The organism is Nocardia sp. NPDC049737, from assembly GCF_040674755.1.
In the GTDB taxonomy this organism is placed as follows: domain Bacteria; phylum Actinomycetota; class Actinomycetes; order Mycobacteriales; family Mycobacteriaceae; genus Nocardia.
Genome location: NZ_JBFANH010000036.1, coordinates 26,227 through 80,026 on the forward strand (window position 1 = coordinate 26,227; position 53,800 = coordinate 80,026).

At 63.9% G+C, this 53,800-nt stretch carries 1 protein-coding gene; it reads right to left on the reverse strand.

All coding sequences use genetic code 11. The features are described from left to right. The coding region (locus AB0J47_RS35770) for a LuxR C-terminal-related transcriptional regulator (protein WP_364356737.1) at positions 1-53,785 on the reverse strand (53,785 nt) is incomplete at its 3' end. Positions 53,786-53,800 lie beyond the last annotated feature (15 nt).

Below are 53,800 nucleotides of genomic sequence, written 5' to 3' on the forward strand. Positions count from 1 at the left end.
GTTGGGTGTGGTGTGTGGTGGTGCCGTCGTTTGTGGGGAGTGGGCCGGGGTGTGTGTGCGTGTGTTTGTTCGGGCGGGGCAGGTGGGCCAGCCTCGGGTCGGACGGCTCCACGGGAGTCGCTCGCGGCCATCCGAAGTCTGCCTCTGCCGCAGCGGACGGCTCGCGGTCGGCGTTGTCCCTGTTCGGCTGCTCGCCATCTGCTGCGGGGGAGTGTTCGGCTTGTGCTTCGGCCGACCATCGCAGTTGTCGCAGTAATTCCAACGTTTCCGCGACGGCTTCGGAGGCTTCCGCCCGGTACACGAGCCGGTCGGCGGTCGCCTGGCTAATCGCTTGCCCACGGCGATCGACCGGCACGTTGATCAGGAGGCGGTGGAGTTCTTTCGCCAATTCGGCGATTTCGCGCGCTGCACGTTTCGGTGCGTAGCGCGTGGGCAAGAGAGTATTCAATGCGTGCAGGAGGGCAGCGGCCTTACTGAAGTAATCGATCCCAATGTTGTACTGACTGGTCTGCTTTGTGTAGTAGCTGCCAACCGTCACGAGGCTCCACAAGTCTCGCCCGGCCTTCGTCGCGGAGCTCGGCTTGTCGGAACGGCTCCTTATGCGCAAGCGATTCTCGCGCTTCCGTTGGCGCAGGTTCTGGAAAGCGAGGATTAGTTCCGGCGAGAACTTTCCGTCGGAACGCAACCGCAACGTGGTGTCAGCCGATTCGGTTCTCGATTGAACCACTTGACTCTGTGTCGCGTCCTCGATGTGGCCCATGGCCTGCCTGAGGGTGGCCACCAATCGTGCGCGACGTGGGTCGTCCGGCGAGGCGTTTCGGGTACCGATCGCCGGTGCGGCCTCTAGTGCCGCCGCCGCCACATCTTCCAGACTGCGGTGAATTTCCCAATACGGTACCGGCAGTTCGTGCAGCCGGTGCGGGGCGCCATGCGGATCGGTGATCGCACCGATGGTGTCCACCACCAGGTTCGCGCATTCCCACATCTCGCGGGCGACCAGGCGCCACGCCCTGAGCGCGAATACCATCTCCGACAGTGTTTGGTTATTGAGCAGTCCCAGATGGCCGCGCAGCTCGCCGAGGTAAGAGAATTGCGCGGTGATCTGCCTGCCCAAGCCGGCTATCACCGCGTTGAGCGTGCGGGCCGTTTCGGCCAGCTGCTTGGTGGACGTCTGCTCGTCGTAGTCGCCGCTGTGGAACGCCGTCAGCTCATCGGTCACCCGCTGTCGCAATTCGCTCATGAGCGTCCTGGCTTCATGGAAGCCCAGCTGTGATGTCCATGTCTCGAGGGCTCGATATTCCGCAGTGTCGAGGTCGGGTCGGACGACCGCGGCGGGTGTCGAGGTGGCGCCGACAGTTGTCGTGGCCGAAGAACCCGAGGCCACATCCGGGCTCGGTGCCGCTCGACCGCCGACGCCGTTCCACTGGCTGGGCGCAGGATCCGAAACGCCGAGGGCTGCGAAGACCTGTTTGTCGGACAGACTCGTACTGTCATTCCACGCTGGCCGGGCGGTTGTGAAGGCGCCCCGCAGTTCCTTGCCGACAAATCGGATCTGTTCCGGAGTGAGTCGCCCGAACTTGGCCGCATTCCACAAGCGGATGATGTCGTGGACGATTCGCTGTATTTCCAGAAAGAGGAAATAGAGGTCCCAGATATTCGGTGGCGCAGACATTTTCCGCCGCAGCTGTTCAGTGGCGGGGCCGGATCCGGTCAGGTGGTACATGCGGACGAAGTCGAGAATCGGATCGCCGGGCCTGGCCAGCTCCCAGTCCACGACGGCGATTCGGGTGCGGAGCAAGTTGTACACGCGCATCAAGTTATTGAAATGAGCGTCGAAATGGATAATGGCGAAAGGTGCCTCGACCTGCGACTCCATGAGGGCAGAATTGACCCACTGGATAACTGGTTCGAAGGGCTCCGCGGGTATGTTGAGCTGGGTCAGGCAGTCGCGGATCTCGGGTAGCGCAGCTGCGAGATTCTCCATTTCCTCGGCAACGAGTTCGGCTACGAATGCACGGCGATCACCGATTCCGATATAGGTCTGTTCGTGCAGCTCGTGGAAAACGTCCACAACCTCGTCCAGCAATGTCACCATCTCATCGGTGCCGAGGAGATCGGCGAGCTCGCGTCCTTCGAAGTACTCCATGAGCAGCACCTCGTCGAGGACGCTGCCATCGGGCATCTCGACGTGATAGAACACGTGGTGTATCCACGGCACGACTGGTTGCCCGAGATCGGCGAGATGCCGGTACATCCGCCACTCGACGATTTTCCTGCGGTCCAGATCGTCCGGCATGGAACCTGCAAACCGAAGCATGAATTGCGGCTTTCCGTTCAGGTAGCCGACGGGAACATTCGGGTTCTTGCTTCCGGTGACCGCCCGCGACAGGCCCTGCTTGCCCTCCGCCAACAGTGCTTCGGCGATCTCGGCTGGCAGCTCCCGGCCGGTCGTTCCACCGTATGTCTCGGCTCGATCGAGTCCGGGTATGGGGTCCGGTAGTTGCTGCTCACGAGCCGTCACGGTCTCCGGCTCGGACTGCTGTGCGGCTGGTGCGGTAGCTACTGCCGATGCGAGCCGGTGCAGTGCGCGCCGCTCCGCTGTCCGCGGCGGTTCGTCCAGCCCCAGTGTGTCCGCGGCCTCCGGGCGGGTGCGGCCCTCCCAGAACCTTGCCATCAGGTAGTCCCGCTCGGCGGCGGTCAGGGTGGCGATGCCGTATTCCACCTCCTGTCTGGTCCGTCCTGGCGCGAGTGCGTGCGCCAGCGGGTCGGCGGCTTCGACATTCGTCAGTTCCATCAGGGCAACGAGCATCCCCTGCCTGAATCGTTCGAACTTGATGTGTTCGACCGCACGATTTCGGGCTTCGGCGATCAGTGCTTCCTCGGCTCGGTCGTCACCGTCTTCGAGCACGGCAGCGGTGATGCGCTCGGCCACCGGCAGATCGCCGCCGAGCTCGTCCCGCACAATCGGGAAAATCGTCTGCCACAAGGATTCCTGGGATGGTGGGGGCGGAGTGGCCTCGGGCGTGGCGTGCCGTCGAGCGAGAATTCTTGCCAGATCATTGGGAATGAACCCGCGCGGATCCGACCCGTCGGGTGCGGGTCTGGTCGGCTGTGCGGGCCTGGGCGCGGGTGTGGTGACCAGCTGATCGGGGAGCGGGAAGTAGATCGGCGGGGCCACCGGTTCGAAGAACCATTTCGGCTCATAGGGGGGTGAACTCGGCGAATCCCACGATGGTCGGTCGGAATCATTCAGGCCGTCGGCGATGGGTCCGGGGGCAGTGCGCAACTGCGTCAGGGCGGCGACCACTAGGCGCAAATTCTCCGCGAGCGATGGACTCTGTGCGGCGGCGGCCAGTTCCTCCATGCGTGCGATGCCAAGGTACGCCGCGGTGAGCTTGCGAACGGTTTCCGGCGCCGCGCCGAGGGGTGATCCATAGCGTCGGTACAGGTAGTACTCGCGGGAGTTCATCTGGAATATCTCGGGATATCCAGCTGCGTTGGTCACCAGCATTTCCTCCGCGGATACGAGCGGCTCACCGTACGGCAGGAGGGCGCGCAGGATGCGCAATAGTGGTGCGACCGCCGGATCGGCGGATATCTCGGCAGGCAGGTCGTAGACCCAGTCGAGACTATTTTTCACCCGGCCGTCCGAATTTTCGGTCCAAGCGAATTCATGGCGCTGGAATTTTTCGAACAACTGATAGTGGACCAGCCATTTTATCGCAGCCGTCGCATATCTTCGCTCGGTGACGAATTGTCTACGACTGATTTCGTCCGCAGTTTCGTCGACCGCTGTCTGACTTTCCTGTCGAGCGGTGTCGTCGACGGGAGGTCCGACGAGAGAGTTCTCGCGTACCGGCGGGGGTACCGCAATGAATTTCGGGCGGAGGTACCTGACGATACCGACCTGGCCTGCGCGTGGATCGCGAATCTCGATTATTTTGTTCGGGAATCTAGAATGCAGGGCGGCATCTATCGACGCGCGCAGTTTCCTGATTTGGGGATTATCTTCATCCGGATTCTCCAGTAACACAAACGCGTAGGCGCGCCCGTATGAGTCGAGGCCGTATTGGATCCGGCATGCGACCTCAGTGGCACCGGGTTCGACAGTGATCGTCACCGTTGGCAAGAGCGGGAGTAGCGAGGGCTTACCCGTGCGCGAAGCTTCGTCGGCATGCAGTATCAGCCCATCGGATCGGAATTCCGCCCTGGTGACATATCCCCGTACCGCGGTCGGGCTGTCCTTCGGCCCGGCGTCGACAATGATCACATCCCGTGCACCATCGCTCGGGGAGTGCGCTGCGAACGGTTCCGGTTCCGCTTCGATCGGATGATGCAGTTCGAACCAGACCGATTGCCGTGCGCCGTCCTCCAGGACCGTCGTACCGAATTCGTCCGACAAGGCACGCATCGCCACGGTCGGTGCCTGCGCCTCGGTATCGCCGTCTATGGCGCTGATCACCTCGAACCGGATCTTGTGGTTGTCCGAGGTATCGGTCGCGGTGATCACCGCTTCGATCGGGCCGGTGGGCTGTCCCCATGGCTTGGCGACCAACTGTGTGAAAAGCACGTTCGCCTTGGCAACCTGTTCGTCGGTCAGCCAAGGGAATTCGGGCAGCAGGCCGAGCATCTGGTCGCGTGCGGGGTGAGCGGCAGTCACTTGCTGGGCCTGATTCAGCGTTGTTCCATCGGCCTCGCGGATCACGAATTGCTTGCGGGCGAGTGTGGTTGGGGCGGCGGCTTCTTCGACCGCAGTTTCGTCGGTAGCCGCGCCGGGCGGTGGGCTGTGGGCGGAGGGGCCCTGGCCTGGGTGGTTGTGGTTTTCGGGGTGGGTGTCTTTGCCGAAGCGGAGTTGGTCTGGTGGTGGTGTGGGGGTGGTGTGGGGGAGGTGGAGGAGTTGGCCTGTTGCCGTGTTGGGTGTTCGGCGGTAGGTGAGTGCCCAGACGGTGGTGGTTTCGGTGTGGGTGGTGTTGACGAGTTGGGGGAGGGTGGTTTGTTCGCCGGTGTGGGTGCGGAATTGTGGTTGGCCGTTGTGGGTGCCGTGGTAGGTGAGTTTTTGGCCGTTGAGGTCGAATTGGTGTTGGTCGTGGTTGTTTCGGCCGTGGTAGGTGAGGGTGTAGGTGTGTCCGCCGACGCCGTGTTGGTCGGTGGTGGCGCGTTGTTCGAGGATGAGTGCGGTGATTGTGGTGTTTTCGGGTTGGTCCTCGGCGTGGTTGATCATGGCGTCGATGAGGTGGGTGTGGGGGTTGTGGGTGGGGAGTTGTTCGGGTTCGGCGTTGTGGAGGTGGGGTTTCATTTCGGCCCAGGAGAGGCCGTTGAGTCGGTTGGGGTTGGTGGGGATGGGGTCGGCGACGTGGCCTTGGTGGGTGCGTAGGTGGTCGATTGCGGTGGTGGTGCAGTGGTTGATGGGTTGGGTGTGGTGTGTGGTGGTGCCGTCGTTTGTGGGGAGTGGGCCGGGGTGTGTGTGCGTGTGTTTGTTCGGGCGGGGCAGGTGGGCCAGCCTCGGATCGGACGGGGGCGCTGGAGTTGCCCGCAGTCGCTCGCCGACCATAGGAACCTGTTCCTGCGGTGACAGCGCCCGCGTCGGGTCCGCGGCTGCTCGTGCTCTTGCGCCGGCGGCTCGGTGCAACTGGTCGCGGTTTTCTGATGCGCGGGCGGCGTATTCAGCGAGGTTGTGTGCGGCCGGAAGGCCCAACGTCTCGGTCAGGTTGCGATACGCCGCGAGTATCTCCAGCGGAATCTCTTGTTCGACAATGTGACCCCTGCTGGGGGATTCCAGCAAACCCTTTATTTCGGCCAGGATCTCCGTGACGACTTCGTGTGGCATCGGGTCCGCATCGATATCGGATCGCAGCCCGTAGCGGATGTAGTTTTCCACCGAAACCGCCGCCGCCCCGACGATCGCGATGTGCTGGACCTTTGGGCTCTGCTTTTTGATCGTCGCCCACACTCGCCGTGCGTGGTGTGGCGTGCTGATGACGATGATGGATTCGACGTCATGACCGAGTTCCTCGAGCAGAGTTACGGAATACGCCGCATTAGCCCTGGTGTTCTCAGCCTTTGGTTCCTCGATGATGTGATCGGAGACCAGGCCCAGTTTCTCTGCTGCCAACCTGAACCGGGCAGCCTCCGTTGCCCAGGGCCGTTGCGCCTGGCCCGACTTGGCAGCCACCTTGTCATAACCAGAGAACACCACCGGGATTCCGCTGAGCCGCTGATCATGAACAAAGTTCGTGGCAAGGGCCGATCCACCATCGTCCGGGCTGCCGAATACGACAACGGCACCGTAGGTGTGTCCGGCATCGAAGGCCCACTTGGGATCATTTCGGAGGAACTCCCAAATCGTCCTCAGATCCGACATCGTCTGTTCGGTATCCACTCCCCGATCGCCCAGATTTCGCAACCAGTCGGCATACGGATCATCGGTCTGCGTCGCGGAATCGGATCCGGCCGACCGCTGTCGTTGTTGTTCGAGACCGACGGGTTCCACCGAGGAGGGATCGCCCGATTCGACGAGCACCGCGGCGATGCGCGCCTGCAGTAGGGTTCGCGCCTGCTCAACAGCTGCGTCTTCGGGGGGGTGGACGGGCTGGTTCGCTGGTGCGGGGACGACGCCACTGCGCACGGCCCACGCGACCATCGCGTCGGTGTCCTTGATACCGAGCTTGGTTCGGAGACGAGATCGCAAGACCTGCACTGCGCGCTCTCTCAGGCCGAGCTCCGCGGCAATGGCCGTGTTCGAAAGGTCTTGGGACAGTAGGTGAAGGACCTGCCTCTCTCGGCGCGCCAGCTTGACGTCGGCGGGTGGCTCGGGCACCGGTTCGGCGGATGGGCGGTCGGCGACCCGAACCCGTCGCGCGATGTCCAGCAGTGTCGCTCGGTCAGGTGCGCCGAGTTTGACCGTAAGCATGGCGAGGTCGTTGCGTACGGTGTTGTCCGTTACCCCGACAATCCGCCCAATCGCCTTGAAGGACAACTCTTCGGCGGCAAGCCGGAGTACCTGTCGCTCGCGGTCGGTCGGTTCGTTCTGAGTTGTATTTGCGGTATCGGTGCCGCGTTCGGCGTTCATCCGATTTCGGAAGGCGTGCACGACTGCTGGGGAGACGGTCGCCGGATCGTCGTCGGTCGCGCGGGTCCCGGCCGCGACGCGAAGGATCTCCACCTGGACCGGTGAGAGTTCGAGGACATTCGTCGGCGCTGCGGTCGATGTCGGCGCGTCGTCGTGCGGTAGCACCCGACCCGCGTCGCTGGTCCCGACCTTGTCCCTGAGCTGTGCCAGGCACAGGTCGAGCTGCCTGGGCGGCATACGAAGCACCGCCCCGATCGTCTCGCGTGGCATCTCCTCGGCGCCCTGCGCGACCACGCGGAGGAGGAGGGCCTCGGCTTCGGTCAGTGTGACCGTGCGCGCGTCGTTGGTTTCCGATGTCGTCGAGTCACTTTCGTTGCTCCCAGTTGGGGGTGGACTATCGGTTTCGCCGACCACGTAGAGCGGTTCGTCGAGCTCGTCGTCGGGTTCCCGCACGCGCGCAGCAAAGGCGATATCGAGTACCCGAGCATGCGTCGGCAGTACCGGGGGGTTGGGCCACGACTGGGCTGCGACGGCAAATGCTCGGGTTACGTTCCAGGCGAGCCTGAAGGTCTTGCCGCGGTCGGGGTCGGGTGCGGCCGCTTCGTCCGTAAGGCGGATCGTGTCGTGCAGAACGCGCACTCGGTCCAAAAGGTGGAAATAGGGGACCAGATGAGATGGGATGTCGTCGAATCCGTGCACGGTGCCGGGACTGCGATGCCGCATGATCGCCGCTTCGAAATCCGGTGGGCCGTACATGGCCAAGCCGAAGTCCACCAGCATGACGCCGAGCGGCGTCTGCAACACATTTGCCTGTGTGATATCCCCGTGCAGGATGCGGAATGGCTGGGAACGAATGTTGGGCAGGTGCGACTCCAACCCCGCGGTCAGCGACTCCGGAAGGTCGAGCTCGTCGAACACGGCCCTGTACCCCGGCATCGCTCGGTACCGTTGATACAGCTGCTCGAAGTGGTCCACCAGCATCCGGAAGAACCCCACCGAGTCGCCGGATTCGGGATAACCGTCAGGGAGTGGAAGTAAATCCTGTGGCACCGGCACCTGCGCCAGCCCCCCGGCTATCGAGTAGATCGTATTCCTGACCTCTTCTGCGCGAAGGTCAGGAACCGGTGTGCCGAAGATTCGCCGTTGAATCTCGAAGATGAGACTGTCCCGGTCATCGACTTCCGCGTGCAGTACCTGCGGTATCCGCCGCCGGAGGCGCGGCGCGTGCTGCGCGATCGCCTGCAACGTCCGGTACTCCTTCGGCCAGAGCACGAAGTCGAGTTGGGCCGCGCCCGCCTGCGGAATGCGGATAGCGAATTCACCCAGCAGGTAGATGTCGTTGGAGTGACCAGTGGACACCTTACGGCCGAATCGCACCGCGGCGTCGCGCAGCGCCAAGGCCACATCTCTCGGCATCACCTCGCCTTCATCGCTACCGAGCGACCGGTAATCCTCGGCCGAAAGCAACAGGTCCCGCAAGATCGGATACTCGGCAAAGACCGGCTCGAGAGTAACGACAAGGCTTGCCGAATCCGGGTCGTCGCCGACGCCGTCTTCGGAGTCCGACGGATGTCGGTTTTCAACGACCTGCTCATCACTGATTTTCGAGTGCGCTGTTTTCTCGGTATCCGCGATATATAGCGGACCGTCGAGATCGACTGGTGGCGCTGCAATATAGAGCGGTCCATCGAGATCGAGTTCCGGTGCGGGTTGGTTGTCGTCGATCGTCCGGTCGGTGACCGGTGTCGGTTCAGTGACATCGATGGACGAGTCCGCGGAATTGTCTATTGGCAAGGGCGGCGGGGCCGCGTCGCCGTGCACGGTATTAGGGATCCAGTCGCCCGCCTGGTGGGCGGGAGTGGCGAATCCATATGGGAGGGTGAGCGGTACCTCCGGGCCGAAGTGGTAGTAGCCGAGTATCCGTGATCCGGTGATTCCGCCGATGAGTTGAACGGATCGGTCGGGGTCGGCGCGCAGGAATCCGGCCTCGGGCCGCGCGACGTAGACGCGTCCGGTTGCCGACCAGCGGCGGGCCTGGTCGATGTCGCGGTATGCGCTGAGGGGGCCTTCGCCTCTCGACGTGATGCCGGTCGTGAGTACATCGGTCGGCGGGTGGCCATGGTCGGGTATGTATACGAGTCCGGGGTCGGTGGTGTATTTGACTGGGAAATGGTCGTGGTGGCGGGCGAGAAATGCGAGATTCTGCTCGACGTCGACGTTCCGGTCGGCCGCTGACGGCATCGGATCCGCGCCGGCGGGCAACCCGATCCGTTCCCGCGCGGTTTCGGTGCGTGCTGATTCAGAGTCATCGGGCTCGGGCTGCTGGTTTGCGGCTTTGTCGATGTCCGGTTGCGCCGCGGAATTGGATCCGGTCGACTGCTGCGTGGCGGTCTCGACCGCCACCGCATCGGATTCTTCCGAGTCCTGGTGCGGCACAGCGACTCCGGTGAGGATGATGCCGCCTTCGACCACAAATCGGCCGTGGAATTCGGTCAGCGGTGGGCCGTCCAGGGTGGAGCGATCCGCAATCAGCAGTTGCGCGGTGAATTCACCTCGTTCGATATCGAAGGTGATCAGAATTTCGTGGAGACGGAGTTTGCGATGGGTCAGCGGGTACCACGCCTTGATGACAGCTTCCTTGGCGGAGTGCAAGACTCGGTCCCAGTGCACGCCGCCGTCGGTACCGATCTGGTCGAGCCACTCGCGTTCGGCGCGCAGCGCCAAGCCATCTTGCCGACCACCAGGGATTGCCTCGTTGTATTCGGCGTCGATTCCTATCGACCGATGGTGCCGAGACACCGCGGCGACGAAGTAGCCGGTTCTGTCGGCAAGGGTGAGACCCTGTTTGTGGCTGATGCTTCCGACGACGCCGGCCTGCCATAGCGGCATCGGCTGCCCACCCTCACGGAGCACCGGCGCGACCGGCACACCAAGGCGTGCCTGCGCACGGTGCGCGACCGTGCGTCCGTACACGATTTCGCGTCCGCGCATCCCGTCCGGACCCGTCTTGAGCGCATCCAGCAGTACCTGCTCCTCCGGTAGCAGCGCCGCCGTCGGATCCTTGCCGATGATCTCGGCCGTGGCTACTCCGGCGGGCAGACCGAGACCTTCGATGATCGTCCGTCCAGCCGGCGCTCGCACTTGGCCCGGCTCGACGGTGTTCGATTGGTCGTTGCCGGCGGTCGGCTCGAGTTCGGTTGTACCGCCCCGCGCCGGATCGGCTTCAGATGCCGATTCGGCGCGGATGTCCGCAGGCTCGCCGTGGCGGGTCGGCTGCTCCCCGTCTACCTCGCTCGATTCGTGCGGCGAAGTGATGAGCTCGGCCTCGAACGTGATGATGCCGTTCTCCTCGGCGGGCTCGGAGAGCGGGACCAGTGTCGAACTCCGCGGGATCAAGATCTCTCGTTCCGCTTCTTGGTCTATCCTTGCCAACCCCTCGTCGATGATCGATATCGACTCGACATCGATAAGCTGGGCGCCGGTGTCCACGTAGATGATGATTTGGACGGGCAAGTCGACGTGGCGACCCGGCAGTACGGAAGCAGACATCAATCCGGTGTCCGTCAAGCCGAAGTTGACGAGCCCGTGGCGTCGGCCGAACACTCGCTCGAGGCTGTCCAGTCTCCGGTACAGCTTGACCGGCCCCACTGAGGCTGCCGCATGCCGGAACGCCCAATCCATGCAGTTGATTTGGGCCGCAAGGGTTTCCGCCAGAGTTCGGAATTGGGGTGTGTCCGGCCAGCCGATGCCGCGCCCAGCGGCGAACACCTCCTCGGCGGTGACCTCGCGCTGTGAAAGCTCGATCCGCTGCTGCGGTGTAAGCCCTCGGCCCATCGCGCGTAGCACTGGGTTGACCGAGGCGGACGCGGTGAACGCCCGGAGGGCACCGACGATCTCGTCCGCGTGGCCATCCGCCGGATCGTGCCACATATGTATCCAGCCGACACCGTTGCGGATTCGAGCCACCGCCTCGTCACCGTCGACCGCCATACGGCGGAACCATTCGAGTCGCGCCGCCGCGTCGGCGGGATCGGGATTCTGCACGGTCCGCGATACGGATTGCGTGACAGGTTTTTCGCGTGACCCTGGCCGGTTGGTCGCTGATCCGGCAACAGAGGGTCCGGGGGCCGACAAGGTGGTGGACCGCTCGTGGCCGACGATCTCGGCCGAGCTCACATCGGCGGGCAGTACCTGCCCGATCGCTTCGCCCGCTTCGGCGGTCGGAGTGGGATCCGAGTCGGCGGAATCGGATTCGGGCTGCGCGGACGAATCCGGCGATTCCAGCCCGGCGGCGGAGCCGATCCGGCCGCGGACTCTGCGGCCCTCCCGCCACGTTCGAAGCCGGGCTGCCACGCTTTTGCCCAGGTGCTGATCCGGCTCGCCGTCGACGAATGCCATACCTGCGAACGGACCGAGGCTATCCAGATCCAGGCCGTATTCGTCACCGAGGCGCCGCAGGCAATCCGCTGAAGGCTCCCATTCCCGAAGCCGTGCCGAGTCGTCGGTGTGGAAGGACACCCACACAGCGGGCTCGCCCACCCGCTCGCTTCGGTTGTGCAGCACAATCAGGTGATTCGCCACCTCATTGCGCCCGACCGGACCCGGACGTTGCAAGACCAGCGCAACCGTTGACCCCGGACGTTGGGCCATCCACCCCTCGACGGTCCGCTCCTGCTCAGTCTTCGGTATGCCGTTCCGACTCACCGAGTCCCAGCCGCCTCGGTGCAACGCGGCGCCGAAGATTCGCTGCATCGTCCGAACCCGTGAGGCTCCCTTGCCGATCCGCTTGGCCGCACGCTCCCGGATGCTCTCGTCGCCGATGAGGTCCGCGACCAGCTCCGCCGCACCGACCACACAGTGCTCGGAATCGTTTGTGAACTGCGTCCATACTTCCGTATCGCCCGAGACGGCGGCCGCAACGGAATCGCTATGAACCGGTGCGGGTTCCGGATCCTCGGCGTTCGGTGTCGCGGGTGCCAGGAGCTCGCCCGGCCGTGCTTTCTGGAGCTCGCCATCCGCCAGGACCACCTGGCCGCCGACGATGACCGCGCTGACCCCCGCAGCGGGTTGCCGCGGATCGGTAAGGGTGGCGACCTCGGCCTGGAACGCCTCGGGATCGAAGAGGACGAGGTCCGCGATTTTCCCGTGCTGAATGACACCGCGATCTCCGAGCCCGAATCGCTGTGTGGGCAGCGAGGTGATCTTGCGGACAGCTTCCTCGAATGGAATTCCCAGCCGCGCCGCCTCCTCGAAGTACTTCGGAAAGGTCCCGTACAGCCGGGGATGCGGTTTCTCCGCATCGGTCGGCAGGCCGTCCGATCCGATCATGCTGTAGGGCTTGCGCAGTACCCGTGCCATATCCTCCGGGCTCAGGCAAAGTGAGACGAAAGTCAGGTCGCCCCTGGTCTTTTCGAGCATATGGCAGACCACTTCGGTGACCTCCATGCCGAGGGCCTCCGCCGCCTGCTCCAGATTGAGACCCTCCAGCCGCTTGAGCTCGTCCAGCGCCCTGAGTTCTTCGGCGTGCCTGAGATTTTCCAGGCGCTCGAGTTCTTCCTGATTCGCGGCTCCCCGCAGTCGCTCGAGTTCCTCGGCATGTCTGCGGACTTCCGTGCGCTTCAATTCCTCGTCCGGAACGAATGTCAGGACAAGCGCCGCAGGGGTGTCTCCTTGAAGGATATTCTCCCAATCCAGGTAGTCGGGGTCCCCATCGACGAGTTTGTCGCGGATCCGCGCGCGCCGCTCGGGATCGCGCAACCTGGCCATCGTCTCGTCCATGCCGCCCTGCAGGGCTGAGGGCGGCAGCAGGTAGATCGGGATGAGACCGGTACTCGGGTAGGGGTAGACATCGACGGTTACGTCCAAGCCGTCGGCGACGGCTTCGTCGATCATGCGCAGCGCCTCGGTCATCGTTCCCCAGTTCGCGGGGCCGGTGGCCTTGAGATGGCTGAGGTGGACTGCGACTCCGGTGTCACGGGCTATCCGCAACATCTCGGCGACGGAATTGAGCAGGCCGTCGCCTTCGTTTCGCATGTGCGCCACGAGAAGACCGTCATGGCGTTGGACGACAGCCCCGAGACGGGTCAGTTCCTGCGGGGTCGCCGTGGCTCCGCCGTAGATCAGTCCCAGTGAAAGGCCGACCGCACCGGCCCGCATCGCCTCCTCGACATGCTCTTCCATCGTGCGGATTTCGTCTTCGGTGGCTTCGCGCGCGTCGTGTCCCATCGCGGCAACCCGCACCGCGTTGTGTCCCAACAGCGGACGGACGTTCTGCCCCAATGCCTTTCGGCCGAGCATGTTCAGCCAGAACCGCATTGTGGGCCAGTCCCATGGCTGGTCGATCACGCCGAGCACCGCGGCGGCTTGTTCGGCGAATTGTGCCGCATCTTGCGGATCCACGGTCGGGAACATGCTGAAACCGCAGTTGCCGGTGACCACGGTCGTGACGCCTTGGCTGACCTTGAAGTCCAGCGTGCCCCACTTCGTTACGGCTACATCGTCGTGGGTGTGGGTGTCGACGAAGCCGGGCACGAGGACGAGCCCTTTCGCATCGATGACGGGTGCGCCGGCCCGTCTGGGCAGGGCGGGGCCGGTGGCCACAATGCGTCCGCCCCGCACCACCACATCGCCGACGAACGATGCGGCACCGGTTCCGTCGACGATTGTTGCCTCGGCGACGACGACATTCTGCGTCAGTACCTCGGTCAGTCGCTCTTGCAGCTGCTGGGTGTCCGCGGAGTCGAGGTGGCGCAGCGTAGCGGCGGACTGCTCGAGCTCTGTGACCCAGGCGCGGACAGTTTCGTACCATGCCCGCCGGTTCGGCTCGTCGCGCCGACGGTAGGCGTCCGCGTACCACCGCTCCAGTTCGAGGAGGTCGTTGCGCAGCCGGACTGCGGAGTTGAACTCGTCGACGTAGGCGCGCAGCGCGTTCAGCCTTGACAACCGTCGGCCCGACCGCAGCAACACGCTGCGGCCATATCGCCCGAGCACCGTGCGCACTCGGCCGCTCACCGCGATCGCGTCGACGACGGCCCGCACCCGTTCAGCGGGCGCGTCCGGCGGCAACAGTCCGATTTCCGCTCGCAGTTCGTCCGGCAGTGCTCGAATCTGCGCGGCAAACAGCTGGGCCAAGGCGTGGCGGCTCTGTTCGAGCCGCATCCCCGCCGGACGGTCGCCGGCGAGCTCCCGCAACCGCGCCATGTCCAGCTGACCGTTGCCGATCATGCGCGCGATCAACTGCCGACGCCATCCACGCCGCATCGGATTGCGGTCGCGCATACGCCACACGTCCGATGCGCCCGCCTCGTCGCCAATCATGCGGAAGTCCGCAGTCACCCGCTCTCGAAGCTCGGTCAGGGCGGGACCGAGTCGAAGTTGCGAGGAGGAATCACCCGGGAGAGTAACCGCTGGTCCGTTCGGGCTTTCCGGGTTGCCGGGGCGGCCTTTGATCGGGTGCCCCCGTTGCTCTCGGGTGGGGCCGTCGGTATCGGGGCGGGCGGCGAGTTGGAGACGACCCCGGCTGTCCTTGGTGAATTCAAGGAGGAAGGCGTCTTTGATTTCGGGGAAGGTTTCGGGGAAGGTTTGTTCCCATTGGTCGCGGTCGCGGACACGGGGCATGCGTCGGGGCTGTTGTTCGTCGGGTGCGGTTTTGCCTGGTGTGGGGATGTTGGTGTCGAAGACGAGGGTTTTGCCCTTGCCGAAGGAGGTGATGAGGAAGCTGTGGGCGGTGTGGCCGTCGTCGATGACGAAGGCGAGGGCCTCGGTGTCGTTGTCGGGGTTTTCGAGGGTGTCGATGGCGCGGCTGATGGCGCGGATGATGGCTGTTGTGGTGCCGGTGGGGGTTGTGCTGTCGGTTGTGGGGATTCGGGTGTATTTGCTGTGGAGGCTGTCGGTGAGTTCTTTCCAGGTTTCGGCCTCATCATCGGGGATGGTTGCTTCGTCGTAGCCGATGGCCCAGGCGGCGCGCACGGTTTGGACGAGGCATTTGCGGACGTGCTCGGGTACCGCGGTGGCTTCGTGAGAGTTGTTGGCGATGGGGCCGGTGCGCCCCGAGGCCGCTGCTGACGTCGACCGGTCCGCGTGTGTGTGCTGCCCGGCATTCCGCGCGGGTGGCATGTCGTTGTTGTCCGCACGCTGCGCGCCGCCGCCGCGGGTCTTTTGCCGGGGCGTCGGCGTGGGAGGCTGGGCTTGATCGCTCGGGCTACCGGAACTCTGAGTCGAGTCGGCGGTGGCTGGCTGGTCGCCAGGAGCGGGGATCGGTCCGTCCGTAGGTGATGGTGGGTTCGGTCGCGACGTGGTGCCACCCTGGGTGGGGGCCGACCGTTCGAAGCCGTACACCCGCGGTCGGCCGTCGCTATCGAGGAAGGCGCGGGTCACTGTGCAAGTGCGCGAGGTTCGAATGAGGAGTTCGGGTTTACCGGTGACCGGCACCGCCTCCATCCACAGCGCCGCGGTGTCCGGGGACGCGAGCAGGAAACCGACGACGCTGTCCCCGAGTCGGCTCGAGGGAGTCGTGCCGAGTTCGGCGGGAAGGTATTCGGCCAGTGGAAGCTTCGCGCCGCGCAGGGTCTCAGGGTTTTCGGCATCGACGGAGTCGAGCTCGAGCGGGACCATGACCATCATGGGCGCGGGAAGCGGCCCGAAACCGAGCGCCCGATTGACGCGGCGAACTCGGTCATGGTCCCGTACGTCGGCCGCGACCGATGTGCGCGCGTGGGTGTTGATCGCTACGTATCCCAGAGTCGATGACGACGTGGGCTCCTTCGCCCACTGCAACGCCTCGACGGTCTGCTCGTCGAGTCCGGCGACGATCGCGTTCCAGTGGTTGCGGGCGAACTCGATCGCGGCTTGCGTGTTCTCGAAAGTCATTGCGCCGGAGGCGGACAGCAGTTCTGCTATCGCAAACCAGTGCTTTTCGTCGTCATCGGTAAGGGCGTCGAATTTATCCGACGCGACCCGTACGTAGCCGCCACGATGCTCCTGGGCACGATCGGTGACAACCTCGACGACTACCGGCGCGGCGGAGGCGATGCGGTCGGCTTCCAGATGATCATGGGCCAGTTCGTCGAGCCGCTTGGCTTGCTCGTCCAACTCCTGAAACGACTCGGCATGGGTGATCAGCAGCGTGAGCTCCAGTAACGCCCCGGCGAGGTCGGGATCTGATTGCTGGCCCTCGCCGAGGATCATTTCCTCCAGCCTGGTGGCCATGTCGTCGGGATCCAGGTCAGCCGGAAGCCCCAGTTCGTCGCGAATTTCGTCCCGCTTGCGCCTGAGCTGGTCCAGTGGGGCGTCCGCCTTCAGTCCGTCGAGGACTTCTTCCAGTTCCTCGGGCATGTGATCCCGCAATGCGCGGGTCTGTTCACGCTGCGAGTACGCGCGGACGGCATCGGTGAGGCGCTGGATATGCCCATCCCAGCGGTTCACCTGCTCGGCCTGTTCGACCACGATAGTCAACTGCGGGTACCGCTCCTCGGCGAGTCGGAGTAGCCGAGCATCGTCCGGTGACCGATCCTGCGGCGGTGTGCTGCTCGTCTCGGCGATAACCGTCTCCAGCCGCGCTTCGACTTCCGCGGGACTCGCGTCGGGCGCAATCCCCAGTTCCGCGCGGATCTCGTCGCGTTCGCGAGTCAACTGGTCGAGCTGAGCGGGGTCGACCTCACACAGCGTGGCCATGTCATCACGCAGCGCCCGCGCCTGTTCACGTCGCGCCTCGGCATCGGCCAGGTCGCGGCGCACCTCGTCCAGCCGCTCCGGTTTGTCCCAATCGTGGTTGCTGCGGGTACCCGATTCGGGAGGTGGTGCCGTGGCGGATTCAGGGTTCGGTACCGAGGCAGCGGTGTCATCGCGGTCGGAGGTCGCGCGGAGACGTTCGGCGACGGCGCGGATGGCGCGCAGCTCGCGCATTTCGAAAGCTCCCATACCGGCGCCGGTCTTTTTCGCGGCCGCGGCGCGGGTCAGGCCATGCACGAATCGCAATGTCAGGCACTGTTGGTAGTTGGCGTTGGTCACTTCCGTGATGGCGGTCGCGAGGATTTCCGGTGGGGTCAGTTGGACCAGTTCTCGATCCGCGTTCGCCTCGGGACGTGCTTGAGCGTTACCGAGCAGCAGTGCCGAAAGCCGTTGAATAGCACGTTGATAGGTGTTTCGGTGGTTCGGCCCGAGCGCCCGAGCCAGCTCGCGGTTGGACTGTTGCTGTATCAGCCGTCGCTCGATAGCGGCGCGCTGCAGATCGCTGAGTAGGCCGAGGCAGTGCACGAAGGCGTCGCGATCCTCGTCCCGCGCCTCCTGGACGACCTGCAACGGTTGGTTACCTGCCTTCTCTTCCAGCAGTTGGGCGAGACGGAGGAATGTGGCGCGCTGCGTTGTGCGTATCGCACCCGGGGTGCGGTCCAACACTTGTGCCGTCTGGTCGGTTGACAATTCGAGTCCGACGCGCAGATCGAGTACCTGCCGTTGTGTTGGTACGAGTCGTTCGATGCACTCCTGCAGTGCCTCTGTGTCGCTCTCCAACGCTTCCCGAACGATCGGTGGTAAGTGCTCGACGATCGTGCTGCGAGCCAGCGCCGCAAGCAATTCCGCGGCAGGTAGCGGGGCAGAAGGATTCACTTCAGGCACGGCCGCTTCGGCGGCCGTGCGCTGGTGTGGTTCGGCTGCCGCCTCAGCCGCGCGTCGCTGCGCAGCTGCCACGGGATCACGAGGCGCGATGATTCCCAAGCGGAGAGCAGCCATGATCGTCGCTGTTCGGCCCTCGACCCCGAGCTCGAGCGCAGCGCGACGCATACGAGCCTTGACCGCACTCTCCGACATCCCCTGCCGACGTGCGACCGCGGCGTAGGACACCCCGTCCGCAACCAGGTCGAGCACCGAGATCACATCGGGCGACAGGGTGATACCGATGCCTTGCGGGGCCGCCGATTCCAGGCCGCCGACCTCGAGAACCCCCCAGTACACGGCTGCCATCACCGTTTCGATCCGGCCACGCGTGCCGAGCTTGCCGGCGGCGTTGCTCAGGTGCATCGTTACGGTGCTATCCGATATTTTGCATTGCGCCGCGATCTGATCGATCGTCAACCCCGCCAGCACCAACTGGAGTACCTCGACCTCGCGGACCCACAGCTCGCTGCGTCCAGCGGGCGCTGTGGTCGGCTCATGCGGTGTCGGCGCTTCCGCCGCCGGAGGATGGGACGCGACCGGCTGGTCGGCGTCGCCGGCCCCGGTTTCCTCCGTGCGGTGCTGGGCCATGAGGTTTCGGGCGTTGACGGCAACCCATTGCTCGAGGGTGGCACCCTTGCGGATTTGGTCGAGGCGTTTGATCGCACCCGCACACGCCTCGTCGAAGATTTCCTTAGCGACCCGGGCATCACCCATATTCGCCTGGATCCAGACGAATACGTTCTTCTCGAATTCTCTCCGAAGCAGATCGACCGCTTGCTCTGGATGGCCTTGCGCGATATGTCCGTCGACCAGTTGCCGCAGGCGTTCGGCTGACATCGCCGGTCCAGTATCTGCGCGGGGATCACCTGGTGTGGTCGTGCTCGTGCGGGTTTCGTCACTGTCGGGTGGCGAGTCGAGTGCGTGGTATTCGACGGTCGTCTGGATCAGGTGGCCGAGTGCGGCAGCGCGCCGACGTTCGGCGCGCTGTTCGTCATTCAGCTTCGACCGTGGCATACCGGACACCGGCTCTAGCCTGGCCCGCAACTCGTCCAACTCGCTCTGCAGCTCGGCGATGCGCGCCGAACCTGGTTGCAGCTCAGCCGGATTGATCGACAGCTCCGCGGCCGCCGAGTCGCGAAGTGCGCGCGCCTGCGCAAGCTGGCTTTCCTCCGGCGGCGACACCTGAGATTGCGGGGGCGGCTCCTGCTGCCCGGTAGGTGCCGATGCGCCGGTGCCGAGCGTAGTGGGGCCGCCGGCGGGCGATCCGGTACTCGGCTGCTGCACAGCCGTGCCGTCGCTGGGATGATCGTTCGTACCGTCGGCCGCCCGCTCCGTGATTGCGGCTGCGAGATGCGCAGTTCGGTCGGTGTCACCATCTTGCGGCACTGTGGCCACGGCGAGTGCGATGCCGTCGCGTACGCGCCATTTTCCTTCGATAAGCGCCACCGGTGTACCGAAGAACGTGAGGTCAGCGACCGGTAGTTGGGCGTGGAAAGTGCCGGTCGCCAGATCGATGGTGACGTGGATATCGCGGTCGGGTATGGCTTCCGGAAGCAATGCCTCCAAGGTTTCGCTGACCGCGTCCTTGATCACCCGGAACAGTCGTTCCAAATGCACCCCGTCGCGCATGAGGGCCTGCCCACCGACGTTCTGCAGCCAATTCCATTCCTCGTCATTGAGGAAGAGGCCCGGTCGCCCACCTGCGTGTGCAGGAAACGGTTCATGCTCGCCGACGCCGATGCCGATCGCCCGAAAATCCCGAGCATGGGCGACCACCGCAGCGGCGAAGTTGGGTGGGCAGAACGGGGGGAGCATGGTGATGGCGCCCACCACCTCGTCGGGCCAGGGCATCGGAAGGGGGTACGCGGGACGGAAACTCGCACTGAAGCCGGGCGCGGCGATCGTGGAGAACCCGAGGCGGTGCAGCGCCATTCGGCCGCACTTGAAACCCGCGTCTTCGCCACCCAATCTCTCGACGCGCCGCTCGCCGAGCAGCTCATCCGCGACCACATTCGGCGGCAGCAGGGCGTGAATCATCGATTCCCGGAAGACCAGCCACGTCGACTTGTGGTCTTCGAGTTGCACGACGCCGGCATTATCCGCCTTCTGGGCGACAGTGAACTCCTGCACCGCAGGCGATCCAGAGTGGTTGTCGATCACTTCGACAATGAGTTCGCGCTCGCCGTGTCGGTGCTGGCGCCCGGAGATTCGGGCAACGACACGTACCTCGCCGGTGCTGTCGGCCCGCGCCCGTGCGGCCAATTCCGCGACGCCGGCGTGCACGATTTCGATCTGTTCGTCGCTGCGCCAGACCTTTCGACCCAACCACTCGGCCACCCCATCGGCCACGACCGCCGCCGCATGCGCGACCTCGGCTGCGGTCAGCTGCGCGCCTGGCACTCCGGGTGGGCCCACGGTCATCTCGAAGGGGAGGACTCCGATACGCCGTCCGGGGTGCACCGCCATGTCGTCCTCGCCCGGACCTGGTTCGAAAAGCTGGTCTGGCCACGACGTGTCGTCCGGACCGATCCGAATATGCCAGAATCCACCGTCCTCGGCGTCGGGCACGATCAATCTCAGCCCGACTCGACTCACCAGTGTCGTCGGGTCGAATTGCAGCAGCTGCACGGTAAACGGGACGTCCAGGTCGCGTGCTCTGGCCGCCGTCAGGTCGTCCCACAGGCGAATGGCGTAGGCCAACTGCCGAGCCTGCGCATCGTCGAGTTCCTCGGTCGGCACCGAACGCAGGTTCTGCACAAGCAGTTTCAGGGACCGCTCAGTCGCCTCATTCTGTACGTTCGTCGGAAAGTAATCCCGCGCGCTCACTTCACGCGGATATACCTTGATCAACGCCGCCCGCTCGTCATCGCTCAAACGTTCGTGCCACCAACGCTGGATTTCGAGCACCACACTGCGCTGCCTGCTGTCTTCGGGTCGACTCATCCACGCAGCCGTCGCGTCCGGGGCCGCTTTTCCCAGTGCGCGCGTTGCCAGCTCGTGGTCGGACTCGGAAGCCGGTTCGACTGCGAAGGGGTCGTTCGCCGCATCGTCTGGAGGTAGTGCGCCGACGTCGACTGGTCGCAGGGCCCGACCTCGTGTCATGTCCGGGTCGGCGTGTGGGTTGTCTTCGCCCAGTCGTTGCTGTCGTGACTCCAGCGTGCTGTCGCCTTCCCGGCGGGTCAGTTGCAGGACATGTGTGGTCTGCACCGGGAATGGTGGATTTTGCGGGTCGAGCACTGTTTTCGGCTGTGTTGCGTGCTGGTCGTGGATCCAGATCTGTTTGCCGTCGTTGTGGAGCAGGAATAGGTGTCCGATCGCGGCACCGACGGGCCGGGCGTTCACCAGCATTCCCGCACCAGCGCCCAATTCGGTCAGGAGCTGCGCTGCTTCAGCGAGGCCGCCGTCGAGCCGTTTGTGGTGTGCTCCGGCCAGCCAGGCCACTGCTGCTGGTGGTACCGGTTGGTTCACATCGACTGGTTGCTGTACGTCGAATCCGAGATTCCAGGCATCCTGGAATGCTCCTACCGCGCATATGGGATCCACAGCGCCATCCCAGGGCTGAGGGACGTCTGCGGCCGCGTCTTCCCTGCTGTCCGTCGGTTGCACTCCTGCTGCGAGTGCCGTTGTGCTCGTAGCAGTTTCGGCGATTTCCTGGCGCGTATTGCCGTCGGTGACGACGTCGTTCGGTCTGATTTGCCGGGTGTGGTGTGCAATTTCCGCTGTGTCCGCGGGCGCGCGATTCCATTTGGGCTTCAAATGCTTCATCAGCAGCGCAAAGAGTACTGCCTGCCCATCGCTCGGCTTCGGTGCCTTGCCATCGATCGGATTTCCGGAATTGAGTACGGCCGCGCCGACCGACTCTGCAAGAGCGGCTCTCTCGTCCAAGTGCAGTTGTCGATGGGGGGCCCAATGATTTTCGCGATAGCCAGCCCGGCGGCTGTAGTTGGTGAACTGCCCTCCCAGCCAATCCGGGAAATTCTTGTCATAACCATAGAGCCCATTGGCTCTCCCGTGGAGCCATTGTGTGAGCAACGCGGGAAACACATCATCCAAAACCGCGCTACCGGCCTGGGCTACCATGGCCAATGCGAAGCGGTACCCGGCCTCGTCGAACGCCTGGTGAACACCATATCTGAATCCATTGACATAATCTGTCGGGTACTCATCGCGAAGATACGCCTGGTTGATGAATATCTCATTCACGCCGTCGACGGCGTTCTCATCCGGCATGGCCTTCATCGAAATATCCATCCGTCGAGCACCCACCGCGTGGATTTCGACCTCAGGGAAAACATCCCACATGGCTTGGAGGCCCTTGAGGAAGGCTCGGAAATTGCCCGCGTCGATACCCGAGATAGAGGCCCCCATCACTGGGATGCCGTGCTCGGCCTCAAACGCCGCTGCAATATCCGGCACATTGTCATATTCGTTGCCCCACTGCATCCGTGCGTATCGGCTGGCCTCTGGGATGGCAACATCGAGGAGATCCAGCGACTCCGGGTCTAGGCGCAACTGCGCGAACAGCAGCCGATACAGCGTCCGCGCCGCGTCCGAAGCGTTGTCCCATCCGTTGACCTCCACGTCGGCTACAGCCGCACGAGCAGCCCGTCGTACATCGAAACGTTTCGACAAGCCACGGCGTGCGAGGCGCATCAGGCTTCGGGGCTTGATGACAGACTCGCCGAGTTGGTCGCGCACCCACTCCTCGAACGCGGTTTCGTCATCAACTGCCCGCTCAGGCCGAGACCTGACGTAGTGGTCGAAGAGGTACTGGAAGCCCCGCTCCCGCACGACGGCGACACCAGTGGCGTACTGGAATCCATGACGCCGCACCACGCCGACACCAGCGTCGACGAGGACGCTACCGATCGCGCCGACAACCCAGGCAAAGAGTTGTCGGCCAGCGGGCTCATCCGGTGTACCGAGCAGCCGAGGGTCGACAGTTATCGACTCCAGGAAAATCCGGCCGTGATCATCGCGATCCGCCGCGATGTCGATGCCTTTGTCGCCGGCGACTTTGCCGACCGTGATGACGGCTCCATTCCGCACGACAATCTGTCGATGCCTGGAAAGCATGTGGTTCAAGCCGCCAGCCACATTCCGGGATGCTTCAGGATTGTTGAAGCCGACGAGCTCCACCTGCCAGGTCCGCCGCGCCCATCCAGCGACCTCGACAGCCGAACCGCTGTACAACACCGCCGCGTCCAGCCAGTCACGGGAATCGTCCAGTGCGACTGCCGTGGCTTCGGCCGAAAGGTCGGATACAGGATCCGCCACGGCCTGGTTGATGTTGTATTCGAACCACACCGTCTTGCCGCGTCGATGGAGGTCGACACCCCAATTGCCGCGTCGATAGAGGTCGAAACCCCATTGATTGGCGGTGTCGTCCACCATGACGATGCCCCGGCTCGAAGTCCGCGTCGGGTCCAGCGCCGGCAGATGATGGCTATCGTCAGTGACCTCGACCCGCACGATGCCCCGATCGGACATTGTCGCGGTCACCCAGGCGTCCGAATCGGTGTGCCGGAACACGTTGTCGACCAATGCCGTGAATGCCAACTCCGGGAACAAGGTCTGGCTTCGCCCGACGCCAGTGAGCTGGGCAATGGCATGGCGGACCTCGGCGAGCAATTGCCGCTGATCTCGGCTGATCCGCACGCCGGTGGTCAGATCCAGCGGCACGTCTTCACCGGAGGCGTCGGTAGGTGGGACAGCCCACGGGGTAGACCTGGTCAGGCTATCGGTCTGCCAAAGGACGAAACTGACTTCCCTACCCGGCGGCGTCCGGCGCAACGCGAAGCTCCATGACGCGGCCGACCGGTTCAACTCCGGGACCCAGGAATCTTGCGGCCCTGGCAGATCCGGCGTCGGCAACGTACGGCCCTCGGCCGTGACGGTGCAGTGCAACGATGCGTATTTGACCCACATGGTCACTCGCGCACTACTGCTGTGACGAAACGCATCGTCCAACAAAGCGGAGATCAGCCGAACGGCCAAGGCCGTGCGGGGCGCCTTCGGCCAATGCCCTGGCAGGAGGCTCTTGATGTCCAGCTGGCCCAGCTCCCAGTCCTCCTGGGCGATAGTTATCACATTCGAGGCTTCACTGTCGCGCGGGACTGATGGCGCGGTGGGATTCTGCGTAGTTTGCGGTTCTCGTGTGTGGTCGTCTGGAGGTAGTGCGCCGGCGTCGACTGGTCGCAGGGCCCGACCTCGTGTCATGTCCGGGTCAGCGTGTGGGTTGTCTTCGCCCAGTCGTTGCTGTCGTGACTCCAGCGTGCTGTCGCCTTCCCGGCGGGTCAGTTGCAGGACATGTGTGGTCTGCGCCGGGAATGGTGGATTTTGCGGGTCGAGCACTGTTTTCGGCTGTGTTGCGTGCTGGTCGTGGATCCAGATCTGTTTGCCGTCGTTGTGGAGCAGGAATAGGTGTCCGATCGCGGCACCGACGGGCCGGGCGTTCACCAGCATTCCCGCACCGGGGCCCAATTCGGTCAGCAGTTGCGCTGCTTCAGCGAGGCCGCCGTCGAGCCGTTTGTGGTGTGCTCCGGCCAGCCAGGCCACTGCTGCTGGTGGTACCGGTTGGTTCACATCGATTGGTTGCTGTACGTCGAATCCGAGATTCCAGGCATCCTGGAATGTTCCTACCGCGCATATGGGATCCACAGCGCCATCCCAGGGCTGAGGGACGTCTGCGGCCGCGTCTTCCCTGCTGTCCGTCGGCTGTACCCCTGCTGCGAGTGTCGTTGTGCTCGTAGCACTTTCGGGACCTTGGGCGGCCTCGGGTGTGGTTGGGGCTGGATTAGGCGACGCGGCAGGGGAGCGTCGATCGGACCACGGTGTACGCGAGCGCGCCTGTGGCTCAGCTTCATCGGCGGCTTCCGTGGTCTGTTCAGTGGCTTGCCGCTTGTTCAGCCATTGGTTTGGGCTCGCTACCGCGGTACCCACTCCGTGGCTGATCATCACATAGCCTTCGGCGGCTAACTGCCGATACACCTTGCCCACCGAGGTTGCCGACGACAACCCCAGCCGTTCGGCGAGTTCTCGGGCGGCAGGCAACAACCGACCCTCAGACAACCGACCCGACTCGATCACCGTGCGCAAGGCCGAAAGCAATGTGGCTTGCCAGCCCTTGCGATCTGCCTCCGCAGCGAGTTCCGCCCGTGATGACCCCTGCACAAGTAGCGTGAGCAATTCCCGCCCAGTCAAAGTCGGCCCCGCACCGGGATTCGGCGCATCCGGCCAGCTGTCGGCGGGGGTCACCGAGGTCCCGATCCCGCGCCTGCTGACCACATATCCTTCGGCGGCCAGTTGCCGATACGCCTGCCCGACGGTGCTTTCTGTAGGCAATTCCAGGTATTCGGCGAGTTCAGCGGCCGTCGGCAGCACGCCGGCCACGGGCAGTGCACCGGAGCGAATAGTCTCGCGCAACCGCGGGACCAGTGCGTCACGCCAACCCATCCGGGCACCATCGGCCGCGAGTTCCTGTCTCGACCATCGTTGGACGAGAGTCTTCGAATCCACCGGCAAGATCTCAGCTAGCACGCGCGCGGCCCGATGATGCAATTTCTTGACGGCGTTCGGGGTGCGAGTGCCACCCATTGCGGCCGCAGTCTCGGCGTTCGTCAGCTTTTTCAGATGCCGGAGTTCCAGGCACCGCTGCGCATCGGGGTCATCGAGCTGGCGGATCGCGCGCTGCAGCTTTTTCAGCTTGTCCGTGTCACCGCCGGCAGCCGCAGCGATGGCCTCCTCGAATGCCGCAGCCACCTTGGCCAGTTCGGTGTCGAGCGAAGACGGTCCGGCCGATTCGTCGCCCGCGTCGAGCTCTTCGACTTGATCAGTGGGAACTCCGGCGACGGCATGTGCGGCGTAGTACTCGAGCGACTCGATGATGGTCGGGTCGGTGTATGGCATAGCCTTAGATGTCTGTTCGACCGATAGTCCCTCCTGGTGCCTGAGCACGAGGCATTGATACCGGGTTGGATGCGCCTTCTGGAGAGTCTCGAGACGCCGTCGCAGATCCCGCCGCGTCGCGCGAGCCAGCGCCTGTCCGTATTGACCGACGCGCACATCTTCGGGCAGCGCCGACAAAATCCCCTGCCGCAGTCGCGCGAACTCGACGTGCTCGGTGGTCACACGTCCGGCGATATTCGCCACTGCCTGCCCGACATCTTTTTGAGGCGAAGTAAATAGCGGATTCGCCGCGACGAGAGTGTCTTCGGTGATTTGTCGTGCGAGCAGTTGCCGCTCATTCGAATCGACGTCGATAATCCCGCGGCCGGTCAGCTTCCGCAGCGTTGACAACGCCCGCTGATACACCTCTTCCGCAATGAGTTCCCGCCGCCGAGCCAGTGGTGCCTCGTTCCGTACACCAGGTGCGGTGGGCGCACCAGCTACCTGCTCCGGAGAATCTTCCTCGACGGCACGGCCGAGAGCCTCGGCTGGCTTCATGGAAGAGTGACGGCTCCATGGCGTTTTCAGGTCTGGACCCTGTGCAGCCGTGCCGCCGATGCGGACGGTGCTCGGAGACTTTTCCGTGGTTCCGTGCTGCTCCGAGTCTGTTTGGCCTGCAGCGCTTATCGGTGTGCGATCCGCGGAACTAGCGATTGCCCGAGATTGCTTGCCCGTGGCTGAACTATCTGTGCCCGTGGAGTTTTCGTTGTTTATGGCAGGCGTTGGGTTGTGCTCGGTGTCGGAGGCCAGCGCTTTCTCTATGTCGGGTGACGCGCCGTTGCCCTCCGGACCCTCCAGTGGGCCAAGGACTTTGCCCTTTTTGCGCGGAGCTTCTTGGTTGGGATCATGCGGGTGGAGGTTGGTGAGGTTGTCGTCCTCGTCGGTGGTGAGGTAGGCGACGAAGGCCTCTTTGATGTCGGGGTAGGACTGTTTCCATTTGTCGACGGTACGGACGCGGGGAATGCGCTCAGGGTCGTTGGGGTCGGTATGCGGGTCGTCGGGGTTGGTGATGTTGGTGTCGAAGATGACGACGTTGCCGCCAGGTTTGTTGTCGGTATTGGTGATGGTGATGGAGTGCATGTTCTTGCCGTCGTCGAGGAGGAGGACGGCGGTGTCGGCTCCGTCTTTGAGGTTTCGGACGTCGTCGATGGTCTTGGCGACGGGGTCTTCGGCGCCTGGGATTTTGACGAGTTGGGTTGCGATGGCTCGCCGGAGGTGTTCCGGGCTCTTGTGCCGCCTCTTTGGTTTGATTCCCGTGTTGAGGCCGAGTGCCCAGGTTGCTTCGGATGTTTGGTTGATGCAGTCGAGCAGTCTGCGGGCTTTGAACAGCCGGTGGTACAGGGACCAGCCCGCGATGGTGCCGAATGTCGCGGCTATGGACATGCCGGTCGTTTGGTGACCCAACAGCGCTATAGCGCCGCCGGCGACCGCTGGGCCCATCGCGAACGTGCTTCGGGTCGTCACGGTGCCGATCGATCTCACTCGTCCGAGCACCTCGGACGGGGTCGTCTTGTTCGTATAGGTGCCGATGGGTATGCCAGCTGAACCGAGGACTGCCCATGTGCTGGCGAGTCCTGCCGACGCTATCCAGGGGTTGGTGGTGGTTGCCTGGAGTATCGCGGGCACGGCCAGGCCGGCCAATCTGGCCGTGAGCAGTGTGTCGATGCTGGTCTTCTCCAACCAGCGCTTGGGTATCAGGTTCCCGACCACGCCCCCGAGTGGGGTGATCAACATCGCTGTTCCCTGTTGCCATCCCGGAAGACCGGAGTTGGCGATCAGCGACGTGAATTGCAGTCCCTGCATTCCCAAGTAGAAATTTGTGAGGCCTAGGTTGAAGTTGTAACGTCGCTGCACCGGAAGGTTCTGGACGGCACGCCAGCCCTCGGCGATCGACTTCCGAATGCTCTCCGGTTTTTCCGTTTTCGGTGCGTTCGAGACCGTCGGCAAGGCCGCCCATGTTGCCAGATTCACAATGTTCGTACTGACATCGATGAGGGGAGCCGTCCACGCGCCGGCCTTCAGCACAATGGGCGCCAGGCCCTGTCCCAGCACACGAGTGAGATTCATTCTGAGATTGTTGAATCGGTTCAGTCCGTCTTGCGCGGCGCCGGCCATTTCGATAAGTACCTTGTCGGCGGCACTGCTGTAGAGGACGGATGCGGACGCTCCGACGAGCGTTGTTCCGATGAGGATGGGGGCGGCGTACGACGTGCCGGATGCGAGCGCGCCAGTTGCTATCAGCCCTCCTGCTGCCGACACGACTTGGGTGCCGATCACCAATTTCTTGGGTCGTGGGGTGCGGTCGGTCAGATGCCCCGCGATCAGTGCGCCGCCGATGTGCGGCAGCTGCACGGCCCATCCGATTGCGCCTGCCGGTCCTGGTCCGAGCTCTTGCACGAAGTACAGACCCGTCATCATTAGCATGAGCTCGGCGCCGGCGTCGTTGAAGAACTCGGCGCCGAGCCGTACGCCGACATAGGGGTTGTTCCGAACCACGTCCCGCAGTGAATCGCTGCCCGTGGAGTTTTCGCTGTTGGTCGCAGGCGTGGGGTTGTGCTCGGTGTCGGGTGCCGACCCTTCGTCGGGGTCTTCGGGAGTGTTGTTGCTTCGCTTGCCCAGGATCGGGTGCTGTCGTTGTTCTCGGGTGGGGCCGTGGGCGTCTGGCTGGTGGATGGGGCGGAGGCTGCCTTTGGTGGTGTCTTCGGTGTCTTCCGTTTCTTTGGTGAATTCGAGGATGAAGGCGTCGCGGATTTCCCCGAAGTCGGCACGCATGCGGGGGAGGGATCGTTCCCATTGGGTGCGGGTGCGGACTCGTGGTGTGCGTTGTTGTTGATTGGGTTCGGAGGATGGGGGGATGAGGGTGTCGAAGATGAGGGCTGTGCCGTTGACGTTGGTGACCATGTAGCCGTGGGCGCTGGTGCCGTTGTCGATGACGATGACGACGGTGTCGACGTCGCTCGGGTCTTCGACGCGGTCGATGATGTGGGCGAGTGGGTCAGGGGTGGTGGTCGATATGGGGGTTCTGGTGAGTTCGGCGTGGAGGCTGTCTTCGAGTTGCCGCCAGGTTTCGGCGTTTTCGTCGGGGATGGTTGCTTGGTCGTATCCGACGGCCCAAGTGGCACGCATGGTCTGGACGAGGCATTTGCGGACGTGTTCAGGGATTTCGGCGGTTGTGTCGGAATCGGTTGTGGTGGGCGCTGATTCGAGGTCGGTCGTGTTGATGTGGGCGGTGGCGACCGTCAGCTGGACACGGCCGGGCGCGGCCACAATTGTGCTCAGCTCCAGCTCATCTGATGAATGACCGAGTGCGATCGTGGTCAGCTTGTTCGCGCCGCGTTGCGTCGCCGAATGCAGTTCCTCGGGCAGCTCCTCCGGTATCGGTTCGGTGGACAGTCGCTCATCTTGTTCGGGTGCCTGGTCGTTGCGATCGGCAAGTGCGGTAACCATTTCGGCCGCGGCGTCGGTTCCGTCGCCGAGTACCGCCCACACGGTGTAGCCGCCCGGGACGTATTCGATTCCGTAGTGTTCGGCATAGATCTCGGCGAGGTTCAACGCTTCGGCATCCGCGCTGCCGCGAACGTGCAACTCGAGGCAGACCGCGGCACCGTCGTCCGTCGTCAGCTTGGTCAGGACCAGGGTTGCGTCGGTCTCCGCATCGTTCGGAACTGCGCCAACCAGCTCATCGGCCAAAAGCGTTGCCGTGCCGAACTGCTCGGCTGGCCAGGAGTCCTGGCCCGCCAGCAGACCTCGGACCAGGTCGGCCGCTTCGGCCCGGACCTGGTTCCGGTCCGCAGCACCGCTGCCACGCCCGATCACCAGCGACCGCAGCTCCGCAGCGGCTACTGTGCTGGGCCTCGTCTCGGCAGGTTCCTCGACCGCACCCGACCCCAGCTCCTCGCGGATCTCATCCGACAACAGCAATGTCTGGTCGTCGAGCACGCTCAACGTTACGAGTCGATCGCCCGGCTCGCCGGAAAATTCGATCTGCACCCAGCCCGTGAGGTCCGGATCGTCGGCAGGGCGGGCGTCCAGAAGCATTCGTGTGGCCATATCGACCGCCAGCACTCTTTGCTCTCGCGGCCAACCGGTCGTCAAGTGGCGCAGCACCGACCGCACTCTGGCGACATCCGCGGCCACCGTTTGCTCCGGATCGATCGCAATCGCGATACGTACCGGACCGCCGGTTGCACCGGCCACAGCACCGAGGGCCAGCGTCATCCCGGCCTCGCGTCGCTCGCCGCGCCCCTGCGTGACGGACAACGTGGCCGCACCGTCCTCGGTGTGTGCGATGTGAACGATGCACCAATCATCTTCGCCGGCAGCCAGAGTCAATGCGTCGAGTACGCCCCAGACGGTCGCTGCTTGCTGGTCGTCGTGCCAGTGCGTAAGGACGTTATCGACCGACATCGGCAGCTCACCGTCGACGCGCGCGACCTCGACGCTGCGCTCCACCCGGATATCCGCAGCCGACAACCGTTGAGCCAAGGCCACGTAACCGGCCACGCGCCGCCCTTGGTTGTCGACCATCGCGACTTCGAGCTCTTGGCCGTCCGGCCGATCGACCAGCCGCGCTGTGAGCCGGGCGCTTTCGGCCATACCGGCGTCGAAGATGGCGTTGACCATCCGACCGGCCATCCGCAGCCCCTCCGCGTGCGCCTCGGCCGGTTGACCCACCATTACCTGGTCGACCAGCTGCTCGAGCTGGTCCTGCACATCGTCGGCGTTGTCGCCCGCGCGGTATTCGATCTCTCGCGATGCGGTGGCTGCCGAGCTGGGTCCAAGGTCCGCGGCTGTATCCATTGCGATGAATTGGTCGATGACGACCTGCTCGCCTTCAGTCGGCGTCAGACCGCTGACCATGGCGGGCACCATCGCCTCCGCCTCTGCCTCAGCCGGAATGAGGGCGCCGTCTTCCTGGCGGATACCGTAGGAGCTGAATTGACGCGCCATCCACGCTCGCAGCGCGTCGACATCGGTCGAGCCGTAGGTGTCTTTGAAGTACTTTTGCACCGTGCCGTAGGTGCTCGCCTCGTTCTGGGAGGAGAGAAGCCTGCGCAGCAGGTGGGTCAGTTCGTGGATGCCGAGACTGAGGAACATGCGCTCGGGGTCGCCGCGAAGTCGTCCGGAGGCGACTTGCTGTACTGCCGCGGCGCGCATCCGCGCGGGCGCAGTGGCCCACAGCTCGTTGAAAACAATGCCCTCAACAGACTCCTGGCCGAAGGTGTCCCCGTCCAAGGGGGCAATTGAGCTCTTCGACAAGGCTGCCGCGAGCACCCGGAAGGCGCGGATCATGATAAGTACGGCCTCGACGAGTTGACCGGCGGTATCGAGGTTGATGCCGGGGTTCTCGAAACCGGGGAGGTCGATATTACGGTCGGCCTTCATGGCCGCGACCATCGCCATCTTGTCCCGCTGCTCTGCCGGAGTCACCGGATGGTATTCTGCCGCCAATTGCTGCCTGCTGTGGTACATCTCGGCCATCTGCTCGGCGGCGAGTTGCAGTTTCTGGTAAGCGTGTACCTCCCCGACCGTTGCGGTGGCAGCGTCGTGCTCCATCGCCGCGAATGCGCCGGCCAGCGCGGCGGCGGCGTCGAATTTGTCAGTCTGGTGGTCGCGTCCATAGGTCCGGAATTCACTGTCTCGCCGGGCATAACCGGCGCTCGAGGACCACGCGGTCGGCCCTTCATGGTTGTCTTCGTAGTGGTTGAGCAGGGTCGAAACAAGTCGATTCGACGCCTTCCGCATACCGGTGTTGTTCAGTGCGTGGGCAAACTCGCGCAGGACCAACCCCAGCGCTGGGTTGTCGAGCGGGCCCGGGGCACGCCCACTGTTCACCATTGCCCTCCAGTTCACGGCGAAGAACTCTGGGCTGGTAGCGAGGCTCTTGCCCACCGTGATCGACTGCGTATACGGGTAGCTCGTTTCGCTCCCCGCGACATGGTCGCTCGTGGCGAACGGTGGGATGCCCGAGACGGGGCCGATACCTACCCGATGCAGTTGGACATGCGGGTATTTCGTCAACAGCACGTGAATCGCCAGGGCGAACGCTCGTGCGAATTCCACCGACACACCGGGCAAGTCGAATCCGAACACATCGACGTGGTGTCTGCGACGCAACTCCGCGGCGATCTCGATCGCGGTGGTGCAGGATTCGAATGGGTCGCCGGAAGGGGCGATGGCGTTCTCCGTGAGGATGAAATCACGGACCGCGCGTGCGAAATGCCGATCCTGCTCGCGCTGTTCCTCGGAATAGCCCGGGTCGTTGTACGGCAGACGCTGTTCCGGAGTGGCCGCGCGCCAATGGCGTTGCAGCCGTGCATCGTGGATCCTGCTACTCGTATGTTCGAGGAAGTCGGCACTCGAGATGTCGGTCCCGGCACGCAAAGCATCGAGGACCAAGGGCGCCGCCATCTCGGCGAGGCGAAGGTATTCGGCCTGCACGTCGTGCGGAAGCTCATGGAAAGCGGTGGTGTCCAGGGGGACTCGATCGCTGCCGTGGGCGGATATCCATGCCGGATCGGTGGTTGTATCGAGGCTCGAATCGTACCCAGCGGTGTCGGTCGGCTGGTTGGTGCGCCGCGTATCGAGCAGTTGTGCGGCCAACCCGACCACCAGCGAACGTGGTGGTCGCACGGAAGCGTTCGTATCCGTCGCCGGCGTATCGACCGGAATGAGCGGCTCATGGACCTCGGAACTGCGGTCGCCTTCGGGATCATGGGTCGCGGGACGCTCTTGGTCGGATCGGGGGGCGCGTCCGGCACCCCATACCTCGTTGGGCGGTGCCATGAATGAGAGGAAGCCCTCGACCGGCGTCCCATTCTTCGTGGCGGGAATCGCTTCTGGGTGGCCACCATCATTTCGGCGCGCGCGACCTGGTTTGGAACTGAAAGGATCACCGGTACCTCGGTACTCCTTTGGTGCTGTTGACGATTGCTGTGCTGCCGACGCGGGCGTCCGGGGCGCGGATTCGTGTGCGGGAACCTTTATCAATGCAATGGTTATGTTGTCGTCGGCTCCGGCGGCCAGGGCGCGTTCTCGGAGTGCGTGCGATGCCGCGAGCAGGTTCCCGTTCGATTGGGCCAGGGCTCGTTTGACGATTTCGGTGAGTTTCTCGGGCGCTGCTTCGCCGGTGATCGCCTCCAATGCGCCGTCGGAAAACAGGCCAACAACACCGTCACCGCTCACGTCATCTGCGACCTTCGCGTGCGATTCGCCGTCCTTCGAGCCCGCACCGAGGTAACGCTGCAGACCGCTGTACATCGCCGAATTCTTGACCTGCTCTTCGGTCCAGTCGCCGAAGCGGTGCCGAATCTCTGCAATATTCGTATCGTCACTGGTCAGCCATTTGGACGGGCCGTCATCCAGGGCGAGCCACGCCGCCCGGCTGTCACCCCTCCAGTCCACAATGACCTGCCCGCCCACCACCATTGCGCAAACGATCGTGCATGCGGGCGGCTTTTCGGGACCGGCGTACTCGGGGAGATTCGCCAGATCGCGAACTGCCTTATCGGCAGCCGCCGTCGCCTTCCGCACGATCGACAACGGATTCCACGGCTGGCCAGGCCGGAGCTCGGCCAACGCTGCCATCGCGTGATCATGAAAAGCGTCGGCCGCGACCCGGGCCGCGTGATCGCCGCGGGGCCGCTTCGATATGCCGTCATCCACCACCGCGAGGTACACGGGTTGCCCGTCGGGACCGGTCGCCACCGCAATCCTGAACGCATCCTCATTGGTGTCATGCCCATCGTTTTCCGGCCCCACGCCGATATCGCTTACCGCGGCAACAGGACCCAGATTCAGCTCGACCCGAGGTTGCGGCAGCGGCCAAGCACCCACCTCTTGCGGCGCAGCACTGCCATCGTGTGGCGGTGCCTGTTCTTCTCCGCGGAGTTCGTGTACTGCCTGCTCGAGCAAGTCACGGAACGGCGTGCCGAGCGCAAGATGCTTGAACGCGAGTTTTCGCATAGTGAGCGGGTGACCGTAATCTGTCAGCCTCGCCGTACGTTCAGCGATAGCGACGAGCAGATCGCGGACTATTCGTGCCGCAGCTTGCAACGGTTGCAGATCAGGCGCGTGAGCCGCGGCCACGGCAAACGCCTGATCCATTCTTTGCGCTATGTCCAATGCGAGGTCGGGCTGCAGGGTTCGGGCCAGGAAATATTCGGCCGCCGTTGCAATAACGGGCAGCAGGGATGCCGCACTTGCGGCGACGTTCTGGCTCGATCCGGTTTGCGCACGGTCGAATTCCGCCAATGCCGTTTGCAATGACCGGAAGGCTTGGTCGATATCGGCATCGAATCCATCGACCGATCTGGCCAGCAGATATCTATCGATGAAGTCTGCCCAATCCGTAGGATCGGCCCTTTGCGCATCGAGGTGTCTGCCGAGTCCGAATGCTTTCTTGGTCGCTTCCTCGGTGTCTTCGCGATGTGCGAGCGCCGGTCGGACATTCTCTGAAAGTGAAGATTCTTCGGCCCAGGGTACAGACTGTATGGTCTTCTCCATAAGCTCGACCATGTGCCCGAGGTGCGAGGGAACACTGTCCAGAAAATTCAGCTCATTGTCTGGAGCGGGAAAGAGTTCAGGTACCAGCGGCGCGCCGAGGGGAAATGCGCCAGTGAGGTTGAACAGTGCGTTCGCGGCGGCATATAGCGCCCGCGCCTCCGGCAGGCGAGCCGCGACGTCGCGGGCGACCGCGAACAGCGTCGGGTAGTCGGGGATGTTGCCGGAATGGGTCTTCGTTTTGAATCGGCGGAGTTGCTCCCACAACACGACATTGAGCAACCTCCCCGCGCCGACCGCGGTTCGGACCGACGGTGACTCGCCGCGGCGGAACGCATCGAGAATGGCTGCGATTTCGGTTGTTGTATCGGCGAGCAGTCGCTGTGCGTCATCGTCGGAAAGTGTTGCGGCCCAGTTGTGCAACTCCTGGTCGGTGGAATTGAGCGGGTCCGGTGTGTCCACACCGGCGGGGGCTGCTTCGGTGCTTGCCCCGTGCGTCGTAGCCGCGGCCCCTACCTCTGTTCCCGCGGTTGACTGGGCAGCCGCTGCACCGTCCCGTCTGCTCGAGTTCAACGCGTTCGCGACCGCGCGAACCCGGTCGGCGGCCGCCCGATAGCGCTCGACCGCTGCAAGTGCCCTCGCCGCCGCCTGCCGCTCGGTTTCGGCGTGGAAGTAATGCACCAGCAGGCGAAGCCGTTGCGGGGGAAGGGCTTCCGGATGGTCGATGGCATTGCGCAATTCGTTGAGCAGCCCGACGTTCCGGCGTAGTTTCCGTAAGAGCTCGAACTCTTCGGGTGCTGCGGTGCGCGGATCCACCACCGTGGCTCGACGTTGGGCCTCGGCATTCGTGCATGCCGACTCCAACTCGCCGGAATCCACTGTTGCCAGCAAACTCCGGACGTCGATATTCGCCGGGACACCTGTTTGCGGCGTCTCCAACGCGGCCGCGACCTGGTCGACCCGGTCGGCCGCGGCCGCCAAGCGATCGGCCGCCTCCTGCCTGCGTCGCGGATCGCGGATATCGTGTCCGCCGAGCTGGTTTGCCTCAGCCAACGCCGCTTGCCGCTCGGCCTCCGCATGGAACAAGTGCGCCAGCAACCGCAGCCGTTCCGGGGCAACCGCCTCCGGATGCTCCATCGCATCGGTCAGCTCTCCGAGCCGATCGATCGTCCGGCTCAGCTGCTGGAAGCGCTCCAGATCTTCACCCGCTGCCGCGTGTGAATCCACCACTGCGGCATGACGTTCCGCTACGGCAGCTTCACGTACCGACGCCAGCTGTGCGCTATCGACAGTCGCCAACAGATCCGCGACCACAGGGCGATTCGATTCGGAACCGCGGCCCACGCCCGGGTCATCTGTTGGGCCGGTGATCGGATTCTGGGGATGTGTTCGGGGGACATCATCCGAGACGGGGTCGTGTAGGGCGGACAGGACGCCGTTCTCGGACTTGAAGTAGGCGACGAATGCCCTGTCGACGCGCGGGTAGGGCGGGCTCCATTCGTCGTAGTGGCGAATTTGTGGACTGGCGAGTGAATCGGATATGACGACTTCGCCGTTGACATTGGTGATGACGTAGCCGTGAGACCTGTTACCGCGTTCGACGACGACTGTGGCGGTGTCCACGCCGCCGCGTTTGTTGCGTACGATGTCGACGACCGATGCCAGGGGGTCGGCGATCTCTGACTGCTCGGTGTTCGGCTCGGTCGCGGTGGTTGGGAGTGCCACTTCGACGAGCTGTGCGGCGACGGCGGCTTCCAGGTCGGGCCAAAGGTTTTCGCCTTCACCGGGCACCCATGCACTGTCGTGGCCCAGGTACCACAGTGCTCTGACCAGCTGGATTATGCAGTCCTGCCGAACCGGGGCCGTCGCACCGGCCCGCGCCTTCGTCGCTGTCGACGGCGCGGATAACACCTCGCCCGATGCCTCGGGAACGCTGGGCGGACGGCGGAATACCACCTGGACGTCGTCGTACTCCCCGACGGGACCATCCATCTCGACGATCGTCTCGGTGAAACCGTGGTGCGCGGCCATCTTTCCGGTCCACGTACCCAATGCGGCCTCATTCGGCGAAAGCCGTTGCCGAATGCGGCGATTGAACGAATCGAGGTTGTCGGTCAGCTCGGTGCCGGCCCGCCACACAGCACGGATTTGAGTCACGTTGTCGCCGACAGCGTTCCACAGTTCCTCGAACATCGTGCGCCCGTGCGGAGTGCGCGGGGACGCGTGGACAACGAATGTGAGCGTGCCGTCGGCGGCCACTTGGCCGTTGATGCCCTCGTCGGGGTGCATCGCTTCGCCTTCGGCGTTTCTCGGTGTTTCCAGGCCGTACCTGTTGGCGTACCGCGCCAATGGTGCGACCGAGACAGCCGTACGGATCCGCTCCAGCGTGTGGGTGTACCAGTCCTGCGCGCCGATTGTCTCGAGCTGTGGGCGCAACGCGATGAACTGCTGCTCGAAGGCCTCCACCTGCGATCGCACCTGCGATCGCACCATGCCGCCACCGAGGAACCTGACGCGGCCACGCCTGCTGAACCGGAAGTGACGAGCCAGCGGACCGAGCACCGCACGCACACCCGCCGGGGCGATGAGTGGGCGCGCACGGGAATCGGATGAATCATGTGATTGCTCGTCGCGATTGCTATCGGATGCCGTTTCGGTATCCGTCGTGGAGCGCGTGCCCAGTAGTGTCGACTGCGCATCCGTCGGTTCGTCAGAACCGGCGGAAGTCGTTGTGGCCGAGTTACTTTCGACTGCGGCCGAGTGCGGAGTGTTATCGGTGAGTCCAGGGTCGGCTTCGGTGCTGATTGCGAGGTCGACGCCTTGGTTGCGTGCCGCGAGTATGGCTTCGGTGAGTGCGGCGGCATTGAGCTTGCCGTGGATATGGCGCATATGGGTGCGGACTGTCGGCTCCGCGATGTGAAGTGCCTGTGCTACTTCCCGGTAAGTCAGACCAGCTGCAACGAGGCGTAATACATCGGCCTCACGACCGGTCAGCGGCTGGTGTCCCGCTTGGCGCTCGGCTGGCGCCGTCGAACCAGCATCGGGGCGAGACGGGATTGCGGGATCGAGCGGAAACCGTGTGTTCAACCAGTCCAGGACGGTGCGAAGTAGCTCGTGCGCCGTATTTTCGGTCGGGTCGGCCGAATGGGGCGCCGTTTCCTGCGCACTCACGCGCTGGCCGCGCTGGAAAGCTTGCTCATACGGCGTCGGCTCGGAAATGCCCAACCGTGCCGACAGCGGTTGCGCGAGTTTTGACCGCGCTTCCGCCGATACCTTCGCGACCCTTCGTTCGGTCATACCAGTCGCGGCGGCTGCTTCGGGCACGCTTGCCCCCGCCGCGAACAGCAACCGGGCGACCGGAAGTTCCTCGTGATCGAGAATGCCCTCGCGATGAGCCCACTCGATGCACCATTGCAGAACTTCGGGTTCGTCGGCGCGCGCGGTTTCGATGAGCATGTCCGTCTGCGCAGCGGTGAGCGCGGGTTCGTCGGCGCGCTGCACAGCCATCGGGGCGGACGCGGCCGCCAGGGCAGGCGGGCGATACAGGCCGCGCCGGAAGCCGATGCGTTTCGCCATCCGGCGAACCGCCCCCTGCGCCAAATGCCTGACGGTGGACTCGTCGTCGTAGCCCAACGCCGACGCCACGGCGGCAGGTGACAATCCGCGCTCGTAGAGACCGACCACGACCCGCTGCTGCACAAGCGTGAGCCGACCGAGTGCCTCCCGCAACTCCTCGGGGCTCGCCTCCGCCAAAGCCCTGCTCAATATCGCCTCGCGCTGTTCATGCGCGGCGGAAATCGTAGCGACCAGTCGGACGGCGGCTTGGGTTGCTGTGCTCCGGACCATCGGAGTAGCCGGAGCACCCTGGCGGAGCATGCGCAGCGCCTTTCGCTGCTGGGGGCTGAGTTCGAGGATCGCATCATCGAACTGTTCCGAGGACGCCTCGGCGAGGATTTGCTCCGGATCGGGCTGTTGCGCGCCCGCTCTCAGCGCCGCACACAGCGCGGTTCGGAGTTTGTCGATTTCGGTTTCGGTACTTGTCGGTGGTTCCGAACGGCGGAGCAGGCCAGCATCCACGGCCGCCGCTGCCATAACCTCTCGCCGCCCGGTTCCGAGTTTGCGACCGATATTGAGCAGGTGCTCTTGCACCGTCCCGTAGGCCAATTCGAGGATTTGCGCGATTTCCCAGTTTGTTTTGCCGACCGCGACCAGCTCGAGGATCTCGATCTGGCGTTGTGTCAATGCCCTACGGCGAACAATGGCCGGCGTGACGGTGTCGGGTGTATCCGGCCGTGTCTGATCCGGTGCCATGCTCGGATCCGGCTCATCGTTCGGACGAGCCGCACTTTGCGCGTGGGAGGAAATTCGCACATCGGGCTGAACAGATGGCGTGCCGTCTGGATGTGGCGCAGTGCTATCGCGTTCGGTGGCGGAACCGTCGATGACCTCGATGCGGTACCCATCGACGACCCGGCCGGATTCGTCTTCGATCCGAATGGCTTCCAAGGCGGCGCGGACCGTCGGATGCACGCCGTTCATGAAATGCCACTTGATCTGTGGCGGAAGGCCGTCCACCCAATACTCGGGATTCCGATACGCGATGTGGAGTTGCTTGCGCGCCTGCGCCTCTAGTCTGGTCTGCCTTCGAAGCTGCATGGCCAGGTGGTAGTTCTTCGCCTCGTGCCACGTTCGGCCTTCGTCGGTCGAGACATCCACCTCACTATCCAGCCGACCGCGATCTGGATTTTCGAGGTGGACGAGGGTACCCAGCGCATGGATCCCATCGAGTTGTTCGGCTAACCCGATCTCCCCCTTGATTCCCCCAAGCATGGCGGGGTCGCTGTTCATGATCTCCCGTGTCATGCGCGGCGTGATCGGTACTCCGGCGGCGATCCAGGCCTCGACGGCGTGGGAAAGCTGTTCGACTTCGGCGAGTAGTGCGACGAAACCTGTTGGCCAGCGTGCAGCATCTGCTTCCGGCATGTTCAATACCCGCGCCAGGACCGCAAGCCGTCGCGGCGCTAGCTCCTCCAATTCGGCTCGCAAGCCACGCAACTGATCCTGGAGTTCACCGAGCCGCGCCTCGGATAGAGGCTGGTGATTACGCCGGTAGATCTCGGCCAGTAGGTCCGCGACACTAGTGTCGGTTCGCTCAGCCCTTCTTCGAGTCTTATCGAACCACTGGTACGTCAGGGTTACGGCGGTATCCATAATGAGCGCGCGCGCCGCCTGCGTTTGCAGGAACGTATCGGCTGACGTCTGGGCCAGTACGGACGCGACATGTTCTGGGAAGTGGGCTACCGAGCCAGCCTGCTTTTTCACGTGGTGATCGCGGTATATGGACTTGGTGGCTGTCTCTAGGTACCCGTTGTAGACATTGAGAATGGCAAGCTTCGCCTGATCGGTGACTGTGGTATCACGGCTGACGCTCGCGATGTGGGAAACCATCGTCACCAAGGCGGTCGGCAACTGACTGGTGTCATGAGCGAGTTCCTGCGCAGTGATGTGGTGGGCGATAGGCGGCGCAGCGTGAGTGGTCTCCCGCCCAGGCGACGATGCGAGATCCCGCAGTGCTCGCAAGAGCATGATGTCGTTTACCCACTGGGCAGTCTGCTCCGCGGCAATATGATCCTGTTTCTGGCCGCTCCCGGGGATCTTCCGACGCTGCCGCTCAAAGCGTCCGCGGATGGCTTGCTTGACCTGTTCCGCCGTTGCCGGATCGACGCCGGTTTCATCGACTCGGGTCAGAATGTCTTGGAGTTCATATGTTTCGGAGGCGGCATGCAGTTCTGCCGCGGTCTCCTCGCCCTCGCTATCGCCCGGTCGGCCGGTGATCTTGCGGCTCGGGTGCTCATGGGCCTCATGGTCGTCGTGTGGGGCGTCGACGGCGGTGAGGCTGCCGTTTTCGGATTTCAGATAGGTGACAAAGGCTTCGCTGATGTGTGTGTAGGACTGCCGCCACCGGTCGTAGGTTTGTACGCGAGGGATGCGGATTTCCGAATCCTCGTCATCCGCGTGCTCGATATTGGTGTCGAAAACAATGAGTTCGCCATTGACGGCGGTGATCAGGTAGCCGTGGGCTTCGACACCGTCATCGACGACGATGACTGCGGTATCGACGCCGTTGCTGTTGTTCGTGATGGCGTCGGCGACCGCCGCGAGCGCGGCATTGGCGGATTCCGAGGGGACCGGCTGTGCCGTCGTTGGTGGCCAGATCTTCTCGAGTTGAGCCAGGATGCCGGCTTCCAATGCGCGCCAGTTGTCTTCGGTGTGCCACTTGTCGTCATTGGCGTCGGGTTCAGGCTCATCGTCGTCGGCCAAACGCAGTGCGCGCATGACGCGAACCACTTGGATGACACAGTCCTCGACACGATCCGATTCTTCGGGTGCGGGCTGCCAGTAACCGAGCTGTGCGGCTGCCGTAAGTACCCGCTGTCCTCGATCGGAATCGGCCGCGATCTTGCCACTCAACACGCGGCTGACCGCGGCCCGCTCAACGCCGGCAAGCTGTCCGATCTCGACGTGGGTGGGTTGCGGATCGAACTTTCCAGGAAGGAAGCCCCCACTCTCGCTGAACGTTGGAGGGTGGAAACGCTCTGCAACAAACGCTGGATCGATAGCAATGCGGAGGCGGTACGGCACGGGAAATCCCAGCCATCGCGCGGCGACGAGGACCCGTTGTTCCTCCTCGGTGTACAACGCCTTCTTTCGCGCCAGGACCCGGTTGACGGTGCGTCGGCTCACCCCAGCCAGCTGCGCTACATCCAGGGGCGTGGGTTGCTGGTCCAGCTCCCACCCGCCGAGCACCTGGTAGATTTCGGCCAACCGGCCAGCCTTCGGTGAGCTCGCCGTGTGATCCGTTTGTTGCATCTTGGCGCGCACTTGTGCCTGGTCCATCGTCCTGGGTTCGAGTCCGAGCAACTCGCCCAATTCGGCACGCAGGGTATGGAGTTGTACGAACGCGATTTCGCGTGCTCGCGGGTACCAGAAGCCCAGCCGGTCGGCGGCTTCCAGGACCTTGCGCCCTTTTTCGGAATCCGCCGCGATTTCCCCGGTGAATACGGCGCTCACCGTTTTGCTGCCGACACCGGCTGCGCGGCCGACCTGAGCCAGCGTGGGCTGCGGCTGGAAGCTTCCCGGTACGAAGGCGCCGTCGGTCAATTGGGGTGGAGTAAATCGCTCTTGCGCGAAAATCGGATCAATAACTCGGTCGAACCCGGCTGGTATCGGCCAACCAAGCCACTGCGCCGCGACGAGCACCCGCTGCTCTTCTTCGGTAAACGCGGGCCTACCACGCTTTGCGTACTCCCCGTACACATGGGAGACGGTTCCCTCGTCGACACCGGCCAGCCGTGCCACATCGACGCCTTTGGGGCGGCACTGCGATTCCGCCTCGCTCAGCCCGAGGAACAACTCGCTCAACTCGACCAGGCGAAGCATCGTCGGTGCCTCTGTTACCGCACTCGCCAATCGCAACTCGGCCAATGGATCGTCTGCCAGAGGCCGCGGATCCGGTGCGGGCCGGTCGAGCATGAGGAGTCGTCCCAGCTCACGATCCAGCTGGCTGCGGAGGCGATCCGGCCGATCGTCGGCTTCGATTTGTGGATCAAGCTCGAGTCGCCGCCCGATCCACCGTAAGACCTCTGTTAGTCGCCCCGTCTCGAAGACCCGCTGCCAGCCTGTTTCGCTCAGGCGCTCGAGGAGGGCCTGGACCGTTCGGAGCGCCCGACGCATCGAATCCTGGTTCAGGAGAGCGGGATTGATTCCCAATACCTTGGCCAACTCGAGGCGCAGCGTTTGGACCTGCACGACATCAAATGACCCATCGGGACGTGGAGCCTGTGCTTCAGTCGGGGTCTGTGCCGGTAACACTTCGGTGGATGTTGCAGTGGCTTCGCGGAGTATCCGCGCCGCCGCTGGAATCCCGAAGACATGGCGATCGTCGCGGTTGTCGTTTTCCACGTACTCGACCAGGACGGCGGCGTCATAGGTCTTCAGGTAGTTTTCGATTACGGTGAGCAATTCGCCTATCGCGGGCGAATCCACCAGGTCGGCGAATCGCCGCAGTTCGGCCGCTGCGGAATCGCTGGTTTCGCCAACGGTCGAATGCAGCTGCGAAACACCGAGCAGTCCCGTGAGTTCGTGTTCCAACTCGTCGGCCCGCTGATCCAACAATTGTCTTGCGTCAGCGGCTGCCTGCTTGCCCCCGATTGCTGCCACTGCTTCGGTCTGGATGGCCCGGTCCAGTTGGAGCCACTGTGCCATCCATGCGATCAGGCCCGGTATTGCATCCGCTTGGAAGGCCACCGCCCGTTGATCGGCGCTCATACCGATCAGCTGCAGCGCCAGGTTATCGACCGCCGCCCGTACCGGTCCGTGGTGCAGCGCATCTGGCGCTACCCCGAGTAACCCGGCCAGCGCCGCCCGCGCCATATCATGGCCGGCACGCAGCCGCTCGACGGTGCTGGAGCCGGGCATCAAATCGTGCGGATCCAAACCCAGCCGTGCTGCGACGGTAAGGCGCATGGAAGGAATCGATGCAGCGTCTTCCGATCGACCGCGCCGCAACTCGGCCACCACCCGACGCGCCGCGGAAGCCCTGAGCCAGTCGGTTTCTCGTTCGCTGCGATGTCCCATTGCGTGGGCTATTTCACGACGGCGCAATCCCCCGAAATACACCAATTGGCAGTACACGCGTTCGTCGTGCGGGAGCCTTGCGATGGCGCGCAGCAGAGGTTCGAGCCCATCTCCCATTTCGGCGGCGACCGATGCGGGTACCCGAGCAGCTACCGCCCCGGCGAGCTCCAGGTATCGCGTCGAGCCCGGGAGTGGCAGCTCCTCCATGCCGATTTCGAATATCGGCCCTCGGTTCAACCAGTTCGCCAAGCCAAATGAGGTATCGAGGCGCATGGAGTCGACCGCAGCGCGCATGACGCCGAGCTCTGTACAAATCTCAGCAGGTGACATGCCTTGCAGGTAGCTCAGCTCAGCATACCGTCGGGCATTCTCCGAACGTATAGCGGCGATGGCCTCCAACAGCTTCGCCACGTCGCCGTTCATCGCCTCGCGCAGCACGTCCGGTACCCGGGCTGCCACGGCTTTCTGCAGCTCGGCGTATTCAGGAGAGCCCGGGAGGGGGAGTTCGTCTTCGCCGACACGGAATACAGGCCCTCGGGTCAACCGGTCGGTAAGGGCACCCGGCACGTAATTCACCTGCATCGCCCGTTTGACCCCGGTGACCTGCCATATTTCGGTCGGGGTCAGCCCCTGCAGGTAGGCCAGCTCGGCATATTGCCGATGGATTTCAGGAAGGGCGGCGATGGCTTCGAGTAGTTTCGCGAGGTCGCCGCGCATCGCCTCGCGTAATGCTGCGGGCATCCGCGCTGCTACCGCTTCGGTCAGCTCGACGCGTTGCGGTGACCCAGGCGGTGGAAGCTCATCGACTCCGACTCGGAATACCGGCCCCCGCGTCGACGCTTGCACCAGCACGTCGGTGACGCGATCTTTCAATTCATGAAACGTGCTGTCGGCCATGCCGAGTATTCGTCGGACCTCAGCTGCAGTCAGCCCGGAGAGGTAATGCATTTCGACGAGATTCCGGTGCCGTTCGTCGCGCAGCGCAGCGATGTGTCGCACCAGCTTCTCGAGGTCTTCGCCCACCGCATTCCACAGCTTCTCGGGAACACGAGCCGCAACGGCTGTTCGCAGTTCGGCGAACTCACGTGAGCCGGTCGGCGGGAGCGCATATGCGGCCGAGGCCTCCTGCGCTGTCTCGTCCGAGTCGGGTTCGCTGGTGTGCGAAGCCTCCAGCGCTGCCAAGCGATCGATGGCACCGCGCTCCAAGGCAGCCAGCAAGTCCGACGTCATATTCCTGAGTGGGTGGACCGAGGCGGCCGTGGCTCGATCGAATCCGAGGAAGAAGCGGCGTTCCAGCCAAAGGCCTTGTCCGGGTGCCAATTCTGCGACTCGTTGCTCGAACTCGCGATGGTCCATGGAGGCGATTGCCCGGTATGTCGGGTCGGAATCGTATTTTCCGGTGCGACGCAAGGCTTCCAGGACTCCCTCGCGAATCCGCTGAAGCCGCTTGCGGTGCACCGAATCCTGCGCGAGGTCACGCAACCACCCTCGGATATCCCCGTCTTCCGGTGCGTGACCGCTCGCTACGTCGCGGAAGGTATCGCGGATGATCTCCTGAGCCAACCGCGCCAATGGCGGGGCTGGTGGGCGTCCGGGCAGCGGCGGAGCACCCAGCATGACGAAGACGAGCCGGACGAGTTCCTGCCCGTGCTGCTCCCAAAGCTGTTGGGCGGAGGGAGCTTCCGGGTGGAGCTGCTCCGATGGTGTGCTCGGAGCTTGGGCTTCGGCCGGGGCCGCTGCCGGTAGACTCGCTGGTCCGGTCTCGGTGAGCGGTGGTGCGTCCGGACTCTTCGGTGCGCCATGATCCGGGTCGTCTGATGTGTCACTGGCGCTGGCTGCGGTGTCCGGCATCCGGATCTCGAACCAAACGGTCTTGCCGCCGGCGCGTTCCAGGTCGACACCCCAGGCCGAGGCCATCTCTTCGAGCAATCCGATGCCACGGCCGTGGGTTCCGGCGGTCAGTAAGCCCGCTTCCCATTGGTCCAGTTCGTCACCCGAAAAGTCTTGATCGGTGACGGAATCGAAATCGCTTTCCTGCTGGCGCTCCGGCAACCCCCGGCTTACATCACCGATCTCGAACCGGAACACATCGCCGAACCGGAAGGCACGCACCTGAGCCCCGCCCTCGTGGGCGTAACGATCGACGTTCGATACCAACTCGGATAGCAGCATGAGCAGGTCGTAGCGCTCTTGATCGTCTGGCCAACCGGCCTCAGCCAGGAATTCCTCCGCCGCGTGGCGTGCCGCTCGGGCACCCGGCGCCACAGAACCTTGGGCGAAGCTCAGTTTCATCTCGGGTTCACGCATGACCCGTGACGGATCTGCGCGCCCGGACGCCTCGAAGAGCCTGAACCACACCTTCTTTCGGCGGTCACGTGGCACGGTCCAGCCCCACGTCCCGGCCTTCGCGTCCAGCAACTCCACAGCACGCCAGCCGGAACGGGTGTCATCGGCGCGTACGGGCAGGTCCCGACTGTCATCGGCGACCTCGATCTCCACCCACCGATTACCCGGTTGCCCCAGTATCGAGCCGGAAATGCGCGGGCTACCACCCTCATTGGCCCGAGCCTGCACTGCCAGCTCCCACGCGATGCCAATTGCCGCGTCGAGGTGTTCCGCTACCGGCCAGGTGGCCATCAACTCGTGGATGGGCTCGACAGCGGCCGCTATCTCCGCCAGCCCCAGCGATTGTGTCGCGGCATCGACGAGGTGTTCGAGTTCAGGTGGTGCGGTGTCGCGCCTGCTGATCTTCCGGAGTTCATGGAGTGGGTCGCTGCTGGACGGGTTTGTCCATTCGGTACTCGGCTGCCGCAGTCCGAGAAGTCCGGCGAGTTCGTCGGTCAGCTCGCGCGCCTGACTGTGCCACTCGTCGGGCGTCATCGTGGCTGGCAGCCCAGCCGCCAGCTTCTGTGCGTCGGCTTCGTGTGCGAGCTTGCGCACGAACCAGTTCGGAAGTGCGGCGAGGCCGGGAAGTGTTGCGAGGCGGCGGCGTTGTGCGGCGTTCATGGAACGCAACTCCGCGTCGATCTGATCGAGTACCTGCACGACCGCAGCCCGCGGTGCCTGCTGGAGTGCTGCGCTCACATCCGCCGGTGGACCGGTGATCTTGTTCGGGTGTGGTTCGTTTTCGTGGTCAGCGTTGGGTTGTTTCACCGCGGTGAGTACGCCGCCGTCGTTTTTCAGTTCAGCGACATAGAGGGTGCTTATGCGTTGATAACTGGGTTCCCACTTGTTTTCGGCGTCTTCGTCGCCGTAGTAGCTTCGTACGCGCGGGCCGTCGCCCTCGATGAGGGTGTCGAAGACGATGAGTTCGTCCCCGACTTTGGTGATGATGAAGCCGTGGGCGTTCTCGCCGTCGTCGACGACGATGACGGCGGTATCCGGTCCCTGCCCGCTGCGCATTCTTTCGGCGATGGCGGCGATCGGGTCGGTCCCATCCGCAGGTTTCGGCTCGACCGTGAGCTGGGCGAGGATGCCCGCTTCGAGGGCGCGCCAGTTGTCATCGGCGAACCAGGCGGGATCGTTTTCGTCGGGCTCGGGTGCCTCGTCGTGGCCGAGCGCCCGCACTGTGCGGGCGACTCGGATAGCGCAGTCCAGGACATATCGACGCGCGGTACGGATTCCCGAACCCGGCGCGGCTGAATCGGTTTCGCGGCCCTGCTCGGCGGTGGGCGCGGTCGGTCGCCGTTGGCCGGACACCGTGGTCCCGTATCCACGTACCGTCTTGACATACTGTCGGCGGGACAGCTCCTGATAAGCCCTTTCTACCGAGGACCTCCCGACGCCGAGCCGCTTGGCAAGTTCAGCCGCCCGCGGCAACAACGTTCCCTCCGGAAGCGCACCGGATCGAATGGCATTCCGGATTCCGAACATGATGGTGTCGCGGCGACTGAATTTTCCGTTGTCTTCCGCCACGTCCTGCATCGCGACTGATTCGACAAGCACCTCGAGGGCACGCTGCCGCGCATCGGAATGGCTGGCGTCGGCCGTTCGCTCTCGACCGTCGGTGTTTTCGGGTGTACCGATCGGATCTTCGGGCTGCGTTGCGGATTCGTCCTCGGAATCCTGATCGGATTCGGCGAAAAGGATTCCCGCCAAAGCGTATACGGCTCGGCTGAGCTGTCTCTTGATGGCGGTCGCGTTGCGATTTCCACCTATCGCCTCGACGACCTCGGGGATCGACATCTGTTGTACGAATCGGAACTCGAGGCACCGCACCTGATCGACGTTGTCTATCCGCCGCATGGCGGCCCGCAGTTCGTCGAGCTCGCTTTCGTCGCCTCGCGCCGCGGCATTACGCGCGGACTCGAATGCTGCTTTGACCTTCGCCACGGTCTCGGAGTCCGAGGTCCGTGCGACGGGTCCGTGCGGACGCATCTGCGCCGTGCTGGCGCGCAGTTGCGCTGCGCTGGCGAGCGAAGCGTGGTTGTCGAATGCGGCAGGCGATTCCGGTTCGGCCGAGACCAGCCCCAATTGCGACAATTGCGCTCGGCGGGCCTGATGCTGTGCCTTGATGTCAGACCCGAGTAGCTTTCGGGTAGATCCCGCCGCTTCGCTTGTCCGCAGATCTTCGGTAGCTCGGTAGATGAGAAGCGTGAGGCGGGCGGTTTCGGTGTAGGCCCGGTGGAACGCATGCTCGAGTCGAGTGGCATTCCGTTCGGCGGCGGCGTACGCCGCGAACGTGCGGGCGACCGATTCCGACATGGTGCCGTTCGGGTCGATGATCGCACGCCGCCGGTCGCGTTCTGCGCGCCACCGGTCGCGTGCCAGCCGTGCGCGCTCCCGCTCGGCAACCGCGGTGACTCGCTGAGCATGCAACTGTGCCAAGGACATTCGGTCGGTCGCCGGATCTGCGACGCCATGCCGTAGGAGAAGTTCGTCGAGGTGCGCGGCCACTTGCGCGATCAGCTCGTGCGAAGTGGGTTCGGCCGCTTCTCCGATTCTGATCCGTTGTCGTCCGGCGTACCAGCGGCCCTGCTCGACGGCGGCGGGGGCGAGTGGTGTGGATCGGACGCGTCCTTCGTCGTCTACCTGGACCTGCCGGTAGTCGACCCGAATCCCAGCTTGCGCCAGCGCATTCAGCGTACCCGTGGGAAGAAAGTGCTCAGCGTCCGCGAAGGGCGACAGCACCGTGAGCACATCGCCATCGAGGCGAGCCCAGCGGCCGATCCGCTGTCCGGGCAGTTGTTCCAGCTGACGCCGCGCCGCCTCGGCGGCGGCCTGAATCCGGACCGTGCGCAGGGCCTCCGCGAGCATTTCCAGACGTGCCAGCAACGTCGACTGCCGCCGCTCGGCCTCCGCGGGCATTCGATCCGGATCGGATCGGGTGGGAAGAATACGCTGTATGGCCGCCCTGGTGCGGGCTACTCTGCTGGCGGCGGCGGCGATTCGCCCGCCCCACTCAGGCTGCTGTTCCCCGAGCTCGGTCGCCAAAGTGACCGGCAGCCACGGCTGTTCGAGTGCGTCCGCTGACTGCCGGTCCAGTTCGTCGGCTGCGCGCAGGGGGTGCGAGCCTTCCTGCGGTGGATTACCCAGCCGCGACAACCGATTCTGGCCTTGTGCGATCGAGTCTCGAATCGGCGTCGGCAGCTGGGTGACCAGCACCCGGCCGTAATGATCGACCCGAACTTGCCGAGTGATCACCGGAATTCCATGCTGTCGCAATGTATTCCGAAGTCTGCTATCGAGTGCGGAACGGCGGCTGGGTCGTTCGAATACTTCGACCCTGGTGCCGCCCACGAGTTGCCCGTGGGGGCCGACAGGAATGCCGCCGCGTGCCGCCACGACATCAAGCAGCGCCAACTCCTCGGCCACGGCACGCCAGCGGGTCAGGTCCGCGTCGAACGCCGCGCACTGGGCCGCGACCGCGGCCAGGTCATCGAGTAGTGCCAGCAGTCGGTTACGCATTTGCTCGCCGAGATCGGCTCGCGACAGCGCCGCCGCTGCCCGGGTACGCACCTGCGCGGGGGCAAGCTCCGCTGCGGCCGCACCGGCGTCGGCCCATTCGGTGAGGTCGAGCAGTGCGCAGAGACCATCGGTATGTACCAGCGCATCGCGAATACCGCGCAGTAGTTCGGTGCGCCGCCAAGCGGTATCACTCACTTGTTGAACCGCTTTCGCCAGTTCACCGGCGGGCGCGTGTTCCCATTCGGACATCGGGTGCACTGACTGGTCGACAGCCACCGGGGCACTGCCCCCGCCCTGCATTTCGGCTCGCTGCTGATCCACCAAATGCGCCAGCTCGTCCAGTACGAAGGACGGCCAACCCCAGAAATCGGTCCGTAGGTACGCGGAGGCCTCACCCAAATACGTCGCTCGGCCGGCGGGATCCTGTGCGCGCCATGCCCGAACCAGGTTCACCATCATTCCGTCCGGCGCGATGGTCGCGCGGAAACCGGATGCTTGCGGGACCGGCCCGCGGTCGTTCGCTCTGGCGGCTGCCAGAGCATTCCGATTCTGCGCTTCCCGCCACACCTGAGCTACGGGAACGCCCCTGAGTACGGCTTGCAATGCATAGGCCGGATGTGTGAAATCCGGGAGTCCGCTCGCGGTTACACCGGTGACCGGTACGGCCGCCCCGAACCTGTTGTTGCCCTCGGCGAGTGCCTCCGCTGGATTGAAAATCTTGCGATCACCGAGACTTGCCGCACCCGGGTCGCCGTCATTGCTGAGTTCCTCCTGTTCCGCAGCCGTGAGTATCCGGCGTCGAGTGTCATCGTCGAGCTGCTTCTTCCAGGATTCGAATAGGGCCTTCAAATCGGCGATGAGATTCGGACGCTGGATACCGGCATTATCCAGCCAGGCGATGAAGCCCGCGTAAAGGCGGCCCTCTTCGGTCAATTCATCGGCTGTGTATCGGCGGTCCTCTTCGCTCAATTCCTTCCGGTGGAAGCTGTACCCATCGAGCTGATCCAGCCATTCGTCGAACGTGTAGTCCGCCGGCAGTGCCTTGGCCTTCTTCAGGCCATCGAAATGTGCGACCAAGAAGGGGAAAGACGCAGCCTCCAGTACGTTACTGTAGTTTCTCCGTCTATCGAATCTGACGCTGGATGGAAGAATCCCCAGTGCACGCGAATCGACCAGATTCCGATATTCGCGTCGGGGATTCGAGTATCTACCCGACCTCGCGAACTTGTCGCGTAGATGGGTCATTTCGTGGTTGACGATGTCATAGGCGGGATCACCCGTCGGTGCCACCAGCCAGCCGCGTTCTACCGCGCCCGCCATGCTCGTGTGCAGCAGTTCCGAATCAGCCACATAATTCTCGTTGAGAATCATCAGTTGCGGTGATTCGTCACCCAGGCCGCCCGCCTGCCATACACAGGCCATCGGACCGTCCAGCGGAGCAACCAGAATAGCCGCGAGCGGTATCAGTGGATTCTCGTTGAAATTGTCGATAATTGCATTTCGGATCGACAGTGCGGTCTCGACGGAAATTCCGGGTTTATCGAGGCCGAGCACCTCGATCCCATAGGCATCGAACAACTCCCGCGCGATCGCCTGTTTGGCATACCGCGCGGACTCCGTAGCGGACTCGTCGAGCTTGTTGACGGATTTGATCGGCGCGCGGTTAGTGGCCGCCTGGTCCTGCGCTGGTTCTTCGGTAGCACTGTTGGTGCGCGATTGTGTCCGCACTTCCTCGGTGAGGCGTTCGATGGCACGAAACTGTGGTTCGGTGAGATCCTCATGGCGGCGCAACGCATTGGCCGCATGGGTGAGTAGTCGGCGTTGGTCGCCGCTCAGGTGATTGAGGTTGTCGAGCAGCGTGTTCTGACCGGTGGTCAGTAGCCAGTCACCGACGTCCTGTCCTACGGGCACGGGCCATTGGTTGTGCTCAGCGAATGCCAAGGTAGCGAAGTGAATCGCGTACGCCAGCCGCGACACCGGCTCCGGCGGAGTACCACGAGCGGGATCCCATCCCAATACGGCGAGCAGTCGCTGGACATTGTCGCGGCCGTATCGTCGCTGAAGTGCTTGCGATGCCGACGAATTACCCTGCTGAGCCCGCGACAGAGTCGTGTCGTCGGTCGGCCATTCCTCGAACGGATCCGGCAACGACGTCGGTGCCGTATCCGGTCCTGGGTGGCGTGCCGTGCGCGTCAATGAGGGCGCAGCGGGGGCTATCGCGTGCGCGTCCGAGCCGGTGGGTCCCGTTTCATCCGAATGGACAGAGCTCGGTAGGACGAGGTCACCCCGGCGCATTGCCTCGACTACGGCGACGGTCCTGTCGCTGACGCCGAGCTTTTCGAGGATTATGCGCACCTCGGTTCTTATGGTCGCGAGAGAGACACCGCGAGCGCGGGCGATCTCAACGTCCGATCGGCCCACTGCGATGAGGCGGAGGATTTCCTTGTCCTGCGGGGACAGTGCACGCGCACTGATGGCTGCTGCCGGAATATCGTCCACGTCGACATATCCCAGGCGCAGGGCTTGCATGACGGCCCCGGCCCGGCTGTGCGCGCCGAGTCTCTTGAAGATTTCCCTTAATATCTGCCCAACCGAATCGCGCGCCAGCCCGAGAGTTCTGGAATTTCCGATCTGCTCGTTCGTATAGCCTGCAGCGGTTAACCGGAGTATTTCCAGTTGTTGTCCGGACAGCGTTTGGTGTGCGGGGATTGCCGGGCCAGGGACGTTGTTCGGATCGATGTATCCGACGCGAAGTCCCTGAACTATCGCGCCGACTCGGGTGTTGGTGCCGAACTTTCGGAAGATACGGTCGATATTTGCCTGTACCGCATCCTTCGACAATCCGGTCGCCGCCGCGATCTCGATGGTGTTCTTATCCGCGCAGATCAGTCCGAGTATTTCGGCTTCGCGACCGGTGAGCGGCTGTGACAGCCGATTTTCCGGCTCGGGGAGATCATCCAGCTCGAAGATTTCTGTACCCAATGCCAGGACCACGGCATGGGTTCGGTCGCTCGCGCCGAGCTTCGTAAATATACGCGCGGCATCGTTCTGCACATCGCGGTACCGTCGGCCCAAATGCATCGCTATCTGGGCGTATGTCTTGCCGGTCGCTATTTCGGCGAGTACAGCGAGCTCGGTATCGGTCAGTTCGCTATTGCGCAGCTGGCGCCGCTCGGTCACTCGCTGCATGATTCGCTCGGCCGCGGCGAATTGTTGTCTGGTGAGGTCACGGCCGAAGCGCATCATGCCGATCGCGGCGGAGAGGATGGTGCGCTCGGCGGAGGTCAACTGGTTGAGGTCGTCGTCGGCCGCGGGTGCGTTGCGCTCGGCATCCCAGCCGACGGCGGCCAGTGTCCGACGAAGAGTGTCGTGTCCGTACGGCCGACGCAACTGTGCGATCAGATCACGATCGGGCACTGTGCTCGCCACCGAACCGGGACTGCCACCAGGATGGACCGCGGTTATTCTTCCGCCGACACTCTTGGTACCTGGTTTGTTCTTGCGCGAGGCACCGGGCAACTCGATGCCTTTATCGAGCGCCGCCGTGACCAGGTCGCCGGTCCCCGAAACGCCCAGTTTCTCGCGAATGCGCTTGAGGTAGGTACTCACGGTGTTCTCGGACAGGCCGAGCGCAGCCGCGATATCCGCAATCCGCTCGCCTGCGGCCCGCATGGTGAGAACTTCCAGCTCGCGCCCGGACAGTGTGCGGTCGTCGGTGTTCACACCGGTCCACTTCGTCCACGCGGAACCGTTGATATCGAGCAGACCCTCACGCAATCCGACGGCGACCATACCGGCGCGGTCGCGGACCCCGAATGCGGCGCCGATGTCGTCCAGGCAGTTGCGCACCTGATCCACCGAGAGTGGCAGGTGCTCGGAAATACCCTCGTCTGTCAGGCCTTTCGCGACCAAGACCAGGACATCGCGTTCGGTCGCTGACACTTCGACGGGTCCGGACTGTTCGGCGACCGGGAAGTCGGTGATATCGAGGTCTCCCCGGCGGACCGCGGCGGCCACCGAAGCGGCGCGATTCGCGGTGTTGAGCTTGTTGCTCACCTGGTTGACGGCGGCGACGGCTTTCCTGCGTGACCACCTGAGCTGTTCCATTGCCGCGACCTCGAACGGCAGCAAACCTTGAGCTGTCCCGCACAGAACGGTGATTTCATCCGCGGTCAAATTCAGACCGATTCCGGGCACGCGTTGTTCCGCGCCGACCGATCTGGCCAGGCTACGCAGGGCGCCTGCGGTGATGGTCCGCACTGCGGCAGCCCGGAGGGGCCGTGCCAAGGTCATGCCCTTGTTCATGGCTGTTGCTGTCTGGCCATCCGACTGTTCCTGCCGGAACCGCAGAGTCAGTGCTGTCTGCTGAGTCGGGGACAGCGCGCTGAAGTGATGCTGGAACCTGGGAATTGTCATGTTGGCCAGGGCCACAACCATGGGGTCGGATGCCGTGACACCCTCGAGCTTTATATAGGCGGCTACGAGCCTTTGCGCGAACACGGCCATGGCGTGTGGTCCGGTGTCGGTGGGTCCCGCCGGGAGCGATGCGTCCAGCGCCTGTGCCGGGGCCAAATCCCCAGGCACAGTGCTGGTTTCATTGTCCGTCTCAGCACTTGCTGCCGTAGCAACGATGGGCGGCGCCACTTGCGGGGCACTCGTCGGCTGTTCATCGGCCGATTGGAGCAGGGGAGCCGGGGCACCGTCTCGATGCTGTGCCTGTGCAGGGCTGTCGGGCGCGCCGACCGCGACGGTCGGGAACTGTGTCTGCACCGCCTTGGTCATCGCATGGATCGCGCCGACCTGGAGCGGGCTGAGATTGCGGCCGTTTCGCAGCGCATTGTGCACGTCGGCGATGGATGTGATCTCCCCATCGGTCATGTGAACGGTGCTGTCCAGCAACGCGTTTCGCAGCTGCTCACTCAGGTAGTCGCCGAGCTGACGGCCCGCGGGAATCTGCCACCCGTCGAGTTGCGCGGTGTGGTAACCGGCCGCGTTGATCGCGTGCGCCAGCTGCTGCACGGGTTCGGGTGGCGTGCCGTGCGTCCCGTCCCAGCCCAGCACGGTGAGCACATGCTGGTACGTCGC